This window comes from Halorubrum sp. (assembly GCF_046498025.1).
Taxonomy (GTDB): domain Archaea; phylum Halobacteriota; class Halobacteria; order Halobacteriales; family Haloferacaceae; genus Halorubrum.
This window is the reverse complement of record NZ_JAWOBM010000006.1, coordinates 1-45,305: the sequence shown is the minus strand read 5'-3', so window position 1 is coordinate 45,305 and position 45,305 is coordinate 1. Positions and strand designations below refer to the sequence as shown.

Sequence of the window (45,305 nt, the reverse complement as noted above, 5' to 3'; positions counted from 1 at the left end):
GTCAAGCCGAGCGAGGAGCGCCTCCGCGAGGCGGTCGAGGACACCGACGCCGGCGACGCGGTCGAGAAGTTCGTCGTCGCCTGCCCGATGTGTACGACGATGTTCGAGGACGGCCGGAAGACGGGCGGCTTCGAGGACGACGTGGAGGTCGTCGACGTGGCGGAGCTGCTGATCGAGGCGCTGGAGGCGTGACCCGAGCGCGGTCGGACTTCGTACGGAACGACATAGATATACGCCGGCGCGGCGCCGCGAGCGAAAACCGCTCGACCGGGACGCCGGAGAGAACTATATAGAGTACATAGCCCACCCGAGTGATACCCCTCGGACAGTACGTCTCATAGCATACTATTTAACCGGAAGACGCACAGGATCCGGTGATGGCATCAAGCCACGACCTGAATACGGAACGCATCACCCGGCGGAAATCGCTCGCGGCGCTCGCTGGCGTGGGGGCACTGGGGCTGGCCGGCTGTACGTCCAACGACGACGGTGGCGACGGTGGCGACGACGACGACGGCGGCCTCGGCGGTGACGACGGCGACGACGGCGGCGACGGCGACGACGGCGGCGACGGCGGCGACGGCGGCGACAGCCTCTCCGGAGAGGTCATCGTCACCGGGTCGAGTACGGTCTACCCGGTCTCCATAGAGATGCAGGAACGGTTCATGGACGAGAACGAGGACGTCAGCGTGACCGTCGACTCGACCGGCAGCGGTGGCGGCTTCGCGAACAACTTCTGTCCCGGCGATTCGGACATCAACGGTGCGTCCCGTCCGATCAAGGAAGAGGAAATCGAGAGCTGTGACGGAAACGACGTCGAACCGGTCGAATTCCGAATTGCGGGCGACGCGCTGACGGTGGCGGTCAGCCCGGACAACGACTGGGTCGACAGCATGACCTTCGACGAGCTGGCGCAGATCTGGAACGGCGACGACCCCGCCGAGACGTGGGCCGACGTCAACGAAGACTGGCCCGACGAGGAGTTCGACCTCTACGGTCCCGACGACACCTCGGGGACGTTCGACTGGTTCACCGAGAACGTCGTCGGCGAAGCCGGCAACCACCGGAGCGACTACGAGCCGACCGAGGACGACAACACGATCGTTCAGGGGATCTCGAACAACGAGCACTCGATCGGTTACTTCGGATTCGCCTACTACCAGGAGAACGAGGACGACCTCAAGGCGCTCAACATCGCCGAGACCTCGGACGACGAACCCAGCGCCCCGAGCCTGTCTGCAGCCTCCGAAGGCGACTACCCGATGGCTCGGCCGCTGTTCATATACCCCAGCGCCGACTCGCTCAGCGAGAAGGATCAGGTCTACTCGTTCGTCGAGTACTACCTCGAGAACTCCAGCGCGGACTGGATCGCCGACGACGTCGGCTACGTGCCGTCCAACGACGAGGAGGTCGAGGAGAACCTCTCGACGCTCGAAGAGTACGCGTAACCGGAGCTGAGCCGCTGTTGGCCCCGCTATCGGATCACGAATGAATTAAGGCTACCAGAAATTATCTATGAGTCACCAATGAACGGCGAACCAGCGTTGACGCGCGCGGCGGCCGACCGCGACGTCAAAGAGAAAATGGTCGGCGTGTTGCTGTTCGCCTGCGCAGCGCTGACCATATTCGTGACCGCGAGCATTCTGTTCACGCTCGCGTACGACACGATCACGTTTTTCGGATTCGAAGAAACGAGTGTCGTGAACTTTCTGACCGGACTCGAATGGGAGCCGAGAAACGGCCATTACGGCGTCTGGCCGCTCGTGAGTTCGACGCTGGTCGTCACCGTCGTCTCCGCGCTGGTCGCGATCCCGATCGGAACGGCCGCCGCCGTCTACCTTTCTGAGTACGCGAGCCCGAAGGTTCGCTCTGTGATCAAACCGTCCCTCGAAATACTTGCGGGGATTCCAACGGTCGTCTACGGCTATCTCGCATTGGTCTATCTGACGCCATGGCTGCGAGACATCGGCCTCCCGCTCGGGACGTTCAACCTCTTTAGCGCCTCGATCATGGTCGGCATCCTCATCGTCCCGATGGTCTCGTCGCTCTCCGAAGACGCGATGAGCGCGGTGCCGGACTCGCTCCGGCAGGCGGGCTACGGACTCGGCGCGACGAAGTACGAGGTCTCGACGGGGATCGTCATTCCGGCGGCGGTCTCGGGAATCTTCTCGTCGTACATCCTCGCGCTGTCGCGGGCCATCGGCGAGACGATGATCGTCGTCATGGCCGGCGGTCTCCGGACGAATCTCTTCGACCCGTTCGATCCGTTCGGCAGTCTGGCGGGATCGGGTCGGACGATGACCGCCTCGATGGTCAACGCCGTTACGAGCGACGCGACGGGCGGATCAGCCGAATACTACAGCATGTTCGCGATCGGCCTCTCGCTGTTCGCGATCACGTTCCTGATGAACCTCGCAAGCAATCGGATCGCCGCGCGATATCGGGAGGAATACCAATGAGCGATCAGTGCGTCCTGACCCCCGTCGAGGTGATCGACTAATGGCCAGCGAAACACCGACGTCCGGTACGTGGTTCGGCTCTGCGGAGATCGGTCGACTCCGCGGACGAGTCTTCAAGTGGACCTGTCTCGGCGCGACGGTGCTCACGCTGTTTTTGATGCTCGTCTTCTTGCTGTACGTCGCGAACGACGCACTCGCCCCGCTGTCGGCCGATCCGGGCTGGCTCGCGACGATGGGGTTGGCCGTCGTCGTTCCCGTCGTGCTGCTGGCTGGGTACTACTACCGGCGCGATCGATCCGCCGGAGAGGTCGCCTACACGGCGCTCGGGCTCCCGATTTTCGTGGGGCTCGTCGCGGGCGGTATCTGGCTGCTGTTCCGCCACATCGTGACGCCCCAGGAGTGGTTCGTGTTGATCGCCTCGGTTCTCGTTGCGGGCGGTCTCGTTACCGTCCACTCGCGGCTGCGACACGACGCCGCCGTCGAACGACTCGCGGTGATGGTGCTCGCACCCCTGCTCGCGGTCGTCGGCGTTCCGACGGTCGTTCCGAGCCTCCGAGAGCTACTGTCCCTCTCGCCGGTGTTACCGAACGCGCTGCTCTCGTTGGTCATCGGCTTTCTCCTGCCGATCGCTGCCCTCGTCGGATGGCGCGTCCGGACCGTTCGGGACGTCGACCGCGACGGCGCGATCGCCGCGGGGGTCACCGTCGCCGGTGGACTCGCCGGGACGGTCGTCGGGCCGCTGCTCGGCGTGCATCCGACGAGCTGGATCGTCTTCGCCTCGCCGATCGTCGGCGCCCTCGTCCTCTACGTCGAACGCGTCGTCCGGAACGGCGAGGGAGTGTCGGGGCTCGCGTTCCCCGTCGTCGTCGCCGCCGGGGTGTTCGCCGGCCTCACCGCGGCCCAGACGCTCGGGTTCGCCGGTCCCGACGCGTGGCTCGACATGCAGTTCCTGACGAGTTCCACCAGCACCACCCCCGCCGACGCGGGGATCTATCCAGCGCTCGTCGGCTCGGTGCTCATAATGATCGTGATCGTCCTCTCCGCGTTCCCCGTCGGTGTCGGGGCGGCGGTCTACCTCGAGGAGTACGCCCGGGCGGAGGGGCCCCTCGGCAAGGTGATAGAGCTGATTCAGGTCAACATCGCCAACCTCGCGGGCGTCCCCTCGATCGTGTACGGTGTCCTCGGGTTAGCGATCTTCATCAACCTCATCGGGATGGGCCGAGGGACGGCGGTCGTCGCCGGGTTCACCGTCGGCCTGCTTATCCTCCCGATCGTAATCATCTCCACGCAGGAGGCGATCCGTGCGGTTCCCGATTCCCACCGACAGGCCTCGTACGCGATGGGCGCGACCAAGTGGCAGACGGTCCGTAACGTCGTCCTCCCCGAGTCGCTCGCCGGGATCTTCACCGGAACGATCCTCGCGCTCGGGCGGGCCATCGGCGAGACCGCCCCCCTGCTGATGATCGGCGTCTCGGCGAGCGTCCGCGTCTCGCCCGATTCGTTCCTGACTCGGACCGGTGCGATGCCGAGACAGATCCTCTCGTGGTCGACACAGATCACCACCGAGTTCCGCTACGGCGTGCTTGCGGCGGGCGTGGTGACGCTGCTGGTCGTCCTCCTGACGATGAACACCGCGGCGATCGTGCTTCGGAACCGCTCACAGCAAACCCAATAAGGATGAATCCAACCGACACCTCAACCAGTCGAACCACGGACCGAGTCGAAACCGACGGCGGCGTCCCCTCCAGAGATGACGTCGAACCGACCGCAGACGCGGCGAAAGCCGACGGCGGGACGGAAAAAATCATCGACGTTTCGCCGTCGTACTCCGTCCCGGACGACGACGACGGTGCGCGGATACGGTCGACCGAGACCGCGATCGCTACCCGTGAGCTAAACGTCTACTACGGCGACGAGCAGGCGTTAGACGATGTCTCGATGGAGATATACGAACACGACGTGACGGCGCTCATCGGCCCCTCCGGCTGTGGCAAGTCGACGTTCCTCCGGACGATCAACCGGATGAACGACATGATCGACGTCTGCCGCGTCGAGGGCGCGGTGGAGTTCGGCGGGAAAAACGTCTACGACGACGACGTCGACCCTGTCGCCCTGCGCCGGAAGATCGGGATGGTCTTTCAGGCGCCGAACCCGTTCCCGAAGTCGATCCGCGACAACGTCGCGTACGGACTGAAGATCCAGGGGTACGAGGGCGACGTCGACGCCCGGGTCGAGAAAGCGCTGAAGTCCGCGGCGCTGTGGGACGAGGTGAAAGACCAGCTCGACTCCTCGGGGCTCGACCTCTCGGGCGGACAGCAGCAGCGGCTCTGTATCGCCCGGGCGATCGCGCCCGACCCGGAGGTCGTCCTGATGGACGAGCCGACCTCGGCGCTCGACCCCGTCGCGGCCTCGAAGATCGAGGACCTGATCGACGACCTCGCGGAGGAGTACACCGTCATCATCGTCACGCACAACATGCAGCAGGCGGCGCGCATCTCCGACCGGACCGCCGTCTTCCTCACCGGCGGGCGGCTCGTCGAGTACGACGACACGACCAAGATCTTCGAGGACCCGGAGGAACAGCGCGTCGAGGACTACATCACGGGGAAGTTCGGATAGATGCCCCGCGAGAACTACCAGGAGCGGCTCGGAGAGCTCCGGGCCGACGTGGTCGACATGGGCGATCTGGTCCTCGACCGGTACGAGAAAGCGCTCCGCGCGGCCGAGACGGGCGACGACGACCTCGCCGACGAGGTGATCGGCGGCGACCACGTCGTCAACGAGCGCTACCTCGAACTGGAGGACGAGTGCACGAACCTGCTCGCGCTCCAGCAGCCCGTGGCCGGGGACCTCCGGCTGGTGACGGCGTCGTTCAAGATCATCACCGACCTCGAACGCGTCGGCGACCTGGCGACGAACCTCGCCGAGTACGGCGGCGACGACGGCGGGATCCACCCGGCCGTCGACTTCCGCGGGCTCGGCGACGCGGCCGGCGAGATGGTCGCGGACGCGGTCGCGGCCTACGAGGCGGCCGACCCGGACGCCTGCCGGGAGATCGACGTCCGCGACGACGACCTCGACGAGCGGTGTCGGCGAGCCAGCGAGGCGGTCGTGCGGAGCCTGCTCGAGGCCGACCGCGCCCGCGCCGCCGCGAACGGGACCGACGAGCCGGATCCGGACCGACTCGCGGACACCCTCGACGAGATCTCCCGCGCCCTGCTGGCGATCCGCGACCTCGAACGCGTCGGGGACCACGGGGTCAACATCGCCGCGCGGACGCTGTACATGATCGAGAGCGACGACGAGCTGATCTACTGATCCGACGGTCGGACCCACCCAATCAACGATGACGACACCAACCGACGCGACCGACGAGACGGCGACCGACGAGACGAGTACCCTCGTGTTCATGTGCGTCCGCAACGCCGGGCGGAGCCAGATGGCGACGGCGTTCGCGGAGCGCGAGCGCGACCGACGCGGCCTCGGCGACGCGGTCGAGATCGTGACGGGCGGCACCGCCCCCGCCGACAGCGTCCACGACGTGGTCGTCGAGGCGCTCGCGGAGGTCGGCCTCGACGTGAACGGCCGGACGCCGCGGCACGTCTCCGAGGAGACGCTCGCCGGCGCCGACTTCGTCGCCACGATGGGCTGTTCGACGCTCGATCTGGCGGGCGTCGACACCGACGACTGGGACCTCGAGGACCCGGGCGAGCGCCCGATAGAGGACGTCCGCGAGATCCGCGACGAGATCGAGCGCCGCGTGGTCGCCCTCTTCGACGAGCGGTTCGGCGCGTACGACAACGACGAATAGGACGCTCGCGCCGGCGACGGCGTCGCGTTCCCGTCTTTTTATCACCGAAGCGGAACGGACCGGGAGGAGCGAACCCCTCTCGACCTCGGCGGAAGTCCTAATCGCCTCCGGACGCAGTACCGAGACGTGACCATACTGCAGGAACTCATCGGGAACCAGCCGCTCGCCGTCTGGATCGTGTTGGGCGCGACGGGGTTCCTGCTGACCTGGAAGGGCGCGAACGTCATCGAGTCGACGACCTCGAAGATCAGCGATCACTTCGGCGTCTCGCAGGCGATCCAAGGCGGGCTCATCGTCGCGGCCGCGACGTCGTTCCCCGAGCTCGCGATCATCGTCATCTCGGTGCTCGTGCTCGGCGAGTTCGGCGTCGGCGCCGGGGCGCTCATCGGGACCGCGGTGTTCAACATCCTCGTCATCCCGGCCGCCGTCGCCATCACGAGCGGCGACACGACGACGACGCAGGGGATCGTCTACCGCGACGCCATCTTCTACATGGTCGCCGTCCTCGCCCTCTTCGGCGTGATCGCGCTCGGCGTCCTCGGGACCGACGGGCGGGAGCTCGCGCGGATCTCCCCGCAGATGGGCGTCGGCCTGTTGGTGCTGTACGGCGTCTACGTCATCCTGCTCGTCGGCGGCAAGACCGGCGCGTCGGACCGGAAGCGGACCGAATCGACGAACGTCCCGAAGCAGGCCGGGCTGTTCGCGGCCGGGCTGGTCGTCGTGCTCGTCGGCGTCGAAGCGATGATCGGCATGACGCTGCAGATCTCGGACGCGCTCAACGCGCCGCCGTTCCTCATCTCCGTGACGGTGTTGTCGGTAATGAGCTCGTTCCCCGACCTGCTCGTCGGCGTGAAGATGGGCGAGGCCGGCGACAAGCGGGCGGCGATCTCGAACGTCTTCGGGACGAACACGTTCAACCTCGTCGCGGCGCTGCCGATCGGCGTCATCCTCGCCGGCGGCGTCTCGATCGGCTTCCTCACGTCCGTGCCGCTGATGTTATTCCTCTTCTATACCACCCTCATCGTCGTGGTGCTGGCCGCGACGGACTTCGAGATCACCACCGAGGAGGGGTACGTCTTCCTCGCGATGTACGTCGCCTTCCTCGGCTGGATGACGACCGAGGCGCTCGGAGTCACCGCGTTGCTCACCGAGGAGACGCTCCGGACGATCGTCGGGTGACCGTCGGCTCCGGCGTCCGGACCCGAACCTCGATGTCGTCGGCGTCGGCGACGGCGATCCCGTCCGCCCGCTCGTCGACGGCGACCTGGACGTCGCCGTCGGACGCGACCGCCTCCGCTCGGGCCCGCACCGCGTCCAGCGCGGCGGCGTCAGGGACGACCACTTCGAACCACGCGAGGCCCCGCCCCGACGCCGGCGTCGTCCGCCCCCGCCACGTGTTCGCGCCGAGGTGGTGGTGGTAGCCGCCGGCGGCGACGAACCGGACGCCCGGCCCGGTCGTGCCGACCGCGAAGCCGATCCCCTCGACGTACACCGCCTCGAACGCCGACAGCGACGTGACTTCGAGGTGGACGTGGCCGACGTCGGTGCCGGGCGGAGCCCGGTCGGCGGGGGCGGCGTCGCCGGTGTCGCCCGGTCCGCCCGCCGCGGCGGCGACGCCCGCCAGGTCGAGCGGCTCGGTCGCCATTCGAACGGTCCCGTCGGCGGCGGTCGACCACTCCTCACGGGGGCGGTCGCGATAGAGCTCCACGCCGTTCCCCTCGGGGTCCTCGAGGTACAGCGCCTCGCTGACGAGGTGGTCGGAGGCGCCGTCGAGCCGCCACCGGTCGCGCACCCGTCCCAGCGCCGCGCCGAGCGCGGCCCGGGAGGGAACCCGGAAGGCGGTGTGGAAGAGGCCGGCGTCGGTGGGGGCACGCTCGGGGCGGTCCGGGTCGCGGTGGAGGACGAGCAGGGGAGTAGCGTCGGGACCCGCGTTCTCGTCGCCCGCCGCGCCGCCGACGCCGAGCAGGGCCTCGTCGCCGTCGCGGTCGAGGACGGCGAGGCCGACGACGTCGCGGTAGAAGGCGACCGCCTCCTCGAGGTCGGCGACGCGAAGCGCGACGCGGCCGATGCGGGTCCCGGCCGGCAGGCGGTCTGCGGAGGGGCGGTCGGCGGAGGGGCGGTCGGCGGGTGGAGCGTCGGCCATGTCGCTACCCAGGAGCGCCCGCGCGTTCAACGCGTCGATCCCTCCCGATCGTCCGTTAGAGTGAAGCGGCGGGGCGACGCAGTACCCGATATGAGCGTCGAACAGGAGGAGCGGGCCATCCGGTGTCTGGTCGCGAAAGTCGGGCTCGACGGCCACGATCGGGGCGCACACGTGATCGCGCGGGCGTTCCGCGACGCCGGCTTCGAGGTCGTCTACTCCGGGCTCCACCGCGCGCCCGAAGACATCGTGCAGGCGGCGGTCCAAGAGGACGTCGACGTGCTCGGCATCTCCATCCTCTCGGGGGCCCACAACACCCTCGTGCCGAAGGTGATCGAGGGGTTGAAACAGTACGACGCGTTCGAGGACACCCTGATCCTGGTCGGCGGGATCATCCCCGACGACGACGAGGCGGAGCTCAAAGAGCTCGGCGTCGCCGAGGTGTTCGGCCCCGGCACGCCGATGGAGGAGACGATCGAGTTCATCCGGAACAACGTGCCGGAGCGAGCGTAGATGGACGGGCCGAACCGCGACGGCTCGGCGACGCTGCGGACGCCGGAGCTGAGCGACCGCGACGCCGACCTCGTCGAGGAGCTGCTCGGCGGAAGCCACCGGGCGCTCGCCCGCGTCATCACCCGCATCGAGGACCGCGCCGGGGGCCACCGGGCGATCGTCGCCGCGCTCCACGAGCACACGGGCGGCGCGGACGTGATCGGGATCACGGGCTCGCCGGGCGCCGGGAAGTCGACGCTCGTCGACAAGCTGGCGGCCGCCTATCGCGAGCGGGGAGACACGGTCGGCGTCGTCGCCGTCGACCCCTCCTCGCCGTACACCGGCGGCGCCGTGCTCGGCGACCGGATTCGGATGGGGTCGAACGTCGGCGACATGGACGTGTTCTTCCGGTCGATGAGCGCGCGCGGCCAGCTCGGCGGGCTCTCGATGGCGACCGCGGACGCCGCGAAGGCGCTCGATGCCTTCGGGAAGGACGTCGTGATCATCGAGACCGTCGGCGCCGGACAGAACGAGGTCGACGTGGTGCGCACCGCCGACACGGTCGCCGTGCTCGTCCAGCCCGGCTCGGGCGACGACGTGCAGACCCTGAAGGCCGGCATCCTGGAGATCGGCGACGTGTTCGCCGTCAACAAGGCGGACATGGACGGGGCGGAGCGCACCCTCGCCGAGTTAGAGGAGATGGTTCACCTGCGCGAGAGCCCGACGAAGGGGCTCGACACGGGCCACCACGCGTTCGACGCGCCGGAACACCCGGACGACCCGGACCACTCGAACGACGGCGGCGCGGCGGGGGACGGCGACGGGGCGTCCGACGGCGACGAGGCCGACGGCGACGGCCCGGAGTGGACCCCCGAGGTGCTCCGGACCGTCGCGAACACGGGCGAAGGCGTCCCGGAGCTGATCGAGACGTTCGACGCGCACGCCGCGTACCTCCGGGAGTCCGGGGAGATCGAGGCGACGAAGCGGCGGCGCTATGCCGAGGAGATCCGGACGCTCGTGCGCTCGGACGTGGGGGCGATCGCGACCGGGGAGATCGAGCGCCGCGGCGGGATCGACCGGCTCGCCGAGGCGGTCCGCAGGCGCGAGACCGACCCGTACAGCGTCGCCGCCGAGATCGTCGCTCCCATCGCCGACTGCGTGGCGGGAGACGGAGAGTAGGCCGTCTCGGCACGAGGTATAAGTCGCCCGCGGACCAACAGGTTTCTATGAAGCTCAGGAACCTCGCCGGGACCGCCCTCCTCGGCGTCGGCGCGCTCGCCGCCCTCAACACCGGGCTCCGGTACGAGGGAGAACTGGAGGCCCCGCTCGACGGCGACGACGGCGTCTTCCGCTGGCGCGGGATGGACGTCGCGTTCACCGAGGCAGGCGACCCCGACGATCCGGACCTCGTCCTGCTCCACGGAATAAACGCCGCCGGCTCGTCCGGCGAGTGGCGCGCGGTGTTCGACGACCTGGCCGCCGACTACCACGTGGTCGCCCCCGACTACCCGGGGTACGGCCGCTCCGACCGACCGCCGCTGCGGTACTCCGCCGCGCTGTACGAGGACTTCGTCCGCGACTTCCTCGCCGACTTCGAGGAGCCCGCCGTCGTCGCCTCCTCGCTGTCGGCCGCCTACGTCGCCGGGGCGGTCACCCGGGACGAGTCGGGCGACGGCGGCGTCGACCTCCGCGGCTTCGTCGGCGTCTGCCCGACGAGCGTCGCGGGACCGAGCCCGCCGAAGTCGTGGCTCCGCGAGCTGCTCCGGTCGCCGCTGATCGGGGACGCGCTGTTCAACGTCATCGCGTCGAAGCCGTCGATCCGCTATTTCAACGCCGACCACGGCTACGACGACCCGGCGAACCCGAGCGAGGAGTGGGTCGACTACGAGTGGCGGACGACCCACGTCGAGAACGCCCGGTTCGCCCCGGCGTCGTTCGTCTCCGGCTACCTCAACAGCGACGTGGACCTGGCGGCCGCGCTCGCCGACCTCGGCGTGCCGCCGACGATCGTCTGGGGGCGCGAGGCCGAGGTGAGCCCCCTCTCGGACGGGCGCGAGCTGGCCGACGCGTCCGACGCGCGGCTCGTCGTCTTCGACCGCGCGCGGCTGCTCCCGCACGTGGAGCACCCGGACCGGTTCGCCGAGACCGTCCGGGAGAGCCTCGTCGCCGGCGCGACCGCCTGAGGCGGTCGGTCGGGGTCGCTCGGGGCCGGCAGCGGCGAGCCGACGCGAGCCGGGAGGAGCGCTCCCGCCCCGAGTATCAGGCGTGAGTACCGGGGGACAACGGGTTTATCCGGGGATCGTCGACGGGCGTGTATGACCGACGCTCCACTCCGCGTGCTCTGTGTCGACGACGAGCCGGGGCTCGCGGCGCTCGTCGCGGCGTCCCTCGAGCGCGACGACGAGATCGACTGCGAGACCGTCGCCGAGACGGACCCCGCGGCCGCCCTCGACCGCATCGAGGACGAGCCGTTCGACTGCGTCGTGAGCGACTACGACATGCCCGACTACACCGGCGTCGAGCTCCTCTCCGCCGCGCGCGAGACGGACCCCGACCTCCCGTTCCTCCTGTTTTCGGCGACCGGGCCGGACGCCGTCGCGGCCGAGATGGTGCGGGCGGGCGTCAGCGACTACGTTCGCGAACGCGGCGGCGCGGACGGGTACACCGCGCTCCTGCGCCGCGTCGGGCACGCGGTCGACGGTGAGGGGGCGGGCGGCGGGGACGAGAGCCGCGAGACGGGAGGCGAGTGGGATTCGGTCGACGGCGTCGCCTCCGCGGCCGACGTCGCGCTCGACGGGATCTGCACGGTCGCCCCCGACGGCACCTTCGAGTTCGTCGGCGAGGAGTACGGGCGGCTGTACGGCTACGACCCGGACGACCTCGTCGGCGAGCGCTGGCAGCGCCTCCACCCGGACGCGGAGGTCGAACGCATCCGGACCCACGTCATCCCGGCGGTGATGGAGGGCGAGCGGTGGACGGGGACGAGCGAGGGGCTCCGCGCCGACGGGACGACGTTCGCGGAGTCGAAGATGGTGAGCACGACCAGCGACGACCGGCTCGTCATCGCGGTGTCGCCGTTCGAGGCGGTCGCGGGCGGGAGGGCCGCGGACGACTGAGAGGGCCGGCGGCCGTCGCCGGCGACCGGGGAGGCAGCGAGGCGGTCGCCGGCGACCGGGGAGGCAGCGGGACCGGCGTCGGCGGACGACCGAGCTACCCGTCCCGCCTGACGTAAATCGTCTTCTCGCAGGCCGCGTGGACGGTCCCCGCGTCGTCGACGAGCGAGACGAGGTACTCGCGGTCCGTCGACTCGCCGGGACCGAGCGCGTCGCGGATCGCGTCGGTCCGGGCGGCCGGGAGCTCGAACTCGGCGTACAGCGTGTCGCGGCCCGGTTCGATGAATTCCAGCGCGGCCGACTTGTCCCAGACGGTGAAGCCGTCGCCGAGGATCCGCCGGAGCATCGTCATGTAGACGGGGTCGATCGCGCCGTAGAGGCTGCCGCCGAAGATCGTCCCGACCGCGTTTCGGGTGCGCCAGTTGAACGGGACGCGGATCCGCACGTACCGCCAGTCGGCGCCGATGCGCTCGACCCGGGCACCGGTCCCACGATAGGCGGGGAGGACGTTGAAGCCGTGTCGCCAGAGGCGCGTTCGGAGGCTCTCCGCCGGCGGATCCTCGCGGAGGGGACGTGGATCGGGGTCGCGGTCGACGCCGGTCGGCGAGTCGGTCACGTTCGAGCGGGGCGCCCCCGGCGACAAACCCGTGTCGGAACCGGCGACAACGCGCCCGGCGTTGTCGACGTCGGACGCTTATTTATATAGACAGCGGCGGCGCGTGCCGGGAGCGCCGCGGCGCGGCGCGAACCGCACGCGCGAGGGAGTCGGCCGCCCGGAGCAACGCGGAGGGCGGCCGACGAGGCTGGGGAGGCGTGAGGCGCTGTGCGGTTGCGGTCGGGAGGACTCAAAGGGGCAGCCGCGAGGGCGGCGCAGGCGACGTAAGCACTGCAGGGAGTGAGCGAAGCGAACGACCGAAGCGCGCAGCGAGCGTGCGTCGCCCTCGCGGCTGGGGCTTTGGAGTGGTTCTCTCCTGATTCGCTGATGATTCGTTATAAACGAGCGGCTGGGGCTTTGGAATGGTTCTCTCCTGATTCGCTGATGATTCGTTATAAACGAGCGGCTGGGGCTTCTGAAGCGCTTCCGTTGGTCTCGCTTCCATCCGATCTCGCTCACGCTCTCACGTAGGCGGCCCGAAACGGGTATCCGCGCGCGTCCGCAACCCGACACCGATGGAGTGCGACAAGTGCGGGGCCGACGCCGTCCACCACGCCGCCTACTCCGGGGCGCACCTGTGCGGCGAGCACCTCCGCCGGTCGGTCGAGAAGCGCGTGAAACGACGGGTCCGCGAGGACGGCCTGCTCGATCCCGACGCGACGCCGGAGGAGCCCGACCGCTGGGTGATCGGCCTCTCGGGCGGGAAAGACAGCGTCGCGCTGACCCAAATTCTGGACGACGTGTTCGGGAGGGACCCCCGCGTCGAGATGCTCGCGCTGACGATCCACGAGGGGATCGAGGGGTACCGCGACGAGAGCCTCGACGCCTGCGTCGAGCTGGCCGCGGACCTCTCGCTCCGCCACGAGGTCGTCTCCTACGAGGAGGAGTTCGACGTGCGGATGGACGACGTCGTCGAGAGCGACCCCGAGAACATGGCCGCCTGCGCGTACTGCGGCGTGTTCCGGCGCGACCTCCTCGAGAAGTACGCCGCCGAGTTCGACGCCGACAAGCTGCTCACCGGTCACAACCTCGACGACGAGGCCCAGACGGCGATGATGAACTTCCTCGAGGGCGACGTCCGGCAGGTGGCGAAGCACTTCGACGCCTCGCTCGGTCCCTTCGACGAGCGCGGGGAGACGGAGACGTTCGTCCCGCGCGCCAAGCCCCTCCGCGACGTGCCCGAGAAGGAGGTCGCCCTCTACTGTCACGTCCGCGACCTCCCGACGCACATGGCCGAGTGCCCCCACTCCTCGGAGGCGTACCGCGGCGAGATCCAGTCGACGATCCACGAGCTAGAGGAGAACCACCCCGGCGCCCGTCACTCGATCATGGCCGGCTACGAAGAGCTCTCGGCGCTCGCCGCCGAGGCGTACCGCGAGGGCGGCGACGCCGCCGCCGACGCGCCCGACCTCGGCGAGTGCGAGCGCTGCGGCTCGAAGACGAGCCGGGACGTCTGTCGGAAGTGCCGCCTGCTCGACTCGATCGAGGCGGCCTGAGTCGGGCGGCCTGAGCCGGCCGTCGACGCGGGTTACCCCTCCGGGTCGACCCGCCCGAGCAGGTCGAGCTGGTGAGTGAGGTAGACGAGCTCGCCGGCGTCGACCTGGCGTCGCCGGGTGTCCAGCCAGTCGTCGAGCTCTGCGACCGCGTCCGGGTCCGAGTCCGCCATCCGCGACCCGCCGTCCTCCGGATTCGTCCCGCCGTCCTCGGGTAACTCCCCGACGCCCCCGTCGATCACCTCGCCGACCGCCGCCTCCACGGTGTCGAGGATGTGGTGGAGGAAGAACGCCTCGTCGCCGGGATAGGGGCCCTCGGGAGAGAAGACCTCGGAAGAGGGGTGCTGGTCACCGCCCTCGACCGGCCGGACCACCCAGTCCGAGCCGGCGACGCCGAGGAGCGACGACCCGTCGACCTCGCGGAGCCGCGCGAGGGCGTCGCCGCCGGCCCGGCTGCTCCCGCCGGGCTTGGCGTCCATGTGCGCGTGGTAGCGACGCTCGATCGCCCGATCGGCCGGGTGCGACGGGCGGAACCGCGTGCCGCCGTCGAACGTGATCGGGAAGTAGTACGTCCCGCCGGGCGCGAGCGCGTCGAGCAGGGGGTCGAGCCCGTCGAGCGGGAGGACGTCGAGCAGCGCCATCCCGATCAGGGCGTCCCGCTCGCCGGCGCGCTCCGTCGCGTACGCGACCGCGTCGGCCGCGACCGGCTCGACCCGAACCGTGCGGGCGTCGGTCTCGACGACGAGGGCGTCCGTTTCTCCGCCGCCGTCGGTCTCCTCGCCGCCGCCGCCCCCGTCGGCGTCGGAGACCGAGACCGTCCCCTCGCGGTCCGCCGCCCACTCCCGGAGGAACGGCTCGAGTCCGGCGAGGGTCTCGGCGTCGCGGTCGACGGCGTCGTACCGCGTCTCGCCCGGCGGGAGCACCTCCCAGTCGATCAGCCGGGCGATCATCGTCCCGATCCCCGCCCCGACCTCCAGCACGCGGAGCGGCCCCGCGGTCGCCTCGGCGCGGTCGGCGAGCCGCTCCCGGAAGATACCGAGGAGCCGCCGGTCGAGCGCCCGGTCGTCGACGGCCCGCTTCGCGCGGAGGTAGCGCCGGAAGGCGGCGGTGTCGTCGGCGATGGCGTCGCCGGCGACGCCCTCGTCACCGATCGTGTCGTCCCCGCCCGGAGATCCGTCGCCGCCGCCCGTCACGTCGCCACCTCCGCCTCGACGGCGTCGGACCCGTCCGTCACGTCGGCGAGGAGCCGGCGAACGCGAGCCGTCGACGCCGCCCAGCTCGGGTGCCGCTCGTAGCGCCGCCTGGCCGCGCGGCCCATCCGCGCGAGCCGGTCGGGGTCGGCCGCGAAGCCGTCGAGCGCGCGGGCGACGGCGTCGGGGTCGTCCGGGTCGACGAGGGCGCCCGTCTCGCCGTCCGCGACCGTCTCCCTCGCGCCGCCCGCGCGCGAGGCGATCGCCGGCAGGCCGAAGCTCATCCCCTCCAGGTAGACGATCCCGAACCCCTCGTAGCGGGAGGGGACCGCGAGGACGTGGCTCTCGCGGAGGACGTCGGCCAGCGCGGCGTCCGAGAGCCGGCCGGCGAAGCGCACGCGGTCGCCGAGCCCGCGCTCCCGGACCAGTCGCCTGACGTCGGCGACGTGCCCCTCGTCGACCGCCCGCCCGACGACGGTGAGGTCGACGGCGGCGTCGGCGCGGGCCACCCCCTCGACGAGGGTGTCCAGCCCCTTCCGCGGCGCGAGGTTCCCGACGAACGCGACCCGGAGCGGTGCGGGGTCGGGCCCGTCGACCGAGCCGTCGGCACTTCCGTCCCCGCCGAGCGACGCCGCTCGCGCCGCGATCGCGTCGTCGTCGAGTGTGGGGTCGAAGCGGTCGCCGGCCGGCGGGGCGACGACGCTCTCGTCGGGGCGGACGCCGAGGGCGGCGACGGCGTCCCGCGTCGCCGCGCTGTTGCAGACGACACCGTCGACGGTCGCGAGGTACCGACGTTCGACGGCGCGGTACAGCGGGGCGAGCCGCCGGGGCTCGCTCGCGCGGAGGTGGTGGACGATCGCCACGACCGGGTACGGCAGGCTCCGGTTGTGCCCGACGAGAGAGGGGTGCGCCAGCTCGTCTTGGAGCATCACGTCGACGTCGACGCGGAGGCGGTCGCGGACGCCCGGGAGCGCGCTGTCGAGGAGCCCGCGCGGGTACGCCCGCCACGGGAGCTCGACGACCTCGACGGTGTCGCCGGCCCGGCGGAGCCCCTCGACGAGCTTCCGGTCGTAGCGGAACCCCCCGGACTGCTCGTCGAGGCTCCCGTACAGCGTGAGCCCGACCCTCATACCGGCGCGTCGTACGTCGCCGCGGCCGCCTCGTCCTCCCAGACCGTCACGGCCAGCTCGGTCACGGTGTCGTCGGTCACCGCGTCGGTCACGCGCTCGAAGATCGCCCGTGCGAAGCGCTCGACGCTGGGGTTGTCCCCCTCGAACTCCGGGAGGTCGTTGAGCAGCTCGTCGCGGTAGCGGTCGGCGAGGTCGGCGAGCGCCGCCTCGGCGTCGTCGATGTCGACGAGGTAGTCGTGGTCGTTCAGCTCCGGGCCGCGGAAGGTCAGCTCCACCTCGAAGTGGTGGGAGTGCGGGACGCCCTCGGGACCGGGGTCGGGGACCGTGAGGTAGTGCTGGGCCACGAAGTCCGTCAGCACCGTCGTCGCGTACATGGGCCGATCCACGGGCGCGACGCACCTAAATCCGGAGGGCGGCGCGTGACGGGTCGCGAGTGGGGCGACGTTTATAAATAGCCGAGCGCCTCGAGCCGCTCCCGCTCGTCCGTCTCGCCGTGAACCCGGCTCACCGGCAGCGGCTCCGGCGGTTCGAGTTCGGGGTCGAGGGTGCCGCGGTCGACGCCCGTCGCCTCCGCCCACGGGACGGCGAGGAGGGCTGGCACGGGCGTGTGCATCGGGTGACCGTACAGCCCCCACTCGCCGAAGCAGTTGCCGTGGTCGGCGGTGACCGCGACGCGGCCGTCGACGTTGTCGACGAGCGTCGCCACCTCGGGGAGGACGTGTCGCAGGTTCGCCTCGTAGGCGCGCCAGACGCGCTCCACGGACACATCCCCGCGTCGGAGCAGCACCCACGGGTTCCCCTCGTTGCTGTGGCTCCCCGTCCGGGCCAGCCCGTCGTCGCCGTCGAGGGGGTCGGGAACGAACGGGTGGTGCGGCTGCATGTAGTGGACGACGAGCCGGTCGGGGTCGCGATCGCGGGCGAGGGTGACGGCCCGGTCGGTGATCGCCGCCGCCGGCACGGTGCCGATAGCGTCGTCCCACGCGTACTTCCACACCTCGTCGAGCGCGGCGAACGCGTCGGCGTCGAGGTAGCGGTCGGTCCACGTGTTCCCCGTGGCCATGACCGTCCGCGCCGTCTCCGGGCGGTCGAGGAAGGTGTTCTCCAGCCACTCCGAGGAGGAGCTCCCGACCGACCGGACCGTCTCGACGCGGTCGAGGAAGTCGAACTCGGGCGCGACCGAGCACAGCAGGTCGGCCCGGCAGGCGTCGAGGACGACGAGGACGTCCCACTCGCGGTCGAAGGCGTTCGTCCCGTAGTCGAGCCGCCGACCGATCGCCTGCAGCCCGCGCAGGTAGGCGGTCCCGAGGCGGCCCATGCCCGGCTCCGTCACGACTCCTCGTTGGCGCGAGGCGACTAAACCGCTCCGGCGGGGCGCGGTTCGGCGTCGACCGCGGGAACTCCGCGACCGACTCCGTCGGGACACCTATACGTCTCGCCGCCTCGGTACGACCGTGAACTGTCTGTTCGTGGGGGCCGGGTCGATCGCGCCGGCGTACGCCGCCGGCCTGTCGGGGAGTTCGCTGTCGCTCGCCGGCGTCGTCGACCTCGACGGGGACCGCGCCGCGGCGCTCGCCGCGGATCACGGCTGCCCGTCGTTCACCGATCTCGAGGCGGCGCTCTCGGCGGTCGACGCGCCGCTCGTCGTGAACCTGACGAGCCACGCCGCCCACGCGGCGGTGACGCGGACCGCGCTCGAGGCCGGCCGACACGTCTACTCGCAGAAGCCGCTGGCGCTCGACGCCGCCGAGGCCGGAGACCTCGTCGCGCTCGCCAGCGATCGGGGGCTCGCGCTGGGCTGTGCGCCCGGGACGCCGCGGGCTCCCTCTCAGCGCCGCGCGGGCCGGCTCCTCGCCGACGGACGGCTCGGCCCGGTGGGGATGGGATACGCGCACGCCCACGTCGGCCGCGTGACCGACTGGCACGACCGCCCCGACTCCTTCCTCGAGATCGGCCCGCTGTACGACGGCGCGGTGTACCCGCTCGCGCTGCTGGTCTCGTGGTTCGGCCCGGTCGACCGCGTCCGCGTCGCCGACGCCCTCGACGTCTGGCCCGAGCGCGAGGACCGGCGACCGTCGACGCCGAGCCACGTCGAGGCGACGCTGGCGTTCGCGGCCGGACCGACGGTCAGGTTGACCGCGAGCTTCTACGCCCCTCACCGGAGCCGGGAGTTCTACGGGCTGGAGCTCCACGGCGACGACGGCTCGCTGTACCTGAAGGGGACCGGCGCGATGGACGACGACCGCGACGGCGTCCGGTTCGGTCGCGTCGGCCGGGAGTACGTGAGTGCGCCGCCGGACGCGCCGACGAAGCCGTACGCGTACGTCGACGCGGTCGAGCGCCTCGCGGCGACGGTCGAGGCGGGCTCGCCGTCCCGAGCCGGGGGTCGCCGAGGCGCGCACGTCGTCGCCGTCTGCAACGCCATCGAGGCGGCCGCCGACGGGGGCGGTCCGGTCCCCGTCGACGACCACGGGGCGACCGCCGACCCGCCGGCGGCGCCGGTGGTGAGACCGCCGGAGTCGCTCGGACGTAATACGGGCGACGGTGGCGAGGAGACGTCGAGGCCCGCAGCGATCCGGCTCCCGGCGGTCGGCTTCGGCTGCTCGCGCTACCGCGACGGCGCGTACGTCGAGCGCGCCGACTCGATCGCGACCGCGCTCGACGCCGGCTACCGCCTCTTCGACTCCGCCGAGCTGTACGGCAACGAACACCGGATCGGGACGCTGCTCGACGCGCCGGGCGCGCCGGACCGCGAGCGCGTCTTCCTCCTCGGGAAGGCGTGGCGCACAAACCACCGCCGCGAGCACCTGCTCGCCGCCTGCGCGGGCAGCCGCGAGGAACTGGGGATCGACGCGTTCGACTGCTACGCGCTCCACTGGCCCGCGGCGCTCGAACACCGAGGCGAGCTGTCCCGGCTCGCCGAGAAGCCGGTCGAGCGGCGGGAGGCGCTCACCTTCCCCGAGGGCGAGGACGGCGGGCCCGCGACCGCCGACGTGGCGCTCGCGACGGCGTGGCGGAACCTGGAGGCCGTCCACGAGCGGGGGTGGGCCCGGACGCTCGGGGTCTGTAACGTCTCGCGGGGGCAGCTGGAGACGGTGCTGGAGACGGGTGCGGTCGACCCGGCGCTCGTCCAGGTCGAACGACACCCCTACCGCCCCCGAACCGACCTCGTCGAGTACTGTCACGAGCGCGGGATCCGGGTCGTCGCGCACTCGCCGCTGTCCGCGCCCGGGCTCCTCGACGAGCCCGAGCTCGAGGCGATCGCCGCCGACCGCGGGCTCTCGCCGGCCGAGGTCGTGATCGCGTGGAACGCGTCTCAGGGGGTCGTCCCGATCCCGTCCAGCACCGTCGAGTCGCACGTCGTCGCGAACCTGGCCGCCGGGAGCGTGCGGCTGACGGCCGACGAGGTCGCTCGCGTCGACGCCCTGCGCGATCCCGACTTCGAGCGGTGAGGCGGTCGGAGACGGACGAGCGAGTCGAGTCCGGCGGTATTTCTATGTGATCGAAGCGCGTGTATGCGGTATGGCAACGTCCGAAGCGCAGCAGCCGGCGGTCGACATCGGCTCGTTGAACGGCCTCCACTGGGTGGGTATCGTCGCCGCGTTGATCACCGCCGCCGTCCACCTCCGCCTCGGCCTCGGTGGGCTCCCGTTGCCGTTGCGGGTCAGCTTCCTCCTCGCCGGACTCGGCTTCCTCGGCGGGGTCGCGCTGGTGTTGCTCGACTACCGCCGGCGCACGGTGTACGCGATCGGGATCCCCTTCACCCTCGTCCAGATCGTCCTATGGTACGTCCTCAACTTCACGGGGGGCGGGAAGTCGTTCCCGGCCGACGTCGGGACGCTCGGCGCCGTCGACAAGGTCGCACAGGTCTTGTTGATCGCCGTCCTCGTCGTCCTGCTGCGCCGGTGACCGTGTCGGCCCGAAACAGCCGACCGCGACGCGAGCGCGCAGCTGCGGTCATCGGCGCGGCGGTAAACGCGGTAGAACGCGGCGTAAACGGCCGCCGGGGTCCCGTAAACGTCGCCGCCCCGCAGACGGGCGCGGGGAGTGACTGAGAGATGGCCGAGACCCGCCAACGACGCTCCGTCCGCGTCGGGGTCGGGGTCGGGCTCCCCGTCGCCGCCGGGGTCGCGCTCACCGCGCTCCTGTCGCGGCTGCTCCCCGCGGACGCGACGGGCCGGTGGGGGCTCTCCCCAGCCGTGGTCGCCGGCGTCTGCTGGGCCGGACTGCTCTGGTACGTCGGGTACGGCCTCGATCCGGGTCGGCTGACCGGCGGGTTCTGGCGGCGGCTGCTCGGGATCGCGAACGCGATCACGCTCGCCCGGGGCGCGCTGTACGCCGTCGTCGCCGGATTCGTCGCCGTCCCGCCGGGGACGACGCTCGCGTGGGTGCCGGCGCTGTGTTACGGGACCGGCGTCGCCCTCGACAACCTCGACGGAACCGTCGCCCGAGAGGTCGGGCGGGAGACGGAGATCGGCCGCCGGCTCGACATGGCGTTCGACACGTTCGGCTTCGTCGCCGCGCCGCTGGTGGCGGTGCTGTGGGGACTGCTTCCGGTCTGGTACCTCGCGATCTCCGCGGCTCGCTACGTCTTCCGCGGGGCCGTGTGGCTGCGCCGGGTCCGGGGGCTGCCCGTCGGCGACCTCCCCGACAGCGACCTCGGGCGGTACCTCGCGGGCGCACAGATGATATTCGTGACGGTCGCGCTCGTCCCGCCGGTGCCGACGGACCTCGTGTGGACCCTCGCGCCCGTCGTCCTCCTCCCGTCGCTGGCGGTGTTCGCGCGGGACTACCTCGCCGTCAGCGGACGGCGTCCGGGTCCTCGGTGACCCGCCGAGCGCTCAGGAGTACTCCAAGATCACCTGCACCGCCGCGTCGGACGACGATTCGAGCAGCTCGTACGCCTCCGGCGCGCGTTCGAAGGGGATCCGGTGGGTTATCAGGTCGTCGACGGGGATCCGGTCGAGGCGGTCGAGCGCCGCGTCCATCCGTCGGTCGTGGTCCCAGCGACCGCGCAGCTCGGGGCTGATCGTCGACACCTGGCTGGAGACGATGTCGATGCGGTCGCGGTGGAACCGGCCGCCGAGGTCGATCGGCTCGCGTTTGGTCCCGTACCACGAGCCGACGACGATCCGCGCGTCGTAGCCGACGACCCCGATCGCGTCGTCGAGGGCGCTCGGCTGTCCGGACACCTCTATCGCGAGGTCGGCGGCGTCGACTGCGGGATCGTCGAAGTCGGCGCCCGGATCGCCGAGGGCGGCCGGCGTCGCCGTTCGGTCGGCCCCGAAGTCCGCGGCGAGCCGCCGTCGGCGGTCGATCGGGTCGACCACGACGAGCGACGCCAGCGGGAACGCGGCCAGCAGTCGGGTGACGCAGAGCCCGATCACGCCGGCGCCGAACACCACGACCCGCTCCCCGAGGCGGGGGGCGGCGTCGAGGACGATGTTCGTCGCGGTCTCGACGGAGGGGAGCAGCGACCCCGCGGCCGGCGTCGTCTCCGGGGGGAGCGCGACCACCGACTCGGGGGACACCCGGAAGCTCGTCTGGTGGGGGGCGAACGCGAACACCGACCGACCGGCCCAGTCGGGGTCGACGTCGTCGCCGACCTCCCGGACGACGCCGCTCGCGGCGTAGCCGTACCGGAGCGGGTACGAGAGGTCGCCGTCGAGCGCGTCGAGCGCCTCGTCGGCCGGAAGGTCGTCGGGGGTCTGGTCGCGGTAGACGAGCAGCTCCGTCCCGGCGCTTATCGCCGACGCGCGGGTGTCGACGAGGAGTTCGTCGGCGTCCGGCGACCCCACGTCGGTCTCTCGGACCTCCACGGTCTCCGGGGCCGTGAAGTAGAGCGCGGCGTCGGTCATCGGATAGCGGTCCCGGTCCGGTTGCGGGCGGCGCCCGATCGATGCCACGGGCGTCGGCTCGACTGGTGACGTGACATGTGGATCCAGAGACGCTGTTCGGTGTTAAGTCCTCGCGCCCTCCGGTCGAGTCGACGGAAAAAAAGCGGAATCGAGAGACTCGGTGGCGGTCGGCCGCTCCGACGGGACGCCTAGCGGATGACGTCCAGACCGTTGTTCGTCTCGGTCGGCTCGGTGCCGCCGTCGGACTCCCAGGCGCCTCGGCCGGCGCCGCCGGAGGTCGTCGCGCCCGCGGTGCCGTTCGCCCCGGCGGCGCGCGAGCGCGAGTCGCCGAGGTCGTCGCCGTTGACCGCGGCGCGGGACTTGTCGGCCTGCTTCTGCGTGGACGGGCCGAGGACCTGCGCGCTCTGGACGCCCGTCATGATCGCCATGACGCGGACCTTCCCCTTGTACTCGTCCTGGATACGGGCCCCCCAGATCACGTTTGCGCTCGCCTCCAGCCGCTCGGTGATGTTGTTCGCGATCCCCTCGGCCTCCTTCAGCGTGAGGTCCGGACCGCCCGTGATGTGGACGAGCCCGCCGGAGGCCCCGCGGTAGTCGACGTCCAGGAGCGGGTGGTTCATCGCGTCGTTGACCACCTCCTGGGTCTTGTTCTTGTCCTGGGTCTCGCCGACGAGCATGACGGCAACGCCGCCCTGGTTCATGATGGTGGACATGTCGGCGTAGTCCAAGTTGATGAGGCTCGGCTGGGTGATCGTCTCGGAGATCCCCTTCACGGTCTCCGCGATGATCTGGTCCATCACGGAGAACGCCTTCCCGATCGGCAGATTCGGCACGTAGTCGAGCAGCCGGTTGTTGTCGAGGACGATGATCGAGTCGGCCTCGTTCCGGAGGTCCTCTAACCCCTCTTCGGCTTTCACCGTGCGGGCGCGCTCGACGTTGAACGGCGTCGAGACCATCCCGACGACGATGGCGCCCTGCTCTTTGGCGATCTTCGAGACGACCGGTGCCGCGCCGGTCCCGGTCCCGCCGCCCATCCCGGCGGTGACGAAGACGAGGTCCGCGTCGCCGAGCACCTCCTTGATCGTTCCCTGGGCCATCTCGGTCGCGCGTTCGCCCATCTTGGGGTCGCCGCCGGCGCCGAGCCCCTGCGTGAGCGACTTGCCCACGAGGATCTTGGTGTCGGCCTCGACCATCTTGAGGTGCTGTTTGTCCGTGTTGATCGCGACGGTGTCGGCGCCGTCGACGCCGATGTTATACAGTCGGTTGATCGTGTTGTTCCCGGCGCCGCCGGCACCGACGATGACGATCCGGGGGTCCCCGAACTCGTCGTCGTCCATGTCGACGTCCATGTCGCGCTTCTCCGCTTCCGCGTTGTCGAGGGCGTCCTGAACGAGATCTTGCATCCGTTTACACCTTCGCCCAGTTGCGGTTGCGGCCGCGCTCCTCGCGCTCGCCGTCCTGTTCGTTCAACATGTCGCGAACGGCCGACCGGATCGCCTCGCTCCGGTTCGGGAACTCGCCCGTCTCGACCATCTGTTCGACCTCGTCGATCTGCTGTTTCGGGATTCGTAGTGTCACACGCTCCATTGGTATTCCCCCGGTAAGACGGCGGCACGCGACGCGTGTGTCTTACAACGTCGGCCGGTTCATCGGCGGGGGTCGACCCACCGCGGCCGGTCGCTGTAAGACGACCGTCTTACGCAGTTGTAGTCACCGAGGCCACATTTATAAAACTACCGGCGGACGTAAGACAGATCGTCTGAACGCCGGAATTCAGCCGCTACTGGCGTCGAGTCCCGATTATCTGTCGTTTAACACGTCCGCGGCCGGCGTCCGGCGGCCGCAACCGGGACAGAACGCCCAGTCCGTCCGGAGCTCGTCGCCGCACTCGCAGAACGCCCGGTGAGACTGCTTTTCGCCGCAGTTCGGGCAGTACACGTGCTCGCCGGGAACCGTCTCGCCGCAGCCGCCGCAGACGGTCTCGCCGGCGGGCGCGTTCGGCGGCGTCTTACGCGCCTCCGGATCGGCGTCCGTCGACCCCTCACGTGTCACACTCGCGTCCGTCGCGGCGGCGTCAGGCGCGTCGAGAGAGACGTTCACGTTGATTTCTCCCGGAGTTGCGGGCGCATACGTCGCGTCGGACGCCCCGGGCCGTCCGCCGAGACGCGCGTCCAACGCCGCGTCGAGGCGGTCGGCGATCAGGTCGTCGAGGCGGTCGGCGATCAGGTCGTCGACGCGGTCGGCCAGCGCGGCGTCGATCGTCGCGTCGGGTTCGTCCTCCGCCTCGGCCGTCGACCGCGTCTCGGCGTCGTCGAGGTAGGTGCGCAGGGCCTCCCGCATCACCTCGCTCTTGGAGGCGTCACACGCTTCCAGCCGCTCGACGAGGTCGTCGTCGGCCCGGAAGGTGATCTTGCTCATAGGAACGTCATATCGACCGTACTACAAGTATCTTCCCCCCCGATACCGAACGGTGATACCGCGAGGTTTCAGCCGCCGGAAACTATCCGCGATCCCGGCGCGGTCTCCGAATATCGTGTGGTATGGTCACACGTGTGTCTGACGCAGATTTATACGGCTCGCGCGGGCATACGTGTATATAATGAGTAACCGGGTCGAGGACCTCGAACGGCAGGTCGCGGAGCTGCAGGCGGCGGTCAACGGGCTCACGGAGGAGCTGGTCGAAATGAAAGAGCGCGTCCGACAGGTGGAGGACGCCCAGGAGGTGCCCGTAACGGCCGCGACAGCGGGCGACGAGTCTGTCGAGCAGCCCGACGCGTCGGGCGGCGAGACGCGAACGCACTCCGACGATCACGTCGAGGTCGTGGAGCGGACGGGAGACGGGGAGACCGACGCCGACGCGGAGCGCGGCGACGACGACATGGTCGTCCCCGAACAGGAGGCGACGACGCCGGACGCCGCCGCCGGGGAGTCGGAGGCTGAGGGCGACGACGAGGAGTCGGACAGCGACATCATCGTCGCGTAATCCGACTCCGGATCCCCGCGTCACATGCACATTACGGAAGTCGTTCTGGACGGGTTCAAGAGCTTCGGGCGAACGACGAGGATCCCCTTTTACGACGACTTCACGGTCGTCACGGGACCGAACGGCTCGGGCAAGTCGAACATCATCGACGGCGTCCTCTTCGCGCTCGGGCTGGCGCGCACCCGGGGGATCAGAGCCAAGAAGCTCACCGACCTGATCTACAACCCCGGCCACGACGGCGGCGAGGACGCCGGCGGGCCGAACGAGGCCTCGGTGACGGTCGTGCTCTCCAACGAGGACGGCGCCCTCGACCGGTCGCAGGTCGTCTCCGCGGCCGGCACGGAGAACGTCGGCGACGTCTCCGAGATCACGATCAAACGACGCGTGAAGGAGACCGAGGACAACTACTACTCGTACTACTACCTCAACGGGCGCTCGGTGAACCTCTCGGACGTGCAGGACCTGCTCGCGGCCGCCGGCGTCACGCCGGAGGGGTACAACGTCGTGATGCAGGGCGACGTCACCGAGATCATCAACATGACCCCGTACCAGCGCCGGGGGATCGTCGACGAGATCGCGGGCGTCGCCGAGTTCGACGAGAAGAAAGAGGCCGCCTACGAGGAGCTGGACACGGTCGAAGACCGGATCGGCGAGGCGGACCTCCGGATCGGCGAGAAGCAGGACCGGCTCGATCGGCTGGCCGACGAGCGCGAGACCGCCCTCCAGTACCAGGAGTACCGCGACGAACTGGAGGAGTACCGCGGCTTCCTCAAGGCCTCCGAGCTGGAGGAGAAGCGCGAGGCCCTCGACGACGTCGAGGACGACATCGACGAGGCGGAGGCCGAGCTCGCGGAGCTCCGCGCGGAGCTCGACGCAAGACAGGGGAAGCTCACCCGCCTCGAGGAGGACCTCGCCGACCTCAACCACGAGATCGAGACGAAAGGCGAGGACGAACAGATCCAGATCCGCTCGGAGATCGAGGAGGTCAAAGGCGAGATCTCCCGGCTGGAGGACAAGATCGAGGCGGCCGAGGAGCGCGCCGCGGAGGCTGAGACGGAGCGGCGCGACGCGTTCGTCCAGATCGACCGGAAGGAGGAGACGATAGAGGAGCTCGAGTCGGAGATCCGCGAGGCGAAAGTCGAGAAGGCCTCAGTGAAGTCCGAGATCGCGACGAAGCGGTCGGAGCTGGCGGACGTCGAGGCCGAGATCGAGGGCGCGGACACCGAGTTCGACGAGCTGAAAGCCGACCTCGCGGAGAAGAAGGAGGCGATCGAGTCGCTGCGCGAGGAGAAAAACGAGAAGCAGCGCGAGAAGGACCGGCTCCTCGACGAGGCGCGCCGGCGCTCGAACGCGGTCAGCGAGGCGCGGACCGAGCTGGAGGAGGCCCGCGAGTCGCTGCCGGAGCACAAGGCGCGGATCTCCGAGCTCCACAGCGAGCTCGACAAGGCCGAGAAGAACGAGGAGACGATCGAGGAGGTCGTCGCCGACCTCTTCTCGGAGAAGGCCGAGAGGAGCGAGCGGCTGGAGACGATAGAAGGCGACCTCCGCGAGAAGCAGAACGAGTACGCCAAGCTGGAGGCCGCCGCCGACCAGCGCGGCGACACGTCGTGGCCGCGCGCGGTGACCGAGGTGAAGAACGGCGGCATCGACGGGGTCCACGGCGCGGTCGGCGAACTGGGCTCGGTCGAGGCCGAGTACGCGGAGGCGTGCGAGACGGCCGCCGGCGGGCGGCTCGCGAACGTCGTGGTCGACGACGACGGGGTCGGCTCGACGTGTATCGACTACCTCAAGCGGCGGAACGCGGGGCGAGCCACGTTCCTCCCGATCACGGAGATGGACGACCGGAGCCTCCCGCGGAAACCCTCGCTGCCCGGCGTCGTCGACTTCGCGCGGAACCTCGTGGAGTACGACGCCGAGTACGCCTCGGTGTTCTCGTACGTGCTCGGCTCGACGCTCGTCGTCGAGGACATGGACACCGCCCGCGAGCTGATGGGCGACTATCGGATGGTCACCCTCGACGGCGACCTGATCGAGAAGTCCGGCGCGATGACGGGCGGCTCCGGCGGCGGCTCGCGGTACGCGTTCACCAAGTCCGGCGGCGGGAAGCTCGAGCGGCTCGCGACGGAGATATCGGACTTAGAGGACGAGCGCCAGTCGCTGCAGGCGGAGATCGACGACCTCGAGGACGACATCGACGACGCCCGCGACCGGAAGGCCGACGCCGCCGAGCGCGTCCGGTCGCTGGAGGCCGACGTCGAGCGCGCCGAGACCGACCTGGCGGAGGCCGAAGAGCGGATCGACGAGTTGGAGACCGAGCTCGACGAGCTGGAGGCCGAGCGCGAGTCGGTCGACGAGGAGATGAGCTCGCTCGACGCGGAGCTCGACGAGCTCGACGGCGAGATCGCGGAGCTGGAGGCCGATATCGAGGGCATCGAGGCGGAGCTCGCCGACTCGGAGATCCCGGAGCTCTCCCAGCGCGCCGACGAGATCCGCGGCGAGATATCGGACCTGAAAGACCGGATGAGCTCGCTCGACGGTCGGCAGAGCGAGCTGGAGTTGGAGAAGGGGTACGCCGAGGACGCGGTCGACGAGCTCCACGACACCGTCGAGCGGGCGCAGAACCGGAAGGCCGAGGCCGAGGAGGCCGTCGCCGAGCACGAGGCCGCGATCGAGGAGAGGGAGGCCGAGCTCGCGGAGAAGAAGGAGGCGATCGCCGACCTCGAGGAGGAGCTCACGGAGCTGAAGGCCGACCGCGAGGACCTCCGCGAGGAGATCAGGGCGGCGACCCGCGAGCGGGACGAGCAGCGCTCGCTCGTCGCGGAGGCGGAGTCGGACCTGGAGGACCTGACCGACCGGCGCGACCGGCTGGCCTGGGAGATCGACGAGCTGGAGTCGCAGGTCGGCGAGTACGACGCCGACGAGATCCCCGACCTCGACGCGGTCGAGTCCCGGATCGAGGAGCTGGAGGCCGAGATGACGGCGTTAGAGCCCGTCAACATGCTCGCGATCGACGAGTACGACGAGGTGCAGGAGGCGCTCGACCAGCTCCAGGAGCGCCGGGACGTGCTCGTCGAGGAGCGCGACGCGATCGAGGAGCGCATCGAGGGGTACGAGGCGGCCAAGAAGGAGACGTTCATGCAGACGTTCGAGTCGATCAACGATCACTTCGAGGACATCTTCGCGCGCCTCTCGGCCGGCAGCGGCGAGCTCCTCTTGGAGAACCCCGAGGACCCCTTCGAGGAGGGGCTGACGATGAAGGCGCAGCCCGCGGACAAGCCGGTCCAGCGGCTCGAGGCGATGAGCGGGGGCGAGAAGTCGCTGACCGCGCTCTCGTTCATCTTCGCCATTCAGCGGCACAACCCCGCGCCGTTCTACGCGCTCGACGAGATCGACGCGTTCCTGGACGCGGTCAACGCCGAGCGCGTCGGCGAGATGATAGAGGAGCTGGCGGCGGACGCGCAGTTCGTCGTGGTCGGTCACCGCTCGGCGCTGTTGGAGCGCTCCGACCGCGCCATCGGCGTCACGATGCAGGGAGACAACCTCTCCGCGGTCACCGGAATGCAGTTCGGTGACGACGGCGACGAGGAGGAGGTGACCGCGGATGACTGAGCCGCCGGACGGCGTTCCGGAGCTCGACCTGACGAGCGAGCGCGACGGCGGGTCGCGAGACGGATCGGTCCCGGAGGGCCCCGTGGTGGGTGAACCGCCCGCGAGCGACGCGGACGCCGGAGAGAGCGGCGACACCGACGAAGGGGTCGACGAAGACGGCGAGGTCGAGCCCGTCGAGCTCCTCGTCCAGCTCGCCGAGGAGGGCGAGATCGAGCCGTGGGACATCGACATCGTCCAGGTGACGGACGCCTTCTTAGCGCGGCTCGACGAGACGGACCTCCGGACGTCGGGGCGGGCGCTGTTCTACGCCAGCGTCCTGTTGCGGATGAAGAGCGACGGCATGCTGGCCGACGACGGCGGTGACGACGAGGAGCCCGAACCCGAGCCGTGGGAGGTCGCGATGGAGGGCGGCGCGCCGGACCCCGCCGACGGCGCCTTCGACCCGGTCGACGAGCTGGAGGCGGAGATGGACCGCCGGCTCGACCGGAAGAGCACCCGCGGATCCCCGGAGACGCTCGACGAACTGGTCCGGGAGCTCCGGGAGGCCGAGCGCGGCTCGTGGTGGAAGGACTCCCGCGAGTACGACACCTCCGACTCGCCGCACGGCTACGCCCGCGGCACGCAGACGCTCGATTACCACACCGGCGACGAGTTCCGCCGCGACGGCGAGCCGACCGCGGGCGAGGCGACCGACCGCACCCACGACGAGGACATCGAGGAGGTCATCGTGGAGATCGATCACGCCCTCCGGACCCACTTCGACCGCGGGCGCACGGAGGTGCTGTTCGCGGAGATCGAGAGCGCGGGCGGCCGCCCGTTCATGACGTACCTCGCGCTGCTGTTCATGGCCCACCGCGGTTCGGTCCGGCTCCAGCAGGACGACCTGTTCGGCGACCTCTGGGTGAAAGATCCCGCGGCGATGACCGGGGAGTCGGAAGCGATCGCGGACTGACCCGGACGACCGAGGGAGCCGCGAGCGCGGAGGTCCGGAAACGCGCGTTGCTAAACCCTTATGAGCGCGCAGGTGAGAGACGGCCGTATGAGCGATCTGCCGGACGACTTCGACTGTACCCTCACCAACTGGGAGTACATCTACGGGCTCTGCCGCAACGTCTCGAACGCGGTGAAACGCGCCGACTTCGAGCCGGACATGGTCGTCGCGCTGGCTCGGGGCGGCTGGTTCGCGGGACGGTGCGTCTGCGACTTCCTCGGACTCAACGACCTGACGAGCCTCAAGATGGAACACTACGTCGGGACCGCGGAGAAGAGCGGCGAGCCCCGGATCCGCTACCCGATGCCGGAGGGGAGCGTCGAGGGGAAAGACGTCCTGATCATCGACGACATCGCGGACACCGGCGGCTCGATCCGCCGCGCCGAGGAGTACGTCAAGGAGCGCGAGGCCGCCGAGATCCGCACCGCGACGCTCCAGCTGCTCGGCACCTCGGAGTTCCAGCCGGACTTCGTCGGCGAGCGGCTCGAACAGTGGACGTGGGTCGTCTACCCGTGGAACTTCCTCGAGGACATGATCGACCTCACCGAGGGCGCGATGGAGCGCGCCGACCGGGAGGTGTTCGACCGTGAGGACGTCCGGCACTACCTCGAGGAGTACCACAGCATCGGCCGCATCGAGATGGAGGTCGCCCAGCCCGGCCGCCTCGACGAGGTGCTCGACGAGATGGTCCGCCGGGACGTGGCCGCGCTCGCCGGCGACGACGCCTGGACGCTCACCGAGTGACCGCCCGGGATGGCCGGAGACGACCCGGACGACGCGAGCGAACCCGACCCGGACGACGACGGCCGCGACGCGCGCGGTCCGGACGCGGCGATAGACGCCCTCCTCGACGCCTACGCGCTCAAGGACGAGCGGCGCACGGGCTGGGAGCTCCGCGGCGTCGACGCCCCCGAGTCGGTGGCCGCGCACGCCTGGGGCGTCGCGTACCTCGTTCTCGCGCTCGGCGACCGCTTCCGGGACGACCTCCCCGGCCTCGATATCGACCGCGCGCTCCGGCTCGCGGTGGTCCACGACGTCGCCGAGGCCGAGACCGGCGACGTCGCGACCCGCGCCGACTCGACCGCCGAGACGCCGGACCCGGCCGCGAAGGAGGCCGCGGAGCGCGAGGCGATGGCCGGCCTCGCCGACCCCCTTCCGGACCGCGTCCGCGACGCGTGGGAGGCGTACGAGGCCCGCGACTCGCCCGAGGCGGTCCTCGTCAAGGAGTGCGACCTCCTCGACGTCTGCCTGCAGGCCGTCGTCTACGAGCGTGACGACCGGTACGACCCCGCCGCCGGGGAGCCGGACGCGTTCCGCGAGTACGACGACCTCGACGAGTTCTTCGCGACGACCGAACCCCGCCTGCGAACCGCGACGGGGCGGGCGCTGTTCGAGCGCCTCCGCGACCGGTATCGGGGCGCTCGCGACGGGGCGTGAGCGGCCCCAACCGACCGGTGGTCGGCTCCGATGGCCCTCAGTCCGAGGCGCGCCAGGCCGCGGCGGCCGCGTCGATGACCTCCAGCGCGTCTCGGCTGCCGTCCGCCTCCCCCTTCTCGAAGTCCTCCTCGGTCTGCCCCGTCTGGTTGGTCACGTGCGCGAAGCAGACCACCGGCCGCGCTCGGGCGTCCGCGGCGACGTGCCGGCGCACGTATGCCGCCTCGCAGTCCGTGACGGCGGTCCCGAACTCGCTGTCGCAGAACCGGACGAAGCTCTCGACGTCGCTCACGGCGCGGCCCGTCGGGTCTTCTCCACCTCCAGCGGGTCGGCCGTCGACGTCGCGGTGACCAGCCGCAGGTACTGCCCCGCGTTCGTGAGCAGCTTGTTCTCCGCCTTCCGGAGGTGTTCCTCGTACGTCGAGCGGGCGACGGCCGTCAGGTCGGCGAGCTCCCGCAGCGAGGTCGTCCGCGGCTGGGTGTAGTACCCGCGCTCGAGCGCCAACTGGAGCGCCGCCAGCTGCCGGTCGGTGATGTCCTCGAACAGCTGCGTGGCCGGTGCCAACATGCTGTGCGGGACCTGCGTCTCCGAAATCGAGGTCTTCGAGAGCAGTTCGATCTCCCGGTCGGATCGCAGGTCGTCGAGCAGCTCCCGGACGTCCGCGTCGTCGAACGCGACCACCGTGTAGTGCTCCCAGCCCTGCCGGTAGATCGTCGGCGACTGATACAGGCAGTTGTGCTCCTCGAAGCGGTCGATGACGGACTCCTCGAGCGAACAGAGGCAGGACTGCGTGACGACGTGATACCCGTCGTCGTCCTCGGACTCGTGGAGGACGGTCCCGATCCGGTCGATGTCGTCGAGCAGCGCGGCCGTCGGCGTCGTCTCCGACGTGATCTCGAGCACCTGACACTCGCTCAGCGGCCACTCGCGTATCGTGAGGTCCGGGTGTCGCTCCGAGATCTCCCGATACGGGCACTCGTGTTTGACTCGGATGGAGGCCTCGTACAGACTCATACGGGGTTTTGGAACTGCCATTGATTAACAGTGCCGGCCATGTCCGGCAGTAAGGGTATGCCCGCACACCCGCTATTCCGGAACACCGATGCAGACGCTATCGCCGGACGCGCTCAGCGAACAGCTGCGAAACGACGACGAGGGCCCGCTCGTCCTCGACATCCGTCACGAAGCGGAGTTCGAGGAGTGGCACATCCCGGGCAGCGTCAACGTCGACGTGTACGACGAACTGACGGGAGACCCCGACCGCGCCAAGCCGGCGCTCTCCGCACTCCCCAGCGAGTCGCGGATCGTCACCGTCTGCGCCGCGGGCGTCGTCTCGCAGACCGCGACGGAGGTCCTCCGGGAGCTGGGCTACGACGCGGTGACGCTCGCGGACGGCATGAGCGGGTGGAGCCGCGTCCACCGGCACGCCGAGGTGCCCGTCGACCTCGACGGCGCGATCGTGCAGGTCGCGCGCCCGGGCAAGGGCTGTCTCTCGCACGTCCTCGTCTCGGACGGCAAGGCCGCCGTCTTCGACCCGTCGCACTACCTCGACGAGTACGACGCGATCCTCGACGAGTACGACGCGGAGCTCGTCGGCGTCTTCGACACGCACGCCCACGCGGACCACGTCTCGGGCGCCGCGTCGCTCGCGGACCGTCACGGCGTCCCGTACTACCTCCACCCGAAGGACGCGCTCGCGCTCGACGCGAGGCCGCTTGAGGACGGCCAGACCCTGACCGTCGGCCGACTCGACGTCGAGGTCATCCACACGCCCGGACACAGCGAGGGCAGCGTCTCGTTCGACGTCGACGGCGCGGCGCTGCTGACGGGAGACACCCTGTTCCACGACAGCGTCGGCCGGGTCGAACTCGGCGTCGAAGCCGGCATCGAGGACGCCGACGTCGAGGGGAACGCCGCGACGCTCTACGACGGCCTCCGGCGGCTGCTGGACCGGCCGGACGACGCGGTCGTGCTCCCGGCGCACGACCCCGGCTCGCCCGACCCGCCGGTGACCGCGACGCTCGCGGAGGTCAGAGACCGGAACGCGGACCTCGGTCGCGACCGCGAGGCGTTCGTCGAGGAGCTCGCCTCGGACGTCCCGGACCACCCGCCGAACTTCGAGCGCGTCAAGCGCACGAACGTGGGACAGGAGTCGGTTCCGGCGGACGAACTGGCCGAGCTGGAGCTGGGGCCGAACAACTGCGCGGCCGAGTGACCGATGAGCGCGACACCCGACGTCAAACAGGGAATCCGCGAACACCTCGGACAGTTCTCGCTCCACGTCCTGCTCGTGTTCGCGACCGGGCTGACCATCGGGTCCGAGCGGACCGTCGTCCCCGCGCTCGGCGAGGACGTCCTCGGCGTCGAGTCGTTCCTCGTGATCGGCTCGTTCGTCGTCTCCTTCGGGATCGTGAAGTCGATCCTCAACCTCTACGCCGGGAAGTGGGGCGAGGAGTACGGCCGCAAGCCCGTGCTCATCGCCGGGTGGGTCACGGCGCTCCCGCTGCCGATCATCCTCATCTTCGCCCCGAACTGGAGCTGGATCACCGTCGGGAACATCCTGCTGGGCGTCAACCAAGCGCTGACGTGGAGCATGGCGATCAACGCTAAGATAGACATCGCGGCCCCCGAGCAGCGCGGCCTCGCGGTCGGCATCGACGAGTCGTTCGGCTACACCGGCGTGGCCGTCGGGGCCTGGGTCACGGGCGTCATCGCCAGCCAGTGGAGCCTCCGGCCGGAGCCGTTCTACTTCCTCGCGATCGTCGTGGTGCTGGCGTTCCTCATCTCGGTGTTCCTGATCAAGGAGACCGTCCAGTACGCGCGGGCTGAGGGCGACGACGACGCTCGCGACGCGAACCTCCCATTCAAGGAAGTGGTAAAGCGGGCGACCTACGGCGACCGGACGCTGTTCGCGGCGGCGCAGGCCGGCCACGTCGAGAACTTCGTCGACACGCTGTTCTGGATCGCCGTCCCGCTCTACCTGCTCAGCCAGGGGCTCGGTATCGCGGCGGTCGGGGCCGTGGTCGGCGTCCACAGCGCGATGTACTTCCTCCAGATCGGGACCGGCGGTCTCGCGGATCGGATCGGCCGGCGTCCGCCGGTCATCGCCGGGATGTTCCTGGCCGGCGCGGGCGTGCTCGGGATGGTGCTCGTCGAGGGGTACCTCATGTGGGCAGTGCTGGCCGCGGTCTCCGGGCTCGGGATGGCGCTGCTGTATCCGAACCTGATGACCGTCCCGAGCGACGCGGCCCATCCGACCTGGCGGTCGGCCGGGATGGGGGTCTACCGGATGTGGCGCGACTCGGGGTACGCCGTCGGCGCGATCCTGATCGGGCTCTCGATGGAGTTCGTCACCGTCGAGGCCGCGTTCTACCTGACCGCCGTCCTGATGTTCCTGTCCGGCGCGGTCGTGTACGTCTGGATGGAAGAGACGCATCCGGAGTTCGGGACCCACGAACCGCCCGCTCCCGCGACGGAGCCGTCGGCTGAGCCGACCGCGCAAGACTGACCCCTCCGGGCGGGCCGACCGCGCAAGACCGACCCCTCCGGGCGGGCCGACCGCGCAAGACCGACCCGACCGGGCGGGCCCCGCGTCGCCGGCGATCGGTTCGACGTTCGTCGAACCTCAAAACGACGAATGCAGGGCCGCTGTCGGCAGATCAGCGGCGGGAGATAGCAAGAACGTTAACGGTCCAGTGCGTTCCGCGGAGTGAGAGCGCTCACCACGCATGACCGAACACACTGATCTCGTTATCGTCGGCGGGGGTATCAGCGGGGCATCGCTTTTATATACGGTCGCGAAGTTCACCGACGTCGACGACGTCACCCTGATCGAGAAGGAGCGGGAGATCGCGGCGGTCAACTCACACCGCACGAACAACTCGCAGACCCTCCACTTCGGGGACATCGAGACGAACTACACCCTCGAGAAGGCCGAGGAGGTCAAGGAGGGAGCGGAGCTGCTCGCGGGGTACCTCGAGGGGACCGACCCCGACCGCGAGATGCACAGCAAGCGGAGCAAGATGGTGCTCGGCGTCGGCGACGAGGAGGTCGCCAAGCTCGAGGAGCGGTACCGCGAGAACGGGTTCGGCGACCTCTTCCCGAAGCTCCGCGAGATCGGCCGCGAGGAGATCGCGGAACTGGAGCCGAAGGTCGTGGAGGGGCGCGACCCCGACACCGAACTCAAGGCGCTCCAGACGCCCGACGGGTACGTCGTCGACTACGGCGCCGTCGCGAAGTCGTTCGTGGAGGACGCCCGCGCCGAGGACGGCGTCTCCGTCCACCTCGGCACGGCGGTCGAGAACGTCGACGAGGGCCCCGACGGGTTCACCGTCGAGACCGACGACGGCGACTTCGCGGCCGACGCGGTGGTCGTCGCCGCCGGCTCCCACAGCCTCCAGTTCGCCAAGGAGATGGGATACGGCGAGGACATGTCGCTGCTGCCGGTCGCGGGGAGCTTCTTCCTCGCCGACGACCTGTTGAACGGGAAGGTGTACACGCTACAGATGAAGAAGCTCCCGTTCGCGGCGGTCCACGGCGACGCCGACGTGCACGACGACGGCATCACCCGGTTCGGCCCCACGGCGAAGCTCGTCCCCGCGCTCGAACGCGGCGAGCTCTCCACCGTGAGCGACTTCGCCGACGTGTTCGGCTTCTCGCCCGCCTCGGTGCTGAGCTACGTCAACGTCCTCTCGGACCGCATCCTGTTCCCCTACGTCGTGCGCAACCTCGTGTACGACATCCCCGAGGTCGGCAAGCGCGCGTTCCTCCCGAACGTCCGGAAGGTCGTGCCGAGCGTCGACGTCGACGACATCGAGCGCGCCGAGGGGTACGGCGGCGTGCGCCCCCAGATCGTCGACACGGAGAACAAGGAGCTCGACATGGGCGAGGCGAAGATCACCGGCGACGGGATCTTGTTCAACATCACGCCTTCGCCGGGCGCCTCGACCGCGCTGAAGAACGCGATGACCGACGTGCAGGCCGTCCTCGACTTCTTCGACGCGGACCACGAGTTCGACGAGACGGCGTTCCGTGACGCGACTGTCGGAAACTTCCCGCGCGTCGCCGACGCGGCCGGGGCCAGTCTGGACGCCGACGACGACCGCGTCCCCGCCGAAGCCGACGACTGATCGGTCGAGGCGACTCCGTCGAGCGCGCGCCGCGCCGAACCGCTCGGATTGGGACCCGATACCTGTCGCCGGCCTCCGCCGGCGTCGCTATCCGGGTTGAGTCGGATTCGACCCGGTTAAATCGGGTCAAATCGCGGTGAAATCGGCTGCAGGGCCATCCTCGCTTTTATTCGAATACCCGGTACGTCGAGTTGCAATGTTCGAAGCAGATCCGCTCACGACGGCAACGCTCGCAACCGACGCGGCGAAGGTGGCCCTGCAGGCCGGCCCGCCGGCCGACGCCGCCTCGCAGGCCCCCGCGTTCGTGCAGGAGATCCTCGCCGAGGTCGGGTCCACGGCCGGCGACGCGGCCGGCGGGGTCGGCGAGGCGGTCAGCGGTATGACCCCCGGCGGAAGCGACGCGGCCGAGGGCGCGGGCGCCGCGGGGAACGCCCCCGGCAAATAACGCACCCCACTGCCTGACGGCGCTCGCCGCGAACCGATACCGTTCTGCCGCTGACCGAGACGGCCCTCCGATTCGTCTCCGCGTGGAGCGCGACGCTCGTTCTCCCGCCGTTTCGCGCGACTATTTAAATCAGACCAGTCTGCGAACCGTCCGTCCCGGATCACGCCGGCGTCTCCTCGCCGACCTCGCGCTCGAACGCCTCCCTGAGCACGCTGATCGCTCGTCGCTTCGTTCCGTCGGGGACGAACACGAAGGGGATCGGTACGTCGAACGCGCGGTCGCCGTACAGCCCCCACTCGCCGACGGAGCGGGTCGTCCCGCCGTACGCGATGGGGATGTCCTCCAGCTCGTCGGGGTCGTACGCAGGCACGTAGGAGCGGTCGATCCACACCTCGTGGACCGGCACGTCGAGGGCGTCGGCGAGCAGCCGCTCCAGCCGGTCGTCGCCCTCGGTGAGCCACGCGGCGAAGTCGTCGATGTCGGGGCCGCGGTCGTCGCTGCGGCGTTCGCCGTCGCCCTCGCCGCCGAGGTTCCCGCCGATCCGGTCGGCGAACGCGATCCGGTGTTTCCAGCAGGTGGCCGGGAAGCGGCGCCCGCGGAACCGGTCGTACATCGACGCCAACGTCGAGTCGGGGTGCTCGCGGGCGGCGATCCGGAGCCGTTCGAGCACGGCGTTGTCGTCCAGCTCCCGCGAGAGGACGCCCTCGACCGTCACCGGGCTCTCGCCGGTCACGGCCTCGTACTCGCCCAGCAGCTCCTGAAGCAGGCGGTTGGCGTAGACGGCCTTGTGATGCTGGGTGACCCACATGTACAGCGCGATCCGTCCCTCGAGGTAGTTACCGATGGTCGAGAGCGCCTTCTCCGTGAGCGCGAGCCCCTCCTCCGGGTGCGCCGTGTAGGCGTCCACCATGCGGTCGACGTCGAAGCTCAACACGCCCGCCCCGGTCATCCGGTTGTCGCGGGTGATGTAGTCGAGCCGGTCGACGTCGATGGGCGAGTGGAGCAGCTGCGCGCCGACCCCGTACTGCCAGGGCTCGCCGCGCTCGTACGCGAGGCTGTAGCCGAGCACGTACGCGCACACCTCGAACGGGTCCACGTCGAACGCCCGCAGCGCGTCGCCGTACGCCTCGACGATGAGGACGCAGCCGAGCAGCTCGTGCGGGCTCGCCGACCGGAGCGGCGCCCCGCCGACGCCCGCCCGGTCGAAGGCGTCGACCAGTCCGACGTCGACGGTCCGCTCCCGGAGGACGCCCTCGTCGAGGAACCCCTCGGAGAGGTGCGAAAAGGGCGGGTGGCCGACGTCGTGGAGCAGGCAGGCGCACTCCAGCGTGCGCTGGATCTCCTCGAGCTCGTCGGTCGTCGCGTCCCGCGTGAAGTACGACTGCCGGCGGAGGTTCTCGAAGACGGTCCGCCCGAGGTGGTAGACGCCCAGGGAGTGCTCGAACCGCGTGTGGTTCGCCCCGGGGTAGACGAGGTGGGTCGCGGAGAGCTGCCGGACGTACCGCAGCCGCTGGAACGGCCGGGTGTCGACGACGCCGTCGACGAGCGCGTCCGGCAGCTCCACGTAGCCGTGGACGGGGTCTTTGAACTGTGTGGTCGGCATCCGGATGTCCGTGGATGGACGCCCCGGTACCTGCGTCTTTCGGTCACGCGAGCGCCGCCCCCGTCCGCCGCCGGAGTCCGTTCTTATAAATACCGAGCGCGCCGACCCGCAGGCATGGCACCGGAGGCCGTCGACGGACCGGGCGACGGGGCGGCCGGCGTCGACAGCGACACGGCCGACATCGACGGCGACACGACTGACGCCGGCAGCGACACGGCCGACATCGACGGCGACACGACCGACGCCGGCAACGATACGACCGACGCCGGCACCGGATCGCCGCTCGTCGACCGGTGGATCGCGCTGGACCGCGGCTGGCAGGCGCTCCTGCTGGGGCTGGGGATCGTCGCCGTCCACGCCGCGGGGCAGGCCGCGGGCGTCTTCTGATGCGCGCCGTCGCCGCCGCTCGGCCGTACGTCCCCGGCCTCGCGCTCCTGGCCGCCGGGGCGCTCCTCGCGCACCTCGTCGCCGGCGCGGTCGACGGGCTCCAGCCGCTCGTCGTCGCGGTCGCGCTCGGCGCGCTCCTCGGCAACGCGGTCGGCACGCCCGACGCCGCGAAGCCGGGCGTCGGCGTCGATAAGCTCTTCTTGGAGACCGGGATCGTCCTGCTCGGCGCCGCGGTCGTCGTCGAGGAGTTCCTCGCCGCGGGGCCGACCGTGCTGGGCCTGGTCGTCGTCGCGGTCGGCGGCGGACTGCTGCTCGCCGAGCTGATCGCGCGGGGCCTCTTTCGATTGGACGGGACGACGCCCTCGCTTCTGGCCGCCGGCGCGAGCATCTGCGGCGTCTCCGCGGTCGTCGCGATCGGGCGCGTGCTGGACGCCCGCGGCGCCGCGATCACGTTCGCGGCGGCGACCGTCCTCCTCTTCGACGCCGTCACGCTCGTCGCGTTCCCCCTCGCGGGCGAGTGGCTCGAGCTCACCGGCCGCCAGTTCGGCGTCTGGGCCGGCGTGAGCATGTTCTCGACCGGCCCCGTCGCCGCGGCCGGGTTCGCGCACTCGCCCGAGGCGGGCCAGTGGGCGACCGTCACGAAGCTCGCGCGGAACTCCCTGTTGGGGGGCGTCGCCGTCGCCTACTCGCTGGCGTACACGGCGCGGTCGGCGACCGACCCCGGCGTGCGCCGGCTGTGGGCGGAGTTCCCGAAGTTCCTCCTCGGCTTCCTCGCGGTCGCCGCGGTCGCGAACAGCGGGCTCCTCTCGCCGGCCGCGCTGGAGTCGATCGGACGGGTGTCGGACGCGCTGTTCACGCTGGCGTTCGTCGGCCTCGGCCTCTCGATCCGCCTCCGCGAGATGCGCGAGGTCGGCGGGGCCGCCGTCGGGGCCGTCCTCGTCCACCTGCTCGTCGTGAGCGCGCTCGCGCTGGCGGCGGTGCGGTGGCTGCTGTGACCTTCGGATTGCGCGTTCTCCGCGAGCAGAAGGTCTCCGCGCGGCGAACGCCCGTTTAATACCTCAGGGCCCCTGTATAAAGGAGTCAACCGAGGCGACCGCTCCGAGACAGCGGCCGCACCGTTCGGTTCGGCCACCGAGTTGAGTAATATGACAACATTCGAGTACGAAATCGAGATCGCAGCGCCCGTCGAACGCGTCTTCGCGTTCGACAGCATCCCGGAGAACTGGCCCCGAACGATGGCCGGTCTGCGCGATTTCGAGGTGCTGAGCGAGACCGAAACCGGGGCGGAGATGCGCGCGACGTACAAGCTGCTCGGGATCGGGACGGAGATGGAGATGGAGATGACCGTCGTCGAGCCGAACGCGGAGATGGCGGTCGCGATCGACAGCGACGGGATGCACGGCGAGACGCGCAACCGCTACGTCGCGAGCGGGGACGGAACCCGGATCCTCCACCGGACGGACTACGAGATGGGCGATTCGCTGCGCGACCGCCTCCTGGAGCCCGTCGCGAGGCGGTACAACGAGCGACAGCTGAAGGCTCACCTGGAGAACACGAGGGATCTCATCGAGGCCGAGATCGAAGCGGAAACGGCGGCGCCGGCCTAGTCCGGCCTTTTTTCGACGCGGGCCACCATTTCACTCCTTGCGTGCCACCACTTCAGTCCTTATAAGTAGCGAGCGGGCGGACTCCGGGTATGAGCACCATCGGCTTCATCGGCGGCAGCGGCATCTACGAGGCGCTCCCCCTGAACGACGTGCGCGAGGTCGAGTTCGACACGCCCTACGGCGAGCCGAGCGACGCGATCACGATCGGGGAGTTCGCCGACACGGGCCGGGAGGTCGCCTTCCTCCCCCGGCACGGCTCCGAGCACGGCGTCTCGCCGACCGACCTTCCCTACCGCGCGAACATGTACGCGCTGAAGCGAGTCGGCGTCACGCACATCTTCGCGTCGAACGCGGTGGGGAGCTTGAAAGAGGAGCTGGAGCCCGGCACGCTCGTCGTCCCCGACCAGATATACGACCGGACGAAACACCGCGACCTCTCCTTTTACGGCGACGGCGTCGTCGTCCACCAGCCGTTCGCGGACCCGTACAGCCCGGAGCTGGTCGACCACCTGACCGCGGCCGCCGAGTCGGCCGTGGGCGGCGACGGCGAGAGCGGCACCGGCGAGAGCGGCGACGAGGAAGGCGCGGCCGACGACGCGAAGGTCGTGAAGGGCGGCACCTACGTCTGCATCGAGGGCCCCCAGTACTCGACGCGCGCGGAGTCGGAGTTCTACAAGAGCCAGGGGTGGGACCTCGTCGGCATGACCGCGATCCCGGAGGCGAAGCTCGCCCGCGAGGCCGAGATCGCCTACGCGACGATCGCCGGCGTGACCGACTACGACGTCTGGAAGGAAGACAGCGAGGTGACCCTCGAGGAGGTCCTCGAAAACGCCGAGCGGAACCAGACGGCGATCAAGGCCGCCGTCGAGGAGGCGGTCCGGACGCTCCCCGACGACCTGGAGTGCGAGGCGCACACGTCCCTAGCGGGCACCGTCAACACGCCGACGGCGGCGATCCCGGAGGAGACCCGCGAGCGCGTCGAGCCGCTGCTGGGCGAGTACCTCTGAGCGGGCCGGCGCTCGTCCCGCCGACGCCGCCGCTCGCGGCGGCGGGCGCGCCGTCGCGGTCCCGACACGATTTAGGTGACCCGCCCGCAACGGGTCGGTAATGAGCACTCAGGCCGCGACGGAGGAACGCACGGTCGTGATCGGGCTGGAGGTCCACGTCCAGCTCGAGACCGACACGAAGATCTTCTGCGGCTGTTCGACCGAGTCGACGGACGACGAGGAGCCCAACACGCGCACCTGCCCGACCTGCCTCGGCCTGCCGGGCGCGCTGCCGGTCCTCAACGAGGCCGCCGTCGAGGCCGCCGTGAAGGTGGGGAAGGCGATCGACGCCGACATCCCCGAGACGACGACGTTCCACCGGAAGAACTACTACTACCCCGACCTGCCGAAGAACTTCCAGCTCACCCAGTACGACGCCCCGATCTGCCAGTCCGGGGAGCTGGAGGTCCGCGTCGACGACGAGCCGCGGACCATCGGGATCACCCGCGCGCACCTCGAGGAGGACCCCGGGAGCCTCCAGCACGCCGGCGGCTCCATCGAGTCGGCGACGCACACGCTCGTGAACTACAACCGCGCCGGGACGCCGCTGATGGAGATCGTCACCGAGCCCGACTTCCGGTCGCCCGCCGAGACCCGGGCGTTCCTCGCGAAGCTGGAGGAGGTCCTGGAGTACCTGGGCGTCTTCGACCCGACCCGCGACGGGAGCCTGCGCGTCGACGCCAACGTCTCCCTGGTCCCCGAGCGCGACGTCGCCGACGACGGGACGATCGCCGAGGACGCCCTCGCGAACGTGAACCGCGCGGAGGTGAAGAACATCTCCAGCCACAAGGGCGCCGAGCGGGCGCTCGCGTACGAGGTCACCCGCCAGGAGAACGTGCTCCGGCGCGGCCGCGAGATCGAACAGGAGACCCGCCACTGGGACGAGGCGCGCGGCGTCACCGTCTCGATGCGCTCGAAGGAGGCCGAGAAGGACTACCGCTACTTCCGGGAGGCCGACCTCCCGGCGCTGGAGGTGTCGGACTGGAAGGAGCGGATTCCGATCCCGGAGCTGCCCGACGCCCGCCGGGAGCGCTTCCGCGAGGAGTACGGGCTCGACCGCGAGTCCGCCTCGAAGCTCACCTCGACGAAGGCGGTCGCCGACTTCTTCGAGGACGTCGCCGAGTCGTTCGACCCCGAGCTCGCCGCGACATGGGTCGCCGACAACCTGCTCGGCGAGCTCAACTACCGCGAGATGGCGATCACGGACGTCGAGGACCGCCTCGACGAGTTCACGCGGCTGATCGAGCTGGTCGACGCCGAGGAGCTCACCGTGAAGAACGCCGAGGAGGTCGTGCTCCGCGAGATGCTCGACGCGGGCGAGGACCCCGACACCGTCATCGAGCGCGAGGGGCTCGGCGTCGCCGAATCCGGAGAGGTCGAGGCCGCCGTCGAGTCCGCCATCGACGACAACCCCGACGCGGTCGCCGACTACCACGACGGCGACGAGGGCGCGATCAACTTCCTCGTCGGCCAGGTGATGCAGGCGACGGGCGGCAGCGCCGACCCCGGACAGGTGAACGGGCTGCTCCGCGAGCGGCTGGACGGGTGAGAGTCGTGGCCGGCAGCGGCGAGGCGCTTCTCGCGACGAACGTCACCACCGAGCAGGTCCGCACGTGAACGTCACCGTCGACGTCGTCGGCGAGGGGACCGCCGAGTACGACCTCGCCGCCGACGCGACCTACGCGGACCTCATCCGCGAGGCGGGATACCACCCGCAGGAGGCGTCCGTCCTGGTCGACGGCTCCCCGGTGCCCGGCGACCGCGTCGTCGACGCCGACGAGGTCCGGCTGCTCCGCTTGATAAAGGGCGGCGCGACCGACGGCGGCGCGTGAGCGACGAGTCCGGATTCGGGGGCGCCCCCGAGGGGTTCGCCGTCGAGTCCGCGACACCCGACGACCGGATAGACGTCCTCCGCGTGCTCGACGCCGCGATGCTGGAGACGGACGCCGAGACGGTGGACGCCGCGATCGACGTCGGCGACGCCCTCGTCGCCCGATTCGACCGGACCGGCGCGGTCGTCGGCGCGCTGGTCGCGACGCGTCCCGAGCCGAGCCGACTCCACGTCGACGCCGTGGCCGTCCGGCGGTCGCGTCGCGGTCGCGGGATCGGCTCCGCGCTCGTCGCCGCGGCGGTGCGGCGCGCCGAGCGCGACGCCGCGGTCGACGCCGTCACGGCCGCGTTCGACCGGAGCCTGGAGGCCTTTTACACCGATCTCGGGTTCGATCTCGACCGCGACGGCGACGAGCGCGACGGCGACGACCAGCGCAAGACCGATCGGCTGCGCGGTCGCCGTTCGTTCTGAGCGGCGGCCGGCGACGATGAGGAGGCGGGCGCGCATCACTTGGGGAGGCGGGCACGCATCACTTGGGGAGGCGGGCGCGCGTCACCTAGGGAGTCAGGCGCGCGCGTCACCGGATCTCGTATCGAGCGATGGAGTCGACGCCACAGTTCGGGCACCGCTCCGATTCGGAACCGACGGTCGCGCCGCACCGTCGACACTCGAAGAGAACCGCACCGTCGGTCGAGAGCGCCTCGCTGAGTTTCCGTGGTAAGTGCATGGTCCGTATCACCCTGGTTCGTTCGCGGTCGTCGGCTACGCTCCTTCGACGCGGATCTCGTATTCGGTGATGTACACGTACTCGATTCGCGGGACGTTCGGCGCGAGCGGTATCTCTTCGTCCAGTAGCGCCCGGTCGAAGTGTACCGCACCGTCCTGACCAACCGTCAGATTGCCGGTGACGATCGCGCCATACACATCGCCCTTTTTGACGTAGAACTTGCCCGGACCGTCCTCACCCGCCGGACCGATAACGGCCGCCGTCACTTCGGTCGAGCCCCCGCCGACCGCTCCGATGAAGTTGTCCGGGGCGAACACTTGCAGTTGGGGGGACGTCCTGTTGGGAACCGTCACGTTCGCACCCTCGGCGACGAAGTGCGCCTCGCCGAAGCCGGCGCCGCCGGCGCCCTGTATGTTGTCGACGCTCACCGTCTCTTCGCTCGCGACGAACAGCTGGACGTCACCGTCGCCCTCGACGACGATCTCGCTGGGGTCGTTCCCCCGCTCGTCGAGCTTCACCCACTTTTCAACGGCGATCGTGACGTCACCGTCGGTCGTGTCCAGGTAGAGCGTCTCGTCTTCGAGCTCGAGCGTCTCGAGGTAGTACTCGCCCGCCTCGAGCCTCCCCTGATCGCCGTCGATATCGAGCGTCTCGTCCGAGATCAGGTCGCCGTTCGTTCCGGCTTCCGCGTTGTCGTTGGTCGCTTCCAGCTCGTCCGCCTTGTCGGACACCAGGCGGTTGATCGGGGGGATCTCCTGGACGCCGTCGATCTGGTAGTCCGCTTCGGTTACCGAGTCGTCGTCCTGCGGGTCGAAGCTCTCGGTCCAGTTCGCGTTCCCGTCGATCTGGGCGTCTCCCGACTCGATGGAGATGTTGCGGCCCGACCGCACGTCGCCGTCGATCTGCGAGCTCCCGAACATCTTGACGTCGCCGGCCGCTTCGACGACGCCGTCGGCGTCCCCGCCGTCGTATTCCGGGGAAGTGTAACTGTCGACGTAAGCCCCGTTCCCTTCGAGGCGGATCTCGCCCGGCCCCGACGTCGCGACGACGCCGGCGTCCGGGGAGTAATCGAGCGGGAGCGCGAGGAAGACGACCTTCACCGTGTCCCGATCGCAGTCGGCGCTGACGATGGCGTCGGTCTCGTCCTCGAAGAACTGCCGCCAGGCGGTGCAGTA

45 protein-coding genes and 1 pseudogene are annotated in these 45,305 nt (G+C 70.1%); 32 read left to right on the top strand and 14 right to left on the bottom strand.

Going from position 1 to position 45,305, the window contains the following annotated elements; genetic code table 11:
- From R6U01_RS01145 to R6U01_RS01110, 8 genes are all read left to right on the top strand, one after another.
- Positions 1 to 192, top strand: a 192-nt coding sequence (locus R6U01_RS01145) for a hypothetical protein (protein ID WP_410284621.1), incomplete at its 5' end; no start/stop codon positions are given.
- 185 nt (positions 193 to 377) lie between these two features.
- Positions 378 to 1,448, top strand: coding sequence for a PstS family phosphate ABC transporter substrate-binding protein (locus tag R6U01_RS01140; protein WP_410284620.1), 1,071 nt, complete (start codon positions 378 to 380; stop codon positions 1,446 to 1,448).
- 78 nt (positions 1,449 to 1,526) lie between these two features.
- The gene (pstC, locus tag R6U01_RS01135) at positions 1,527 to 2,459 is read left to right on the top strand and encodes a phosphate ABC transporter permease subunit PstC (RefSeq protein WP_410284619.1); all 933 of its coding nucleotides are present in this window, start codon (positions 1,527 to 1,529) and stop codon (positions 2,457 to 2,459) included.
- Between the two features lie 40 nt (positions 2,460 to 2,499).
- Positions 2,500 to 4,134, top strand: a complete 1,635-nt coding sequence (gene pstA / locus R6U01_RS01130; protein ID WP_410284618.1) for a phosphate ABC transporter permease PstA — start codon at positions 2,500 to 2,502, stop codon at positions 4,132 to 4,134.
- A 2-nt stretch (positions 4,135 to 4,136) separates the two neighbouring features.
- Positions 4,137 to 5,078 (top strand): phosphate ABC transporter ATP-binding protein PstB, encoded by a 942-nt coding sequence (gene pstB / locus R6U01_RS01125; protein ID WP_410284617.1) that lies wholly within the window; start codon positions 4,137 to 4,139, stop codon positions 5,076 to 5,078.
- Positions 5,079 to 5,777 (top strand): phosphate signaling complex PhoU family protein, encoded by a 699-nt coding sequence (locus R6U01_RS01120; protein WP_410284616.1) that lies wholly within the window; start codon positions 5,079 to 5,081, stop codon positions 5,775 to 5,777.
- A 28-nt stretch (positions 5,778 to 5,805) separates the two neighbouring features.
- Positions 5,806 to 6,270: a low molecular weight phosphatase family protein gene (locus R6U01_RS01115; RefSeq protein WP_410284615.1), complete on the top strand. Its 465-nt coding sequence runs from the start codon at positions 5,806 to 5,808 to the stop codon at positions 6,268 to 6,270.
- Positions 6,271 to 6,396: 126 nt separating this feature from the next.
- Positions 6,397 to 7,449 (top strand): sodium:calcium antiporter, encoded by a 1,053-nt coding sequence (locus R6U01_RS01110; RefSeq protein WP_410284614.1) that lies wholly within the window; start codon positions 6,397 to 6,399, stop codon positions 7,447 to 7,449.
- Here R6U01_RS01110 and R6U01_RS01105 read toward each other — a convergent pair.
- Positions 7,415 to 8,413, bottom strand: coding sequence for a VOC family protein (locus tag R6U01_RS01105; protein ID WP_410284613.1), 999 nt, complete (start codon positions 8,411 to 8,413; stop codon positions 7,415 to 7,417). The two genes, R6U01_RS01110 and R6U01_RS01105, sit on opposite strands and share 35 nt — an antisense overlap.
- A gap of 90 nt (positions 8,414 to 8,503) precedes the next feature.
- On the opposite strand from R6U01_RS01105, the gene R6U01_RS01100 reads away from it, so the two are divergent.
- The 4 genes from R6U01_RS01100 (at position 8,504) to R6U01_RS01085 (ending at position 12,018) form a co-directional block, all read left to right on the top strand.
- Entirely contained in the window at positions 8,504 to 8,923 is a 420-nt protein-coding gene (locus R6U01_RS01100) for a cobalamin B12-binding domain-containing protein (RefSeq protein WP_410284612.1), read from the top strand.
- The gene (gene meaB / locus R6U01_RS01095; protein WP_410284611.1) at positions 8,924 to 10,081 is read left to right on the top strand and encodes a methylmalonyl Co-A mutase-associated GTPase MeaB; all 1,158 of its coding nucleotides are present in this window, start codon (positions 8,924 to 8,926) and stop codon (positions 10,079 to 10,081) included.
- Positions 10,082 to 10,128: 47 nt separating this feature from the next.
- Positions 10,129 to 11,085 carry an alpha/beta fold hydrolase gene (locus R6U01_RS01090; RefSeq protein ID WP_410284610.1) on the top strand — a complete coding sequence of 319 codons (957 nt, stop codon included), beginning with the start codon at positions 10,129 to 10,131 and terminating at the stop codon, positions 11,083 to 11,085.
- 132 nt (positions 11,086 to 11,217) lie between these two features.
- The gene (locus tag R6U01_RS01085; RefSeq protein ID WP_410284609.1) at positions 11,218 to 12,018 is read left to right on the top strand and encodes a response regulator; all 801 of its coding nucleotides are present in this window, start codon (positions 11,218 to 11,220) and stop codon (positions 12,016 to 12,018) included.
- Between the two features lie 94 nt (positions 12,019 to 12,112).
- Here the strand turns inward: R6U01_RS01085 and R6U01_RS01080 are convergent, their stop codons facing one another.
- Positions 12,113 to 12,631 (bottom strand): DUF4442 domain-containing protein, encoded by a 519-nt coding sequence (locus R6U01_RS01080; protein WP_410284608.1) that lies wholly within the window; start codon positions 12,629 to 12,631, stop codon positions 12,113 to 12,115.
- A 554-nt stretch (positions 12,632 to 13,185) separates the two neighbouring features.
- Between R6U01_RS01080 and ncsA the strand changes: the two genes are divergently transcribed.
- Positions 13,186 to 14,166, top strand: coding sequence for a tRNA 2-thiolation protein NcsA (gene ncsA, locus R6U01_RS01075; RefSeq protein WP_410284607.1), 981 nt, complete (start codon positions 13,186 to 13,188; stop codon positions 14,164 to 14,166).
- Between the two features lie 32 nt (positions 14,167 to 14,198).
- Here ncsA and R6U01_RS01070 read toward each other — a convergent pair whose 3' ends face one another.
- The 4 genes from R6U01_RS01070 to R6U01_RS01055 all read right to left on the bottom strand — a co-directional run bounded on the left by R6U01_RS01070 (position 14,199) and on the right by R6U01_RS01055 (position 17,798).
- Positions 14,199 to 15,356 (bottom strand): hypothetical protein, encoded by a 1,158-nt coding sequence (locus R6U01_RS01070; RefSeq protein WP_410284606.1) that lies wholly within the window; start codon positions 15,354 to 15,356, stop codon positions 14,199 to 14,201.
- On the bottom strand, positions 15,353 to 16,483 hold the full coding sequence (locus R6U01_RS01065; protein ID WP_410284605.1) for a glycosyltransferase family 4 protein: 1,131 nt from the start codon (positions 16,481 to 16,483) through the stop codon (positions 15,353 to 15,355). The genes R6U01_RS01070 and R6U01_RS01065 overlap by 4 nt, the downstream gene beginning before the upstream one ends.
- Positions 16,480 to 16,857, bottom strand: a complete 378-nt coding sequence (locus tag R6U01_RS01060) for a 6-pyruvoyl trahydropterin synthase family protein (protein ID WP_410284604.1) — start codon at positions 16,855 to 16,857, stop codon at positions 16,480 to 16,482. Before R6U01_RS01060 ends, R6U01_RS01065 begins: the two co-directional genes overlap by 4 nt.
- A gap of 71 nt (positions 16,858 to 16,928) precedes the next feature.
- The gene (locus R6U01_RS01055) at positions 16,929 to 17,798 is read right to left on the bottom strand and encodes a hypothetical protein (RefSeq protein ID WP_410284622.1); all 870 of its coding nucleotides are present in this window, start codon (positions 17,796 to 17,798) and stop codon (positions 16,929 to 16,931) included.
- Positions 17,799 to 17,934: 136 nt separating this feature from the next.
- On the opposite strand from R6U01_RS01055, the gene R6U01_RS01050 reads away from it, so the two are divergent.
- From R6U01_RS01050 to R6U01_RS01040, 3 genes are all read left to right on the top strand, one after another.
- Positions 17,935 to 19,932 carry an aldo/keto reductase gene (locus R6U01_RS01050; protein WP_410284603.1) on the top strand — a complete coding sequence of 666 codons (1,998 nt, stop codon included), beginning with the start codon at positions 17,935 to 17,937 and terminating at the stop codon, positions 19,930 to 19,932.
- Between the two features lie 70 nt (positions 19,933 to 20,002).
- Positions 20,003 to 20,389: a hypothetical protein gene (locus tag R6U01_RS01045; protein ID WP_410284602.1), complete on the top strand. Its 387-nt coding sequence runs from the start codon at positions 20,003 to 20,005 to the stop codon at positions 20,387 to 20,389.
- A gap of 149 nt (positions 20,390 to 20,538) precedes the next feature.
- Complete coding sequence (locus R6U01_RS01040; protein ID WP_410284601.1) at positions 20,539 to 21,309, top strand: CDP-alcohol phosphatidyltransferase family protein; 771 nt, start codon at positions 20,539 to 20,541, stop codon at positions 21,307 to 21,309.
- A gap of 12 nt (positions 21,310 to 21,321) precedes the next feature.
- Here the strand turns inward: R6U01_RS01040 and R6U01_RS01035 are convergent, their stop codons facing one another.
- The 4 genes from R6U01_RS01035 to R6U01_RS01020 all read right to left on the bottom strand — a co-directional run bounded on the left by R6U01_RS01035 (position 21,322) and on the right by R6U01_RS01020 (position 24,756).
- Complete coding sequence (locus R6U01_RS01035) at positions 21,322 to 22,338, bottom strand: zinc-dependent alcohol dehydrogenase (RefSeq protein ID WP_410284600.1); 1,017 nt, start codon at positions 22,336 to 22,338, stop codon at positions 21,322 to 21,324.
- A 188-nt stretch (positions 22,339 to 22,526) separates the two neighbouring features.
- Positions 22,527 to 23,741 carry a cell division protein FtsZ gene (gene ftsZ / locus R6U01_RS01030; protein ID WP_410284599.1) on the bottom strand — a complete coding sequence of 405 codons (1,215 nt, stop codon included), beginning with the start codon at positions 23,739 to 23,741 and terminating at the stop codon, positions 22,527 to 22,529.
- Between the two features lie 4 nt (positions 23,742 to 23,745).
- A complete protein-coding gene (locus tag R6U01_RS01025; RefSeq protein WP_099255914.1) occupies positions 23,746 to 23,925 on the bottom strand; it encodes a ribbon-helix-helix domain-containing protein in 180 nt (59 codons plus the stop codon).
- Between the two features lie 213 nt (positions 23,926 to 24,138).
- Entirely contained in the window at positions 24,139 to 24,756 is a 618-nt protein-coding gene (locus tag R6U01_RS01020; RefSeq protein ID WP_410284598.1) for a double zinc ribbon domain-containing protein, read from the bottom strand.
- A gap of 181 nt (positions 24,757 to 24,937) precedes the next feature.
- Here R6U01_RS01020 and R6U01_RS01015 point away from each other — a divergent pair, with 181 nt between their 5' ends.
- The 5 genes from R6U01_RS01015 (at position 24,938) to R6U01_RS00995 (ending at position 31,358) form a co-directional block, all read left to right on the top strand.
- Complete coding sequence (locus R6U01_RS01015) at positions 24,938 to 25,321, top strand: bZIP transcription factor (RefSeq protein WP_410284597.1); 384 nt, start codon at positions 24,938 to 24,940, stop codon at positions 25,319 to 25,321.
- Between the two features lie 24 nt (positions 25,322 to 25,345).
- Entirely contained in the window at positions 25,346 to 28,930 is a 3,585-nt protein-coding gene (smc, locus tag R6U01_RS01010; RefSeq protein WP_410284596.1) for a chromosome segregation protein SMC, read from the top strand.
- Complete coding sequence (locus R6U01_RS01005; protein WP_410284595.1) at positions 28,923 to 29,882, top strand: segregation/condensation protein A; 960 nt, start codon at positions 28,923 to 28,925, stop codon at positions 29,880 to 29,882. The genes smc and R6U01_RS01005 overlap by 8 nt, the downstream gene beginning before the upstream one ends.
- Positions 29,883 to 29,969: 87 nt before the next feature.
- Positions 29,970 to 30,665 (top strand): phosphoribosyltransferase, encoded by a 696-nt coding sequence (locus tag R6U01_RS01000; protein WP_410284594.1) that lies wholly within the window; start codon positions 29,970 to 29,972, stop codon positions 30,663 to 30,665.
- Between the two features lie 9 nt (positions 30,666 to 30,674).
- Positions 30,675 to 31,358, top strand: a complete 684-nt coding sequence (locus tag R6U01_RS00995) for an HD domain-containing protein (protein ID WP_410284593.1) — start codon at positions 30,675 to 30,677, stop codon at positions 31,356 to 31,358.
- A 37-nt stretch (positions 31,359 to 31,395) separates the two neighbouring features.
- Here the strand turns inward: R6U01_RS00995 and R6U01_RS00990 are convergent, their stop codons facing one another.
- Together R6U01_RS00990 and R6U01_RS00985 are read right to left on the bottom strand one after the other, a co-directional pair.
- The gene (locus R6U01_RS00990) at positions 31,396 to 31,647 is read right to left on the bottom strand and encodes a hypothetical protein (RefSeq protein ID WP_410284592.1); all 252 of its coding nucleotides are present in this window, start codon (positions 31,645 to 31,647) and stop codon (positions 31,396 to 31,398) included.
- Positions 31,644 to 32,369, bottom strand: coding sequence for a helix-turn-helix domain-containing protein (locus tag R6U01_RS00985; protein ID WP_410284591.1), 726 nt, complete (start codon positions 32,367 to 32,369; stop codon positions 31,644 to 31,646). The genes R6U01_RS00990 and R6U01_RS00985 overlap by 4 nt, the downstream gene beginning before the upstream one ends.
- Positions 32,370 to 32,457: 88 nt before the next feature.
- Between R6U01_RS00985 and R6U01_RS00980 the strand changes: the two genes are divergently transcribed.
- The 4 genes from R6U01_RS00980 to R6U01_RS00965 all read left to right on the top strand — a co-directional run bounded on the left by R6U01_RS00980 (position 32,458) and on the right by R6U01_RS00965 (position 36,929).
- A complete protein-coding gene (locus R6U01_RS00980; protein WP_410284590.1) occupies positions 32,458 to 33,570 on the top strand; it encodes an MBL fold metallo-hydrolase in 1,113 nt (370 codons plus the stop codon).
- 3 nt (positions 33,571 to 33,573) lie between these two features.
- Positions 33,574 to 34,863 (top strand): MFS transporter, encoded by a 1,290-nt coding sequence (locus tag R6U01_RS00975; RefSeq protein ID WP_410284589.1) that lies wholly within the window; start codon positions 33,574 to 33,576, stop codon positions 34,861 to 34,863.
- Positions 34,864 to 35,083: 220 nt separating this feature from the next.
- A complete protein-coding gene (locus tag R6U01_RS00970; RefSeq protein ID WP_410284588.1) occupies positions 35,084 to 36,484 on the top strand; it encodes an FAD-dependent oxidoreductase in 1,401 nt (466 codons plus the stop codon).
- A gap of 196 nt (positions 36,485 to 36,680) precedes the next feature.
- Complete coding sequence (locus R6U01_RS00965; protein WP_410284587.1) at positions 36,681 to 36,929, top strand: hypothetical protein; 249 nt, start codon at positions 36,681 to 36,683, stop codon at positions 36,927 to 36,929.
- A gap of 160 nt (positions 36,930 to 37,089) precedes the next feature.
- Here R6U01_RS00965 and R6U01_RS00960 read toward each other — a convergent pair whose 3' ends face one another.
- Positions 37,090 to 38,532: an HD domain-containing protein gene (locus tag R6U01_RS00960; protein ID WP_410284586.1), complete on the bottom strand. Its 1,443-nt coding sequence runs from the start codon at positions 38,530 to 38,532 to the stop codon at positions 37,090 to 37,092.
- Between the two features lie 114 nt (positions 38,533 to 38,646).
- On the opposite strand from R6U01_RS00960, the gene R6U01_RS00955 reads away from it, so the two are divergent.
- From R6U01_RS00955 to R6U01_RS00925, 7 genes are all read left to right on the top strand, one after another.
- Positions 38,647 to 38,919: a hypothetical protein gene (locus R6U01_RS00955; protein ID WP_410284623.1), complete on the top strand. Its 273-nt coding sequence runs from the start codon at positions 38,647 to 38,649 to the stop codon at positions 38,917 to 38,919.
- Entirely contained in the window at positions 38,919 to 39,914 is a 996-nt protein-coding gene (locus tag R6U01_RS00950; RefSeq protein ID WP_410284585.1) for a YeiH family protein, read from the top strand. Before R6U01_RS00955 ends, R6U01_RS00950 begins: the two co-directional genes overlap by 1 nt.
- A 150-nt stretch (positions 39,915 to 40,064) precedes the next feature.
- A complete protein-coding gene (locus R6U01_RS00945; RefSeq protein WP_410284584.1) occupies positions 40,065 to 40,526 on the top strand; it encodes an SRPBCC family protein in 462 nt (153 codons plus the stop codon).
- A gap of 89 nt (positions 40,527 to 40,615) precedes the next feature.
- Positions 40,616 to 41,533 (top strand): S-methyl-5'-thioadenosine phosphorylase, encoded by a 918-nt coding sequence (mtnP, locus tag R6U01_RS00940; RefSeq protein ID WP_410284583.1) that lies wholly within the window; start codon positions 40,616 to 40,618, stop codon positions 41,531 to 41,533.
- A 100-nt stretch (positions 41,534 to 41,633) separates the two neighbouring features.
- Complete coding sequence (gene gatB / locus R6U01_RS00935) at positions 41,634 to 43,121, top strand: Asp-tRNA(Asn)/Glu-tRNA(Gln) amidotransferase subunit GatB (RefSeq protein WP_410284582.1); 1,488 nt, start codon at positions 41,634 to 41,636, stop codon at positions 43,119 to 43,121.
- Between the two features lie 64 nt (positions 43,122 to 43,185).
- Positions 43,186 to 43,404, top strand: coding sequence for a ubiquitin-like small modifier protein SAMP2 (gene samp2, locus R6U01_RS00930; RefSeq protein ID WP_410284581.1), 219 nt, complete (start codon positions 43,186 to 43,188; stop codon positions 43,402 to 43,404).
- Entirely contained in the window at positions 43,401 to 43,874 is a 474-nt protein-coding gene (locus R6U01_RS00925; protein ID WP_410284580.1) for a GNAT family N-acetyltransferase, read from the top strand. The genes samp2 and R6U01_RS00925 overlap by 4 nt, the downstream gene beginning before the upstream one ends.
- Before the next feature lie 291 nt (positions 43,875 to 44,165).
- On the opposite strand, the pseudogene R6U01_RS00920 reads toward R6U01_RS00925, so the two are convergent.
- A pseudogene (locus tag R6U01_RS00920) lies at positions 44,166 to 45,305 on the bottom strand (hypothetical protein); the annotation flags it as partial.

What these genes read in the sequence shown, in the direction of transcription:
- R6U01_RS01140 (WP_410284620.1), top strand. Translation starts at nt 378, where the DNA reads ATGGCATCAAGCCACGACCTGAATACGGAACGCATCACCCGGCGGAAA.
- pstC (WP_410284619.1), top strand. Translation starts at nt 1,527, where the DNA reads ATGAACGGCGAACCAGCGTTGACGCGCGCGGCGGCCGACCGCGACGTC.
- pstA (WP_410284618.1), top strand. Translation starts at nt 2,500, where the DNA reads ATGGCCAGCGAAACACCGACGTCCGGTACGTGGTTCGGCTCTGCGGAG.
- pstB (WP_410284617.1), top strand. Translation starts at nt 4,137, where the DNA reads ATGAATCCAACCGACACCTCAACCAGTCGAACCACGGACCGAGTCGAA.
- R6U01_RS01120 (WP_410284616.1), top strand. Translation starts at nt 5,079, where the DNA reads ATGCCCCGCGAGAACTACCAGGAGCGGCTCGGAGAGCTCCGGGCCGAC.
- R6U01_RS01115 (WP_410284615.1), top strand. Translation starts at nt 5,806, where the DNA reads ATGACGACACCAACCGACGCGACCGACGAGACGGCGACCGACGAGACG.
- R6U01_RS01105 (WP_410284613.1), bottom strand. Translation starts at nt 8,413, where the DNA reads ATGGCCGACGCTCCACCCGCCGACCGCCCCTCCGCCGACCGCCCCTCC.
- R6U01_RS01100 (WP_410284612.1), top strand. Translation starts at nt 8,504, where the DNA reads ATGAGCGTCGAACAGGAGGAGCGGGCCATCCGGTGTCTGGTCGCGAAA.
- meaB (WP_410284611.1), top strand. Translation starts at nt 8,924, where the DNA reads ATGGACGGGCCGAACCGCGACGGCTCGGCGACGCTGCGGACGCCGGAG.
- R6U01_RS01090 (WP_410284610.1), top strand. Translation starts at nt 10,129, where the DNA reads ATGAAGCTCAGGAACCTCGCCGGGACCGCCCTCCTCGGCGTCGGCGCG.
- R6U01_RS01085 (WP_410284609.1), top strand. Translation starts at nt 11,218, where the DNA reads ATGACCGACGCTCCACTCCGCGTGCTCTGTGTCGACGACGAGCCGGGG.
- ncsA (WP_410284607.1), top strand. Translation starts at nt 13,186, where the DNA reads ATGGAGTGCGACAAGTGCGGGGCCGACGCCGTCCACCACGCCGCCTAC.
- R6U01_RS01065 (WP_410284605.1), bottom strand. Translation starts at nt 16,483, where the DNA reads ATGAGGGTCGGGCTCACGCTGTACGGGAGCCTCGACGAGCAGTCCGGG.
- R6U01_RS01060 (WP_410284604.1), bottom strand. Translation starts at nt 16,857, where the DNA reads ATGTACGCGACGACGGTGCTGACGGACTTCGTGGCCCAGCACTACCTC.
- R6U01_RS01055 (WP_410284622.1), bottom strand. Translation starts at nt 17,798, where the DNA reads ATGGGCCGCCTCGGGACCGCCTACCTGCGCGGGCTGCAGGCGATCGGT.
- R6U01_RS01045 (WP_410284602.1), top strand. Translation starts at nt 20,003, where the DNA reads ATGGCAACGTCCGAAGCGCAGCAGCCGGCGGTCGACATCGGCTCGTTG.
- R6U01_RS01040 (WP_410284601.1), top strand. Translation starts at nt 20,539, where the DNA reads ATGGCCGAGACCCGCCAACGACGCTCCGTCCGCGTCGGGGTCGGGGTC.
- R6U01_RS01035 (WP_410284600.1), bottom strand. Translation starts at nt 22,338, where the DNA reads ATGACCGACGCCGCGCTCTACTTCACGGCCCCGGAGACCGTGGAGGTC.
- ftsZ (WP_410284599.1), bottom strand. Translation starts at nt 23,741, where the DNA reads ATGCAAGATCTCGTTCAGGACGCCCTCGACAACGCGGAAGCGGAGAAG.
- R6U01_RS01025 (WP_099255914.1), bottom strand. Translation starts at nt 23,925, where the DNA reads ATGGAGCGTGTGACACTACGAATCCCGAAACAGCAGATCGACGAGGTC.
- R6U01_RS01020 (WP_410284598.1), bottom strand. Translation starts at nt 24,756, where the DNA reads ATGAGCAAGATCACCTTCCGGGCCGACGACGACCTCGTCGAGCGGCTG.
- R6U01_RS01015 (WP_410284597.1), top strand. Translation starts at nt 24,938, where the DNA reads ATGAGTAACCGGGTCGAGGACCTCGAACGGCAGGTCGCGGAGCTGCAG.
- smc (WP_410284596.1), top strand. Translation starts at nt 25,346, where the DNA reads ATGCACATTACGGAAGTCGTTCTGGACGGGTTCAAGAGCTTCGGGCGA.
- R6U01_RS01005 (WP_410284595.1), top strand. Translation starts at nt 28,923, where the DNA reads ATGACTGAGCCGCCGGACGGCGTTCCGGAGCTCGACCTGACGAGCGAG.
- R6U01_RS01000 (WP_410284594.1), top strand. Translation starts at nt 29,970, where the DNA reads ATGAGCGATCTGCCGGACGACTTCGACTGTACCCTCACCAACTGGGAG.
- R6U01_RS00995 (WP_410284593.1), top strand. Translation starts at nt 30,675, where the DNA reads ATGGCCGGAGACGACCCGGACGACGCGAGCGAACCCGACCCGGACGAC.
- R6U01_RS00985 (WP_410284591.1), bottom strand. Translation starts at nt 32,369, where the DNA reads ATGAGTCTGTACGAGGCCTCCATCCGAGTCAAACACGAGTGCCCGTAT.
- R6U01_RS00980 (WP_410284590.1), top strand. Translation starts at nt 32,458, where the DNA reads ATGCAGACGCTATCGCCGGACGCGCTCAGCGAACAGCTGCGAAACGAC.
- R6U01_RS00975 (WP_410284589.1), top strand. Translation starts at nt 33,574, where the DNA reads ATGAGCGCGACACCCGACGTCAAACAGGGAATCCGCGAACACCTCGGA.
- R6U01_RS00970 (WP_410284588.1), top strand. Translation starts at nt 35,084, where the DNA reads ATGACCGAACACACTGATCTCGTTATCGTCGGCGGGGGTATCAGCGGG.
- R6U01_RS00965 (WP_410284587.1), top strand. Translation starts at nt 36,681, where the DNA reads ATGTTCGAAGCAGATCCGCTCACGACGGCAACGCTCGCAACCGACGCG.
- R6U01_RS00960 (WP_410284586.1), bottom strand. Translation starts at nt 38,532, where the DNA reads ATGCCGACCACACAGTTCAAAGACCCCGTCCACGGCTACGTGGAGCTG.
- R6U01_RS00955 (WP_410284623.1), top strand. Translation starts at nt 38,647, where the DNA reads ATGGCACCGGAGGCCGTCGACGGACCGGGCGACGGGGCGGCCGGCGTC.
- R6U01_RS00950 (WP_410284585.1), top strand. Translation starts at nt 38,919, where the DNA reads ATGCGCGCCGTCGCCGCCGCTCGGCCGTACGTCCCCGGCCTCGCGCTC.
- R6U01_RS00945 (WP_410284584.1), top strand. Translation starts at nt 40,065, where the DNA reads ATGACAACATTCGAGTACGAAATCGAGATCGCAGCGCCCGTCGAACGC.
- mtnP (WP_410284583.1), top strand. Translation starts at nt 40,616, where the DNA reads ATGAGCACCATCGGCTTCATCGGCGGCAGCGGCATCTACGAGGCGCTC.
- gatB (WP_410284582.1), top strand. Translation starts at nt 41,634, where the DNA reads ATGAGCACTCAGGCCGCGACGGAGGAACGCACGGTCGTGATCGGGCTG.